General features: G+C 68.7%; 54 protein-coding genes, 2 tRNA genes and 1 pseudogene (1 of these 57 running past the window's edge). 28 read left to right on the top strand and 29 right to left on the bottom strand.

The window, feature by feature from the left end; translation table 11 throughout:
• Both rpsR and rpsF read right to left on the bottom strand, forming a co-directional pair.
• Positions 1 to 95, bottom strand: the 5' portion of a protein-coding gene (rpsR, locus tag ACODR1_RS15210; RefSeq protein ID WP_109101895.1) for a 30S ribosomal protein S18. Its footprint begins 187 nt before the window's first position; the window shows 95 of its 282 coding nt (coding positions 1–95); it begins with the start codon at positions 93 to 95; its stop codon lies off the left edge, out of view.
• A gap of 14 nt (positions 96 to 109) precedes the next feature.
• Entirely contained in the window at positions 110 to 526 is a 417-nt protein-coding gene (gene rpsF / locus ACODR1_RS15205; RefSeq protein WP_488881198.1) for a 30S ribosomal protein S6, read from the bottom strand.
• A 321-nt stretch (positions 527 to 847) separates the two neighbouring features.
• Here rpsF and ACODR1_RS15200 point away from each other — a divergent pair, with 321 nt between their 5' ends.
• Positions 848 to 1,486, top strand: coding sequence for a hypothetical protein (locus ACODR1_RS15200; RefSeq protein ID WP_488881197.1), 639 nt, complete (start codon positions 848 to 850; stop codon positions 1,484 to 1,486).
• 146 nt (positions 1,487 to 1,632) lie between these two features.
• Positions 1,633 to 3,792 (top strand): TonB-dependent receptor, encoded by a 2,160-nt coding sequence (locus tag ACODR1_RS15195; RefSeq protein WP_488881196.1) that lies wholly within the window; start codon positions 1,633 to 1,635, stop codon positions 3,790 to 3,792.
• Positions 3,793 to 3,966: 174 nt separating this feature from the next.
• Here ACODR1_RS15195 and ACODR1_RS15190 read toward each other — a convergent pair whose 3' ends face one another.
• A complete protein-coding gene (locus ACODR1_RS15190; protein ID WP_488881195.1) occupies positions 3,967 to 4,503 on the bottom strand; it encodes a peroxiredoxin in 537 nt (178 codons plus the stop codon).
• 161 nt (positions 4,504 to 4,664) lie between these two features.
• On the opposite strand from ACODR1_RS15190, the gene fabD reads away from it, so the two are divergent.
• The 8 genes and pseudogenes from fabD (at position 4,665) to gmk (ending at position 10,978) form a co-directional block, all read left to right on the top strand.
• Entirely contained in the window at positions 4,665 to 5,609 is a 945-nt protein-coding gene (gene fabD / locus ACODR1_RS15185; RefSeq protein ID WP_488881194.1) for an ACP S-malonyltransferase, read from the top strand.
• Positions 5,581 to 5,717: pseudogene (locus tag ACODR1_RS15180) on the top strand (hypothetical protein); the annotation flags it as partial. The gene fabD and the pseudogene ACODR1_RS15180, both read left to right, overlap by 29 nt.
• Positions 5,718 to 5,751: 34 nt before the next feature.
• Positions 5,752 to 6,492, top strand: a complete 741-nt coding sequence (gene fabG, locus ACODR1_RS15175) for a 3-oxoacyl-[acyl-carrier-protein] reductase (protein ID WP_101712922.1) — start codon at positions 5,752 to 5,754, stop codon at positions 6,490 to 6,492.
• A 161-nt stretch (positions 6,493 to 6,653) separates the two neighbouring features.
• Positions 6,654 to 6,893: an acyl carrier protein gene (locus ACODR1_RS15170; RefSeq protein WP_007672577.1), complete on the top strand. Its 240-nt coding sequence runs from the start codon at positions 6,654 to 6,656 to the stop codon at positions 6,891 to 6,893.
• Between the two features lie 175 nt (positions 6,894 to 7,068).
• Positions 7,069 to 8,349, top strand: a complete 1,281-nt coding sequence (gene fabF / locus ACODR1_RS15165) for a beta-ketoacyl-ACP synthase II (RefSeq protein WP_101717381.1) — start codon at positions 7,069 to 7,071, stop codon at positions 8,347 to 8,349.
• A 10-nt stretch (positions 8,350 to 8,359) separates the two neighbouring features.
• Positions 8,360 to 9,448: an endolytic transglycosylase MltG gene (gene mltG / locus ACODR1_RS15160; RefSeq protein ID WP_488881193.1), complete on the top strand. Its 1,089-nt coding sequence runs from the start codon at positions 8,360 to 8,362 to the stop codon at positions 9,446 to 9,448.
• A 2-nt stretch (positions 9,449 to 9,450) separates the two neighbouring features.
• Entirely contained in the window at positions 9,451 to 10,332 is an 882-nt protein-coding gene (locus ACODR1_RS15155; RefSeq protein ID WP_488881192.1) for a YicC/YloC family endoribonuclease, read from the top strand.
• Positions 10,322 to 10,978 (top strand): guanylate kinase, encoded by a 657-nt coding sequence (gene gmk / locus ACODR1_RS15150; RefSeq protein WP_488881191.1) that lies wholly within the window; start codon positions 10,322 to 10,324, stop codon positions 10,976 to 10,978. The genes ACODR1_RS15155 and gmk overlap by 11 nt, the downstream gene beginning before the upstream one ends.
• Before the next feature lie 118 nt (positions 10,979 to 11,096).
• On the opposite strand, the gene ACODR1_RS15145 is transcribed toward gmk, so the two are convergent.
• From ACODR1_RS15145 to lptF, 8 genes are all read right to left on the bottom strand, one after another.
• Positions 11,097 to 11,495, bottom strand: coding sequence for a response regulator (locus tag ACODR1_RS15145; protein ID WP_488881190.1), 399 nt, complete (start codon positions 11,493 to 11,495; stop codon positions 11,097 to 11,099).
• A gap of 19 nt (positions 11,496 to 11,514) precedes the next feature.
• Entirely contained in the window at positions 11,515 to 11,919 is a 405-nt protein-coding gene (locus tag ACODR1_RS15140; RefSeq protein WP_488881189.1) for a response regulator transcription factor, read from the bottom strand.
• A 52-nt stretch (positions 11,920 to 11,971) separates the two neighbouring features.
• The gene (gene rsmA, locus ACODR1_RS15135; protein WP_488881188.1) at positions 11,972 to 12,805 is read right to left on the bottom strand and encodes a 16S rRNA (adenine(1518)-N(6)/adenine(1519)-N(6))-dimethyltransferase RsmA; all 834 of its coding nucleotides are present in this window, start codon (positions 12,803 to 12,805) and stop codon (positions 11,972 to 11,974) included.
• 42 nt (positions 12,806 to 12,847) lie between these two features.
• A complete protein-coding gene (gene pdxA, locus ACODR1_RS15130) occupies positions 12,848 to 13,849 on the bottom strand; it encodes a 4-hydroxythreonine-4-phosphate dehydrogenase PdxA (protein WP_488881187.1) in 1,002 nt (333 codons plus the stop codon).
• Positions 13,846 to 15,189 carry a peptidylprolyl isomerase gene (locus tag ACODR1_RS15125; protein ID WP_488881186.1) on the bottom strand — a complete coding sequence of 448 codons (1,344 nt, stop codon included), beginning with the start codon at positions 15,187 to 15,189 and terminating at the stop codon, positions 13,846 to 13,848. The genes pdxA and ACODR1_RS15125 overlap by 4 nt, the downstream gene beginning before the upstream one ends.
• Before the next feature lie 156 nt (positions 15,190 to 15,345).
• A complete protein-coding gene (locus ACODR1_RS15120; RefSeq protein ID WP_488881185.1) occupies positions 15,346 to 17,760 on the bottom strand; it encodes an LPS-assembly protein LptD in 2,415 nt (804 codons plus the stop codon).
• A 28-nt stretch (positions 17,761 to 17,788) separates the two neighbouring features.
• Positions 17,789 to 18,895: an LPS export ABC transporter permease LptG gene (gene lptG, locus ACODR1_RS15115; RefSeq protein ID WP_488881184.1), complete on the bottom strand. Its 1,107-nt coding sequence runs from the start codon at positions 18,893 to 18,895 to the stop codon at positions 17,789 to 17,791.
• Entirely contained in the window at positions 18,892 to 20,031 is a 1,140-nt protein-coding gene (gene lptF, locus ACODR1_RS15110; protein ID WP_488881183.1) for an LPS export ABC transporter permease LptF, read from the bottom strand. The genes lptG and lptF overlap by 4 nt, the downstream gene beginning before the upstream one ends.
• A 250-nt stretch (positions 20,032 to 20,281) precedes the next feature.
• On the opposite strand from lptF, the gene ACODR1_RS15105 reads away from it, so the two are divergent.
• The 4 genes from ACODR1_RS15105 (at position 20,282) to ACODR1_RS15090 (ending at position 24,572) form a co-directional block, all read left to right on the top strand.
• Complete coding sequence (locus ACODR1_RS15105; RefSeq protein WP_488881182.1) at positions 20,282 to 21,763, top strand: leucyl aminopeptidase; 1,482 nt, start codon at positions 20,282 to 20,284, stop codon at positions 21,761 to 21,763.
• 8 nt (positions 21,764 to 21,771) lie between these two features.
• Positions 21,772 to 22,230: a DNA polymerase III subunit chi gene (locus ACODR1_RS15100; protein ID WP_488881181.1), complete on the top strand. Its 459-nt coding sequence runs from the start codon at positions 21,772 to 21,774 to the stop codon at positions 22,228 to 22,230.
• Positions 22,227 to 22,565, top strand: coding sequence for a peptidase inhibitor I78 (locus ACODR1_RS15095; protein WP_488881180.1), 339 nt, complete (start codon positions 22,227 to 22,229; stop codon positions 22,563 to 22,565). The genes ACODR1_RS15100 and ACODR1_RS15095 overlap by 4 nt, the downstream gene beginning before the upstream one ends.
• A gap of 303 nt (positions 22,566 to 22,868) precedes the next feature.
• Positions 22,869 to 24,572, top strand: coding sequence for a cellulase family glycosylhydrolase (locus tag ACODR1_RS15090; RefSeq protein WP_488881179.1), 1,704 nt, complete (start codon positions 22,869 to 22,871; stop codon positions 24,570 to 24,572).
• A 137-nt stretch (positions 24,573 to 24,709) separates the two neighbouring features.
• On the opposite strand, the gene ACODR1_RS15085 is transcribed toward ACODR1_RS15090, so the two are convergent.
• Complete coding sequence (locus tag ACODR1_RS15085; RefSeq protein ID WP_488881178.1) at positions 24,710 to 25,120, bottom strand: hypothetical protein; 411 nt, start codon at positions 25,118 to 25,120, stop codon at positions 24,710 to 24,712.
• Positions 25,121 to 25,198: 78 nt separating this feature from the next.
• On the bottom strand, positions 25,199 to 27,073 hold the full coding sequence (locus ACODR1_RS15080) for an ABC-F family ATP-binding cassette domain-containing protein (protein ID WP_488881177.1): 1,875 nt from the start codon (positions 27,071 to 27,073) through the stop codon (positions 25,199 to 25,201).
• 88 nt (positions 27,074 to 27,161) lie between these two features.
• On the opposite strand from ACODR1_RS15080, the gene ndk reads away from it, so the two are divergent.
• Positions 27,162 to 27,581 carry a nucleoside-diphosphate kinase gene (gene ndk / locus ACODR1_RS15075; protein ID WP_058350417.1) on the top strand — a complete coding sequence of 140 codons (420 nt, stop codon included), beginning with the start codon at positions 27,162 to 27,164 and terminating at the stop codon, positions 27,579 to 27,581.
• A gap of 262 nt (positions 27,582 to 27,843) precedes the next feature.
• Here ndk and ACODR1_RS15070 read toward each other — a convergent pair whose 3' ends face one another.
• The 3 genes from ACODR1_RS15070 to purM all read right to left on the bottom strand — a co-directional run bounded on the left by ACODR1_RS15070 (position 27,844) and on the right by purM (position 30,111).
• Positions 27,844 to 28,245, bottom strand: coding sequence for a GIY-YIG nuclease family protein (locus tag ACODR1_RS15070; RefSeq protein ID WP_488881176.1), 402 nt, complete (start codon positions 28,243 to 28,245; stop codon positions 27,844 to 27,846).
• 126 nt (positions 28,246 to 28,371) lie between these two features.
• Positions 28,372 to 28,953 carry a phosphoribosylglycinamide formyltransferase gene (purN, locus tag ACODR1_RS15065; protein WP_488881175.1) on the bottom strand — a complete coding sequence of 194 codons (582 nt, stop codon included), beginning with the start codon at positions 28,951 to 28,953 and terminating at the stop codon, positions 28,372 to 28,374.
• A gap of 120 nt (positions 28,954 to 29,073) precedes the next feature.
• Positions 29,074 to 30,111: a phosphoribosylformylglycinamidine cyclo-ligase gene (purM, locus tag ACODR1_RS15060; RefSeq protein ID WP_488881256.1), complete on the bottom strand. Its 1,038-nt coding sequence runs from the start codon at positions 30,109 to 30,111 to the stop codon at positions 29,074 to 29,076.
• A 125-nt stretch (positions 30,112 to 30,236) separates the two neighbouring features.
• Between purM and rnd the strand changes: the two genes are divergently transcribed.
• Together rnd and ACODR1_RS15050 are read left to right on the top strand one after the other, a co-directional pair.
• Positions 30,237 to 31,406 (top strand): ribonuclease D, encoded by a 1,170-nt coding sequence (gene rnd, locus ACODR1_RS15055; RefSeq protein ID WP_488881174.1) that lies wholly within the window; start codon positions 30,237 to 30,239, stop codon positions 31,404 to 31,406.
• A 205-nt stretch (positions 31,407 to 31,611) separates the two neighbouring features.
• Positions 31,612 to 33,354, top strand: coding sequence for an ATP-binding protein (locus ACODR1_RS15050; RefSeq protein WP_488881173.1), 1,743 nt, complete (start codon positions 31,612 to 31,614; stop codon positions 33,352 to 33,354).
• On the opposite strand, the gene ACODR1_RS15045 is transcribed toward ACODR1_RS15050, so the two are convergent.
• From ACODR1_RS15045 to hdaA, 4 genes are all read right to left on the bottom strand, one after another.
• Complete coding sequence (locus ACODR1_RS15045) at positions 33,351 to 33,623, bottom strand: hypothetical protein (RefSeq protein WP_488881172.1); 273 nt, start codon at positions 33,621 to 33,623, stop codon at positions 33,351 to 33,353. The two genes, ACODR1_RS15050 and ACODR1_RS15045, sit on opposite strands and share 4 nt — an antisense overlap.
• Before the next feature lie 101 nt (positions 33,624 to 33,724).
• Positions 33,725 to 35,212: a Ppx/GppA phosphatase family protein gene (locus ACODR1_RS15040; RefSeq protein ID WP_488881171.1), complete on the bottom strand. Its 1,488-nt coding sequence runs from the start codon at positions 35,210 to 35,212 to the stop codon at positions 33,725 to 33,727.
• An 83-nt stretch (positions 35,213 to 35,295) separates the two neighbouring features.
• Positions 35,296 to 37,521, bottom strand: coding sequence for an RNA degradosome polyphosphate kinase (locus ACODR1_RS15035; protein WP_488881170.1), 2,226 nt, complete (start codon positions 37,519 to 37,521; stop codon positions 35,296 to 35,298).
• Between the two features lie 103 nt (positions 37,522 to 37,624).
• Positions 37,625 to 38,320, bottom strand: a complete 696-nt coding sequence (gene hdaA / locus ACODR1_RS15030; RefSeq protein WP_488881169.1) for a DnaA regulatory inactivator HdaA — start codon at positions 38,318 to 38,320, stop codon at positions 37,625 to 37,627.
• 286 nt (positions 38,321 to 38,606) lie between these two features.
• Here hdaA and ACODR1_RS15025 point away from each other — a divergent pair, with 286 nt between their 5' ends.
• Positions 38,607 to 39,326, top strand: a complete 720-nt coding sequence (locus ACODR1_RS15025) for an EcsC family protein (RefSeq protein ID WP_488881255.1) — start codon at positions 38,607 to 38,609, stop codon at positions 39,324 to 39,326.
• 108 nt (positions 39,327 to 39,434) lie between these two features.
• Here the strand turns inward: ACODR1_RS15025 and ACODR1_RS15020 are convergent, their stop codons facing one another.
• Both ACODR1_RS15020 and ACODR1_RS15015 read right to left on the bottom strand, forming a co-directional pair.
• Positions 39,435 to 40,070: a DsbA family oxidoreductase gene (locus ACODR1_RS15020; RefSeq protein WP_488881168.1), complete on the bottom strand. Its 636-nt coding sequence runs from the start codon at positions 40,068 to 40,070 to the stop codon at positions 39,435 to 39,437.
• Positions 40,071 to 40,090: 20 nt separating this feature from the next.
• Positions 40,091 to 41,413, bottom strand: a complete 1,323-nt coding sequence (locus tag ACODR1_RS15015; protein WP_488881167.1) for a diguanylate cyclase domain-containing protein — start codon at positions 41,411 to 41,413, stop codon at positions 40,091 to 40,093.
• Between the two features lie 182 nt (positions 41,414 to 41,595).
• Here ACODR1_RS15015 and ACODR1_RS15010 point away from each other — a divergent pair, with 182 nt between their 5' ends.
• Both ACODR1_RS15010 and ACODR1_RS15005 read left to right on the top strand, forming a co-directional pair.
• Positions 41,596 to 42,723 carry a CaiB/BaiF CoA transferase family protein gene (locus ACODR1_RS15010; RefSeq protein WP_488881166.1) on the top strand — a complete coding sequence of 376 codons (1,128 nt, stop codon included), beginning with the start codon at positions 41,596 to 41,598 and terminating at the stop codon, positions 42,721 to 42,723.
• A gap of 237 nt (positions 42,724 to 42,960) precedes the next feature.
• Entirely contained in the window at positions 42,961 to 43,911 is a 951-nt protein-coding gene (locus tag ACODR1_RS15005; protein WP_488881165.1) for a YihY/virulence factor BrkB family protein, read from the top strand.
• Here ACODR1_RS15005 and ACODR1_RS15000 read toward each other — a convergent pair.
• Genes ACODR1_RS15000 through ACODR1_RS14990 form a run of 3 tightly spaced genes read right to left on the bottom strand, consistent with a single transcriptional unit; the run spans position 43,883 to position 45,758 of the window.
• Positions 43,883 to 44,113: a sulfurtransferase TusA family protein gene (locus tag ACODR1_RS15000; RefSeq protein ID WP_488881164.1), complete on the bottom strand. Its 231-nt coding sequence runs from the start codon at positions 44,111 to 44,113 to the stop codon at positions 43,883 to 43,885. The two genes, ACODR1_RS15005 and ACODR1_RS15000, sit on opposite strands and share 29 nt — an antisense overlap.
• A complete protein-coding gene (locus tag ACODR1_RS14995) occupies positions 44,110 to 44,844 on the bottom strand; it encodes a pseudouridine synthase (RefSeq protein WP_488881163.1) in 735 nt (244 codons plus the stop codon). The genes ACODR1_RS15000 and ACODR1_RS14995 overlap by 4 nt, the downstream gene beginning before the upstream one ends.
• Positions 44,841 to 45,758, bottom strand: a complete 918-nt coding sequence (locus ACODR1_RS14990) for a class I SAM-dependent methyltransferase (RefSeq protein ID WP_488881162.1) — start codon at positions 45,756 to 45,758, stop codon at positions 44,841 to 44,843. Before ACODR1_RS14990 ends, ACODR1_RS14995 begins: the two co-directional genes overlap by 4 nt.
• 141 nt (positions 45,759 to 45,899) lie before the next feature.
• Between ACODR1_RS14990 and ACODR1_RS14985 the strand changes: the two genes are divergently transcribed.
• Positions 45,900 to 46,451, top strand: coding sequence for a cysteine hydrolase family protein (locus ACODR1_RS14985; RefSeq protein WP_488881161.1), 552 nt, complete (start codon positions 45,900 to 45,902; stop codon positions 46,449 to 46,451).
• A gap of 41 nt (positions 46,452 to 46,492) precedes the next feature.
• Here the strand turns inward: ACODR1_RS14985 and ACODR1_RS14980 are convergent, their stop codons facing one another.
• Positions 46,493 to 47,449, bottom strand: a complete 957-nt coding sequence (locus ACODR1_RS14980; RefSeq protein ID WP_488881160.1) for a DUF4424 domain-containing protein — start codon at positions 47,447 to 47,449, stop codon at positions 46,493 to 46,495.
• A 35-nt stretch (positions 47,450 to 47,484) separates the two neighbouring features.
• Positions 47,485 to 47,574 (bottom strand) — tRNA-Ser (locus tag ACODR1_RS14975).
• Positions 47,575 to 47,709: 135 nt separating this feature from the next.
• Between ACODR1_RS14975 and ACODR1_RS14970 the strand changes: the two genes are divergently transcribed.
• The 5 genes from ACODR1_RS14970 to ACODR1_RS14950 are packed head-to-tail and all read left to right on the top strand — an operon-like array spanning position 47,710 to position 51,887.
• Positions 47,710 to 48,615: a septal ring lytic transglycosylase RlpA family protein gene (locus ACODR1_RS14970; protein ID WP_488881159.1), complete on the top strand. Its 906-nt coding sequence runs from the start codon at positions 47,710 to 47,712 to the stop codon at positions 48,613 to 48,615.
• Positions 48,616 to 48,657: 42 nt separating this feature from the next.
• Positions 48,658 to 49,287 (top strand): dTMP kinase, encoded by a 630-nt coding sequence (tmk, locus tag ACODR1_RS14965; RefSeq protein ID WP_488881158.1) that lies wholly within the window; start codon positions 48,658 to 48,660, stop codon positions 49,285 to 49,287.
• Entirely contained in the window at positions 49,284 to 50,291 is a 1,008-nt protein-coding gene (locus tag ACODR1_RS14960) for a DNA polymerase III subunit delta' (protein WP_488881157.1), read from the top strand. The genes tmk and ACODR1_RS14960 overlap by 4 nt, the downstream gene beginning before the upstream one ends.
• Positions 50,292 to 50,295: 4 nt before the next feature.
• Positions 50,296 to 51,075 carry a TatD family hydrolase gene (locus tag ACODR1_RS14955; RefSeq protein ID WP_488881156.1) on the top strand — a complete coding sequence of 260 codons (780 nt, stop codon included), beginning with the start codon at positions 50,296 to 50,298 and terminating at the stop codon, positions 51,073 to 51,075.
• On the top strand, positions 51,072 to 51,887 hold the full coding sequence (locus ACODR1_RS14950; RefSeq protein ID WP_488881155.1) for an MBL fold metallo-hydrolase: 816 nt from the start codon (positions 51,072 to 51,074) through the stop codon (positions 51,885 to 51,887). The genes ACODR1_RS14955 and ACODR1_RS14950 overlap by 4 nt, the downstream gene beginning before the upstream one ends.
• A 3-nt stretch (positions 51,888 to 51,890) precedes the next feature.
• On the opposite strand, the gene ACODR1_RS14945 is transcribed toward ACODR1_RS14950, so the two are convergent.
• Complete coding sequence (locus ACODR1_RS14945) at positions 51,891 to 52,376, bottom strand: hypothetical protein (RefSeq protein ID WP_488881154.1); 486 nt, start codon at positions 52,374 to 52,376, stop codon at positions 51,891 to 51,893.
• Between the two features lie 214 nt (positions 52,377 to 52,590).
• Between ACODR1_RS14945 and ACODR1_RS14940 the strand changes: the two genes are divergently transcribed.
• Positions 52,591 to 53,379, top strand: a complete 789-nt coding sequence (locus tag ACODR1_RS14940; protein ID WP_488881153.1) for a hypothetical protein — start codon at positions 52,591 to 52,593, stop codon at positions 53,377 to 53,379.
• Positions 53,380 to 53,383: 4 nt separating this feature from the next.
• Here the strand turns inward: ACODR1_RS14940 and ACODR1_RS14935 are convergent, their stop codons facing one another.
• Entirely contained in the window at positions 53,384 to 53,794 is a 411-nt protein-coding gene (locus ACODR1_RS14935; RefSeq protein WP_488881152.1) for a hypothetical protein, read from the bottom strand.
• Between the two features lie 328 nt (positions 53,795 to 54,122).
• Here ACODR1_RS14935 and ACODR1_RS14930 point away from each other — a divergent pair.
• Positions 54,123 to 54,197 (top strand) — tRNA-Asn (locus ACODR1_RS14930).
• Positions 54,198 to 54,383 lie beyond the last annotated feature (186 nt).

Genomic DNA, 54,383 nt, shown 5'->3' with positions numbered 1-54,383 from the left:
GGGCAAACCTTGCGGCGACGGAAGAACGGACGGCGAGCGCCGCCAGCGGCGGCGGCGGCCGGAGCCGCGGCTTCGGGAGCAGTCGTATCGGTCATGATCTATTTCTCCCTTACGCTTGCGGAGCGAAGTCTTCGCGCGGGCGCTCAGGGCGTTCCGAACGCTCAGGGCGGTCCGAACGCTCGGGGCGATCGCTGCGCTCGCGGTCGCGACGGGCCAGAACCGGCGACAGTTCCAGGTCCAGCTCTTCCACGCGGATGGTCATGAAACGCAGCACGTCTTCGTTGATCGACAGCTGGCGTTCCATTTCCTTCACCGCCGCCGCCGGAGCGTCGATGGCGAGCAGGGAATAGTGGCCCTTGCGGTTCTTCTTGATGCGGTAGGTGAGGTTACGCAGACCCCAGTATTCGATCTTGGCGATGTGACCACCACCTTCTTCGATCAGGGTCTTGATTTGCTCGTTGAGAGCTTCGGCCTGTTGCGGCGAGATGTCCTGCCGCGCGATGACCACGTGTTCGTAGAACGACATGTTTTCCTCTTCCGTTATGGAAAGCGGCGCGGTCGGCGGCGGAAGTCCGACGACCACGATGGATCCTGTGCGACGAGCGGGATAATCCCGACCCCGTGAAGGGTTCGCGCAAGACCGCCTTCCGTGAGAACGCGCGCTACTACAGGAAACAGGAGGCGGAAGCAAGGCTGGCCTTGCCTTTTGCCGCCGACGTGGCGGCTCGGCGGCGCCTGTCTCCTGGGCGACTCTGATAAAAGGCGGCGGCGGAGTCGCTTTCCTGACGGAAGGCAGCTTGCCGTTAATACCTCAGGTGGTTAGGGAAGGGGCATGCGGGGTGCAACCGTGAAGAGCCTGATCCTTGGCGGCGCGTTCGCGCTGTCGATGACGGCTGCCCCGGTGTCGGCCCAGGCGATCAAGAAACCCGACCTGTCGGTGTCGTCCAACGACGGCCGCTTCACGGGCTATTCGGCCGCCCTGCCGCTCGACCTGTCGTCCGACGCCGAAAGCACCACCTTCGTGGCCAAGGTCGCCGGCAGCATCGAGCAGCCGACCTACGACTTCAATCTGAACATGACGGCCAAGGCCGAACAGGGGCCCAGCCCCCGCGCCCTGGCGCTGGGCGCCTCGCTGAACAAGCGCGAGGCCGGCGTCCGCTCGTCGCTGTCGCGGCTGTTCGGCTTCGGCGACCTGCCCAAGTCCAACTATGTCAGCGTCTCGGTCGACATGAACGCCACGCGCTCGATGGTTCTGCCGGCGTCGATTCCGATCGCCCGCGCCAACGTCCGCTCGGCCCTGACCCTCGACGGCCGCCAGATCGCCTCGATCGGCCTGGGCGGCGGCACCATGGGCGACGAGGGCGTCGACTTCAGCCTGATCCGCCCGTTCGACATCCCGGCCGAGTTCTCGGTCAGCGTCCGTGCCGAGGACGAACGCGTCCAGGACGGCCGCTTCATGGTCAAGCTGGTAAAGACCAACTGGTAGGCAACGGCGCAGTCGCGCCGCTATCCCGACAATCCGCCTGAGCTTTCCCGAAAGCCTGTCCGACCAGCGGGCGCCGGCGAAGGCGGGTTTGCGCCCGCGCGCGGGGTTTTCCCTCCTGATCGCTCCACCAGAGGGGGAGCGGATACATGCAGAAGTCGGTTCTATGGGGCGTCTCGGCGGCGGCCGTGCTGGTCGGCGCGGCGCCGGCCCTGGCCCAGGAGGCGCCGGTCGCGGTCGAGGACCTTGTCGTCACCGCCCAGCGGCGCGAGCAGAAGCTGCAGGACGCGCCCGTGGCGGTCAGCGCCTTCGGCGCCAAGGCTCTGGATCAATTGCAGATCACCAGGGCCGAGACGTTGGGCGCGGCCGTGCCCAGCCTCTACGTCTCGCAGATCAGCGCCTCGCCCTCGACGGTGCAGGTGGCCCTGCGTGGCGCGCTGGACCAGACCGGCGGCATGATCACGTCGGAGCCGCCCGTCGGCATCTATGTCGACGACGTCTACCAGGCCCGCCTGTCGGTCGCGAACCTGGACCTGGCCGACGTCACGCGGGTCGAGGTGCTGCGCGGGCCTCAGGGCACGCTCTACGGCCGCAACTCGATGACCGGCGCCCTGAAGTACGTGACCCGCCAGCCCGGTGACGCGTCCGGCGGTTTCGTCGAGGCCTCATGGGGCGACTATGGCCTGCAGCGCTATCGGGGCAGCGCCGGCGGCAGGATCACCGACCATGTCGGGGCCACGGTCTCGGCCCTGTTCTCCGACCGCGACGGCTGGCAGCAGAACACGGCCCTCAAGCGCCGCGTGGGCGAGCGTCGCGACGCCGGCGCCCGCTTTTCCCTCGGTCTGATCGACACCGGCCCGCTCAGCGCGACCTTCTCAGCCGCCTATGCCCGCACCGACACGGACGGCCAACACTTCTCGCCGCTTGATCCGACAACCCTGGCGCCCCTGGCCGGCGGCGGGTTCGGCGCGACCCGCTCGCCGCTGAACACCGACACCAAGACCGAGCAGAAGAGCCTGGCTCTGCACCTGGGTTACGACCTTTCCGGCGTCCAGCTGAAGTCGATCACCGCCTACCAGCGCCTCGACGACCGCTGGAACCTGGACTTTTCCGGCGGTCTGGTCACCGGTTCGGGTCTGGTTCCCGGCTTCCTGCGCGGCAGCTCCACCCAGCAGGAGCAGGCTAGCCAGGAGCTGCAGGCCCTGGGCGAGGCCTTCGACGGCCGCCTGCAATGGATCGGCGGGCTGTTCTGGTTCAAGGAGACCGGCAGCCAGGTGCTGTCCGACATCGTCGGCTCGGGCATCTACGGCCCGTTCCCCGTACCGCTGCTGCCGACCACGATCCACGCGACCTCGGAAAGCATCGCCGCCTACGGGCAGATGGAATGGCGCTTCACCGAGCGCCTAAAGGGCTCGGCCGGCCTGCGCTGGACGCGGGACGAGAAGACCATCGCCGGCACGATCCAGGACGGTCTGGCCGGCTATCCGCCCAGCCTGACCAGCCGCGCCAACCAGGGCGAATGGAAGGTCTGGACCCCGAAGTTCAATCTTCAGTACGAGGCCAGCGACGACGTCATGGTCTACGGCACGATCGCGCGCGGCTATCGCGCCGGCGGCTTCGTGGCCCTGTCGATCGCCGAGCCCTCGATCTTCACCAAGGCCTACGACCCTGAATCCGCCTGGTCCTACGAGGCCGGCGCCAAGATCGAGGCCTTCGACCGCCGCGCCCGCCTGAACCTGGCCGCCTATGTCCAGCAGCTGAAGGACCTGCAGCAGAACGTCATCAGCAACGGCTCGATCCTGACCCAGAACGCCGCCGAGGCGCGGATCGCCGGGCTCGAGGTCGAGGCGGCCGCCACGCCGGTGAAGGGACTGGATCTCTTCGCCTCGCTGGCCCTGACCGACGCCGAGTACGAGAAGCTGGATCCCGCCACCGCCGCCGCCCAGGCCGGGGCCAAGACCCTGCCGCTGATCTCGAAGGTCCAGGCCCAGGTCGGCGGCTCCTGGCGCATCGAGCCGCAGGCGCTGAAGGGCGGGGCGATCATCGTCTCTGCCGACTACAGCCACCGCGGTCCGCGCTATGCCGAGGCGACGAACGCTGAGGCCGGCCGCATCGGTTCGGTCGACCGCGTCAACGCCAGCCTCGCCTGGGAATCGCCCTCGGCGGCCTGGCGGCTGTTCGTTCAGGGACGCAACGTCTTCGACGCCCAGGACTACGTCTCGGGCGCCGTCTTCATCCCCGGCCTGATCGTCTATCGCCTGGCCGACGAGCCGGCCATGTGGAGCGCTGGCGTGAAGGTGAAGTTCTAGCTCCCCCTCCGTCGTCATCCCGGCCGGAGCGTAGCGGAGAGCCGGGACCCAGCGGCCGGCGCACTGCGCCGGCCGTGGCGTGGGTCGCTTGATCGGAGCGCCGCGCCCAGTCCCCCTGGGTCCCGGATAGCCGCTGTGCGGCTTCCGGGATGACGATGAGGGGAGCGCTGCCGCTTACTTCTTCTTGTAGGCCTTCACGGCTTCCATGGTCTTGCTCACGTGGCCCTGGAAGTTGAAGTCGCTGTAGGCCAGCAGGATCTTGCCGTCCGGCGCGATGACGTAGGAGGTGCGGTTGGACATGTTGTCCTTCAGCGGCAGCTTGACGTCGTAGTCCTTGATCAGGGCCGGGCTGGCGGCGGCCACCGCGAACTTGTCGCGGCAGTGCTCCTTCGAGAAGTCCTTGATCCGGTCGACGTTGCCGCCGGTGACCCCGATCACGGTGGCGCCGAGCTTCTCGAACTCGGGCGTCGCCTCGGCGAACTCGTGGGCCTCGGCCGTGCAGCCCGAGGTGTAGGCGGCCGGGAAGAAATAGAGCACCACCGGCCCCTTCTTCAGAGCCTTGCTCAGCTTGAACTCGAAGTCCTTGCCGGCCAGGGCGCCGGGCGCGGTGAAGTCGGGGGCCTTGTCGCCGGGCTTGAGGGCGGCCAGGGCCGGCGAGGCGGCGGCGAAGCCCAGGGCGAGCAGGCAGGCGGCGAGGGCGGGGCGGTTCATCTTGGCGACTCCGGGGGGCCTTGGATGCGGCGTGGCCAGCAATGTGGACGTGCCCCAACGGAAAGCAAGTATCGGCAAAACAGCGGTCCGGCTTGCCCAGTCACCGGCTTTCCCCTAACCCTCCGCGCCCAAGACATTGAATCTTAGAGGAGCGGGCCGTCATGAGCATCGCCTTCATCTTCCCGGGACAGGGCAGCCAATCGGTCGGCATGGGCGTCGAGCTGGCGGAGGCCTTCGCGTCCGCCCGCGAGGTGTTCCAGGAAGTCGACGACGCCCTGGGCCAGAAACTGTTCCAACTGATGCGCGAAGGTCCCGAGGGCGACCTGACCCTGACCGAGAACGCCCAGCCGGCCTTGATGGCCGTCAGCCTGGCCGTCACCCGTACGCTGGAGAAGGAATTCGGCGTCGGCGTCGACCGCGCCGCCTTCGTCGCCGGCCACAGCCTGGGTGAATACTCGGCCCTGGCCGCCGCCGGCGCCATCAGCCTGGCCGACACCGCGCGCCTTCTGAAGCTGCGCGGCCAGGCCATGCAGCGCGCCGTGCCGGTGGGCGAGGGCGCCATGGCCTCGCTGATCGGTCCCAAGACCGACATCGCCCTGGCCGAAGCCGCCGCCGCCGCCGGCTCGGAAGTCGGCGTCTGCGTCGTGGCCAACGACAACAACAACGGCAACGTCGTGATCTCCGGCGCCAAGGCCGCCGTCGACAAGGCCATCGAGAAGGCCAAGGAACTGGGCGCCCGCGCCATTCCGCTGAACGTCTCGGCGCCGTTCCACTGCCCGCTGATGCAGCCGGCCGCCGACGAGATGGCGGCCGCCCTGGCCGCCGCCACGATCCTGGCCCCGCGCGCGCCGCTGGTCGCCAACGTCACCGCCGCCCCGGTCCACGACCCGGACGTCATCCGCAAGCTGCTGGTCGAGCAGGTCACCGGCCGTGTCCGCTGGCGTGAAAGCATGACCTGGCTGGCCGGCGAGGGCGGCGTCACCCGCTTCGCCGAGGCCGGCGCCGGCAAGGTGCTGTCGGGCATGGCCAAGCGCATCGCTCCGGACGCCGAGGCCACCCCGCTGAACACGCCCGCCGATCTCGAAGCCTTCGCGGCCTCGCTCTGATCTTCCGCCTTGCCACGTCCTCGCCCTTCGACAAGCTCAGGGTGAGGACGACTGGCGCGGCGATCCGTTTGAAATCCTCATCCTGAGCTTGTCGAAGGACGAGGGTTTCACTCCCAATCCCTCCGAACGGAGAAACCTGAGAATGTTCGACCTCACCGGCAAGACCGCCCTCGTCACCGGCGCCACCGGCGGCATCGGCGGCGCCATCGCCCGCGCCCTGCACGGCCAGGGCGCCCATGTCGTGCTCTCGGGCACCCGCGAATCGGCGCTGACCGAGCTGAAGAACGAGCTGGGCGAGCGCGCCTCGTTCGTGGTGGCGAATCTTTCGGACGCGGAAGCGGTCGACGGCCTGGTCGCCAAGGCCGAGGAAGCCGCCGGCGCCCCGCTCGACATCGTCATCGCCAACGCCGGCATCACCCGCGACGGCCTGATCGTGCGCATGAAGGACGAGGACTGGGACACCGTCATCAAGGTGAACCTGGAAGGTTACTTCCGCCTGGCTCGCGCCGCCGCCAAGGGCATGATGAAGCGCCGCGCCGGCCGCATCATCGGCATCACCTCGATCGTGGGCGTCACCGGCAACCCCGGCCAGACCAACTACGCGGCCTCCAAGGCCGGAATGATCGGGTTTTCCAAGGCCTTGGCCCAGGAACTGGCCAGCCGCGGCGTGACCGTCAACTGCGTCGCCCCCGGCTTCATCGCCAGCCCGATGACCGACGCCCTGAACGACCAGCAGAAGGCCGGCATCCTGTCGACCATTCCGGCCGGCAAGCTGGGCGAGGGGAGCGATATCGCCGCCGCCTGCGTTTACCTGGCCAGCGATCAGGGCGGTTACGTCACCGGTCAGACCTTGCACGTCAACGGCGGCATGGCCATGATCTAGGCGAACGCCGCCTTGGTCCACAACGGCCATGCTTCTTGGCGGCTGACCCGCTGGTCACCCGAAAAGGAACGTGATAGGCGGTGACCCGACATCTCACGGACGGTGAAACAGATTTCATACCGTCCGGGGGTAAACAGATTTCAAAACGAGGGACTAACAGAATGTCCGACATTCTCGAGCGCGTGCGTAAGATCGTCATCGAACACCTGGATGCCGATCCCGAGAAGGTCACCGAGAAGGCCAGCTTCATCGACGACCTGGGCGCCGACAGCCTCGACAACGTCGAGCTCGTGATGGCGTTCGAAGAAGAATTCGACATCGAAATTCCGGACGACGCCGCCGAGCACATCCAGACGGTTGGCGACGCCGTGAAGTTCATCACGGAAAAGACCGGCGCCTAAGGGCGTCGGGTTCGTACCCTTACGGGCGAACAAGACTATCAGCCGCCGCGCAGCACGGGCTATTGCCATCGTGCGCGCGGCGGTTTTCGTATGTGGCCAAGATTCGCGCCGCAACCTGGCCTAGGGCTTTCGCCTTTCGTCCAGGCCGGCGCGTCGGAAGGTTTGGGAGCAATCCATGCGTAGAGTCGTCGTCACCGGGCTGGGCCTGCTGACTCCTCTGGGCCAGGGCGTCGAAGTGTCCTGGAAGAACATCGTGGCCGGCAAGTCCGGCGCGGGTCGCATCACCGCTTTCGACCCGACCGACTATGCCTGTCAGGTCGCGTGCGAAGTGCCGCGCGTCGACGGTCGTGGCGGTGGCGGTCCGGACGTCGAAGGTTCGTTCGACCCCGACCAGACCATGAGCCCGCGCGACCAGAAGCGCGTCGACGACTTCATCCTGTACGGCATCGCCGCCGCGGACGAAGCCGTGAAGGATTCGGGCTGGGTTCCCGAGACGGACGAGCAGAAGTGGCGCACGGGCGTCATCCTCGGCTCGGGCATCGGCGGCCTGTCGAGCATCGCCGACACCGCGCTGGAGCTGGAAGCCAAGGGCCCGCGTCGCGTCAGCCCATTCTTCATCTCCTCGGCCCTGATCAACCTGATCTCGGGCCAGGTCTCGATCAAGTACGGCTTCAAGGGTCCTAACCACGCCGTTGTCACGGCCTGCGCCACGGGCGCCCACGCCATCGGCGACGCCGCGCGCCTCATCAAGTACGGCGACGCCGACGTGATGATCGCCGGCGGCGCGGAAGCGGCCGTCTGCAAGCTCGGCATCGCCGGCTTCATCGCCTGCCGCGCGGTCGCCACCGACTTCAACGACACGCCCGAGAAGGCTTCGCGTCCGTACGACAAGGATCGCGGCGGTTTCGTCATGGGTGAAGGCGCCGGCGTCCTGGTGCTCGAGGAATACGAGCACGCCAAGGCCCGTGGCGCGAAGATCTACGCCGAAGTGGTCGGCTACGGCCTGTCGGGCGACGCCTATCACATCACCGCTCCGTCGGAGAACGGCGAAGGCGGCGGTCGCGCCCTGGCGGCGGCCGTCAAGGATGCGGGCCTCCAGCCTTCGGACATCGACTACATCAACGCCCACGGCACCTCGACCATGGCCGACGGCCTGGAAGCCGGCGCCGTGGCCGCGTTCCTCGGCGATCACGCCAAGAACGTGGTGATGTCGTCGACCAAGTCGATGACCGGCCACCTGCTGGGCGCGGCCGGCGCCATCGAGTCGATCTTCTCGATCCTGGCCATCCGTGACCAGATCGCGCCGCCGACCATCAACCTCGACAATCCCGATGTCGACGTGCCGATGAACCTCGCGCCCCACAAGGCCGTGCCGATGAAGATCGACGTGGCCGTGTCCAACAGCTTCGGCTTCGGCGGCACCAACGCCTCCGTCGTGTTCCGTAAAATCTCGTGAGCCAAGTCTTGTGAGCAAGCCGCCGCGTCCGCAAAAGAAGGCCTCGGCGCCCAAGCGGGCGTCGAAGGCTCGCAAGCGAGAGACCGCCACCCTGGGACGTCGCCTGGCCGCCATGGCCGGCGGCGGCCTTGTGGTCGCGGCGGTCGCGGCGCTCGCCGTCGGCGGCGGGGCTGTCTGGCTCTACAGCGGGCCGGGCCCCAAGGCCAAGAACGGCGAATACACCTCGGTGGTGCTCCGCCGCGGCGCCAGCGTCTCGGAAATCGCCGGGGCCCTGGAAGCCGGCGGCGCCATCAACTCCTCGTCGCTGTTCCTGACCGCCGCCCAGGTCACCGGCGCGGCGCGGCGGCTGAAGGCCGGCGAATACGAATTCCCCAATCGCGCCTCGCTCTCCACCGTCCTGGCCATGGTCCGCGACGGCAAGGTGGTGCGCCACCAGGTCACCGTGCCCGAGGGCGTGACCTCCGAAATGGTGGTCGAGATCCTGCAGCGCTCGCCGGTCCTGGTCGGCGACGTGCCGACCCCGCCGGAAGGCGCCGTCCTGCCCGAGACCTATCAGGTCGAGCGCGGCGAGGAGCGCGCCGCCGTCCTGCAACGGATGATGGACGACCGCGACAAGGTGCTGAACGCCCTGTGGGAGCAGCGCCAGCAGGGCCTGCCGTTCCAGACCAAGGACGAGGCCGTCACCCTGGCCTCGATCGTCGAGAAGGAGACGGCCCTGGCCAGCGAGCGTCCGCGCGTGGCGGCGCTGTTCACCAACCGCCTGCGCCTGGGCATGCGTCTCGATACCGATCCGACGGTGATCTACGGCATCACCCGCGGCCGGCCGCTGGGGCGCGGCCTGCGTCGTTCGGAACTCGACACCGTCACGCCCTACAACACCTACAAGATCACCGGCCTGCCGCCGACGCCGATCGCCAATCCGGGCCGCGAGGCCCTGGCGGCGGTGATGAACCCGCCCAAGACCGACGAGCTCTACTTCGTCGCCGACGGCACCGGCGGCCACGTCTTCGCCAGGACCTACGAAGAGCACGAGCGCAACGTCGCCCAATGGCGTCGCATCGAGCGCGAGGCCAAGGCTTCGGAAGCAGCAGGGAACTGACCATGGCGCTGTCGGGCATGACCGGGTTCGCGCGCGTCGAGGGCGCTCTGGGCGACTGGAGCTGGGCCGTCGAGGCGCGCAGTGTCAACGGCCGCAACCTCGAGACCCGTTTCCGGGGGCCGCCGGGCCTCGAAAGTCTGGACCGCGCCGCCCGTGACGGGGCGCAGGCCCGCTTCCAGCGCGGCCAGCTCACGCTCGGCGTCCAGGTCCGCAAGGCCGAGGCCGCGGCCGCGCCTCAGGTCAATGTCGAGGTGCTGGAACGCTACCTCAAGGCCGGCAGCCCCTATGTGGCGACCGGCATGGTCGGCAAGCCCAGTCTGGACGGCCTGCTGGCCCTGCGCGGGGTCATCGAGGTCCGCGAGGACGACGAGGATCCCGAGGCCCGCGCCGCCCTCGAAGCGGCGATCGCCGCCAGCATCCACCAGGCCCTTGACGGCCTGAAGGTCGCGCGGCTGGAGGAGGGCGCTTCGCTGTCGCCCGTGCTCGCGGGCCTCGTCGACCGCATCGAGACCCTGACGGGCCTCGCCGCCGCCGAGGCCGAGGGCCAGCCGGCCATCCTCAAGCAGCGCTTCGAGCGCCGCATGGCCGAACTTCTGGGCGAAAGCGCCTCGCAGGAGCGCATCCTGCAGGAAGCCGCCGCCCTGGCGGTCAAGGCCGACGTCCGCGAGGAGCTCGACCGCCTGGCCGGCCACGTCGCCGCCGCTCGCACCCTGCTGGCCAGCGACGGCGCTTCGGGCCGCCGCCTGGACTTCCTCTCGCAGGAGTTCATGCGCGAGGCTAACACCCTTTGCAGCAAGTCGGCGCTGACCGCGCTGACGGCCCACGGCCTCGAGCTGAAGGCCACGATCGAACAGTTTCGCGAACAGGTTCAGAATGTCGAATAACCCGGCCGAGAAGAGCGGGCGCAAGCACCGCGGCCTCCTGCTGATGGTCGTGGCTCCGTCGGGCGTGGGCAAGACCTCGCTGACGCGCCGCCTGGTGGCCGATCACGGCGACCTGCACCTGTCGATCAGCGCCACCACCCGCGAGCCGCGCCCCGGCGAGCACGACGGCCGCGACTACCACTTCGTCTCCAAGGACAAGTTCAAGGAGATGATCGAGGAGAACGCCTTCTTCGAGTGGGCCGAGGTCTACGGCAACTACTACGGCAGCCCCAAGGCCCCGATCATGGAAGCGCTGGAGGGCGGCGAGAGCGTGCTGTTCGACATCGACTTCCAGGGCGCCATGAAGGTGCACGAGCAGGCCGGCCCCGACAGCGTGCTGGTCTACATCCTGCCGCCGTCGCTGGCCGAGATGAGCCGCCGCCTGCACGCCCGCAGCCAGGACAGCGAGGAAGTCATCGCCCGCCGCCTGTCGCGCGCCAAGGACGAGGTCGCCGCCTGGGAGAAGTTCGACTACGTCGTGCTCAACGACGACTTCGACAAGGCCTATGCGGACCTCGCCCACATTTATCACGCCGAACGCCAGAAGCGCTCGCGCAACCCCTGGATCGGCGATCTGGTCGACGACCTGCTGGCGGAAGATATCTGAGGGGCGACGTCCTGCGTGATCCTCGTCCTTCGACAAGCTCGGGATGAGGATCACTGGTGGATCGGGCGACTGAAAACCTCACCCTGAGCTTGTCGAAGGGCGAGGTTTTCACCCCCACTCAGTAATGGAAGCTGCCGCTCTCGCGCGGCTGGATCAGTTCGCGGGCCCGCAGCACGATCTGCACGGGCGTGAACGGCTTCATCATGTAGGTCGTCGCGCCAGCGCTCATCGCCTCGACCACGCGGTCCAGGCGCCGCTCGCCGGTCATGATCACCACGGGCACCTCGCGGCCCCAGTCGCTGACCCGCAGGCGGCGCAGAACCTCGATACCGGTCTCGCCAGGCATGCGCACGTCCAGGAACACGATGGCCGGATGGCGGTCCTGGACGTCGGCCAGCAGCCGCTGGGCGTCCTCGGCGGTCTCCACGTCGAAGCCGCCATCGACGAGCGCGGTCGACACGAACTCCAGCATCAGCGGGTCGTCGTCGATCACCAGGGCCAGGGGGCGGGACGTCATGCGCAACTCCGGGGACGCGTCACAACCAGACGCGGGACTGATTCTTTGTCGCCGTCCTCACCCGCGCCAGCAGGTCGGTGACGGAGAAGGGCTTGAGAACATAGCCGACCGCGCCGGCCTCGACGGCCGCCTTGACGTTCGCCCCCTCGGCCGAGGCGGTTATCATGATCGCCGGCACGGCCTTCAACCGCTTTTCCGCCCGCAGGCGGCGCAGCAGCGTCAGGCCGTTGATCTCGGGCATGGCGACGTCCAGCAGGAACAGGTGCGGCGGCCGGCGCAGGGCGGCGGCCAAGGCGTCCTCGGCGTTGTGGGCGACCTCCACCGCGAAGCCCTCCATTTCCAGCCGAAACCTGACGAACTCGGTCACCAGCGGGTCGTCGTCGACCACCAGGACCAGATGTTGCTGCTCAGGCGCGGGCTGCATGTGGTGAAGATTCCTCCACCCGCTCGCGAATGCAAGCCGTGGTCGAGCCGCCCTAAACCTTCAGCAGCGCCGCGGCCAAAGCCTGAAAGCCCTCGATCGGGATCGTCTCGGCCCGCGCGTCGGGGTCGATGCCCGCCGCCTCGCACAGCGCGCCGCCGCCGATCGGCTTGAGGCTGGACCGCAGCATCTTGCGGCGCTGGCCGAAGGCCGCCGCCGTCACCCGCTCCAGGGCGGAGACCAGGGCCTTGTCCGGTGCGGGGTCCAGCGGCACGAGACGCGCCACGGCCGAGGCCACCTTGGGCGGCGGGGTGAAGGCGCGGGCCGGGAGGTCCATGACCACCTTGGCGCTGCAGACCGTCTGAGACAGCACCGCCAGGCGTCCGTAGGCGTCGTCGCCGTCCTGAGCGGCGATGCGGTCGGCGACCTCCTTCTGGAACATCAGGGTCATCGACAGCGGCCGGAAGGGACCGGTGAGCCAGTTGATCAGCAGCTGGGTGCCGACGTTGTAGGGCAGGTTCGAGACCATGTGGGCCGGGCCGCCGTCCGTCAGCGCCGCCATGTCGGCGCGCAGGGCGTCGCCCTCGACCAGGGTCAGGCGGCCGTCGGCCGCGTCGGCCATCTCGCCCAGCAGCGGCAGGAAGCGGCTGTCCTTCTCGATCGCCACCACCCTGGCGCCGGTCTCCAGCAGGGCCCGGGTCAGGCCGCCGGGACCGGGGCCCACCTCGATCACGGTGTCGCCTTCGCCCACCTCGGCGAGGCGCGCGATCTTGCGGGTGATGTTGAGGTCGAGCAGGAAGTGCTGGCCGAAGCTCTTGCGCGCCAGTAGGCCGTGGCGCTCGAGCGCCTCACGCAGCGGCGGCAGGTCGGCGAGGGAAGGGGACGTCATCGCCTCCCTCTAGAGCCAAAAGCCTCGAAAGCCTAGCCGGCTCTAGGCGTTGCGCCGCGCGGCGATGTCGGCGGCCAGGCGGATGGCGGCGATCAGGCTGTCGGGGCGAGCGATCCCGCGGCCGGCGATGTCGAAGCCGGTGCCGTGGTCGGGCGAGGTGCGCACGATCGGCAGGCCCAGCGTCACGTTCACGCCACCCCAGAAGTCGAGCATCTTCACCGGGATCAGGGCCTGATCGTGATACATGCACAGCACCGCGTCGTAGGTCGCGCGGGCGTCGGCGTGAAAGAGGCTGTCGGCGGGCGCCGGGCCGCGGGCGTCGACACCGCGAGCGCGCAAGGCCTCGACGGCCGGGATGATCGTCTCGATTTCCTCGCGGCCCAGGGCCCCGCCTTCGCCGGCGTGGGGGTTCAGGGCGGCCACGGCCAGGCGCGGCGCGGCGATCCCGAAATCGGTCTTCATGGCCTGGGCGGTGACGAGGCCCGCCTCGACGATGCGCTCGACGCTCAGCGCGGCCGGCACGCTGCCCACCGACTGGTGGATGGTCACCAGCGTGGCGCGCAGGTCGCCGGCGGTCAGCATCATCACCGGCCCGCGCGCGCCCTCGAAGGGCGCCGGCGCGGTCAGCTCGGCGAGGAACTCGGTGTGGCCGGGAAACTTGAAGCCCGCCTCGTAGAGCGGGGCCTTGGCGATCGGCGCGGTGACGAGGCCCGCCACGGCGCCCGAAAGCGCCAGGCCGACCCCGGTCTCGATCCAGCGGATGATCTGGCCGGCGTGGGCGCTGGAGGGCTTGCCGGCCACCACTGGCGACAGCAGCGGCAGGTCAAGGACAGGCAGGGCTTCGGAAAACACCTGGGCCGCTTCGACGGGGCCGGTGACGGCCCTGACCTTCACCCCGCCGCCGGCGGCGGCCAGGCTCTGCAGGTCGCCGACGGCCATGAACACCGGGCCGCTCTCGCGGAGCGCCGCCCAGGCCTTGGCGATGATTTCGGGCCCGACGCCGGCGGGATCGCCGACGCTCAGGGCCAGGGTGTCTGTCTTCACCGGGTCTCGATGGTGGCGGAGTTGCGCAGGTCTCGCAGGTAACGTTTGGAGATCAGCGCAAGTTGCTGACCCTTAAGACGATTTTCGATCTGGTCGTGAGACGGCGCACCGCCGCCCGACTGGCGCTTGCCGCATACCGCGATCAGGTGCAGGCCAGCATCGGTGCGGATCGGATCCGACACCTGGCCGACGTTCAGGGCGTTGGCGGCCTCCTGGAACGACGGGGCCAGATCGCCGATCTCGGCTTCGCCCAGGTCGCCGGCCACGACGCCGTTCACCTTACCGGCCTCGGCTTCCAGGGTCTGGCAGCTGGTCAGCTTGGGCTTCAGGCCGGCCAGCAGGGCCGTGGCGGCCTGGACGTCGGCCTCGGGAGCGTCCTTGGGCAGGCCGACGGCCACTTGCTTGAGGTCGACCAGGGTCGCCTTGGCGCCCGAGCGCTTGTCGCGCAGATAGACGATGTAGACGCCGTCCTTGACCGGGATCGGGGCCGACAGCTGGCCGGGGCGCAGCTGTTCGAGCGCCGCGTCGACCTCGGCGGGCATTTCGCCCGGGCTCACCCAGCCGGCGTCGCCGCCGTTGGCGGCCGTCGAGGCGGCCGAGAACTGACGGGCCACGGCCGCGAACGGCGCGCCCTGCTGCATCTGGCCCACCAGCTGGCGGGCGCCGTTCAGCGCCACTTCGGGACCGCCGACGCGCACGGCGTCGATGAACACTTCGCTGACCTGGTACTGCGGCTTGCTGGCCGAATCGGCCAGGCGGCGCTGGAAGGCCTTGATCTGGTCTTCGCCGATGCGCAGGCGCGAGCCGTAGCGGCCGCTGATCCAGTTCTGCCAGCTGCTCTCGGCGCGGATCTGGGCGCGCCAGGTGTCGGCGCTGACGCCCTGGGCCGCCAAGCTCGCCAGCAACTGCTCGCCGGTCATCTTGTTGCCCTGGGCGATGCTGGCGATCTCCTCGTCGACTTCCTTGTCGGTCGAGATGATCGTGATCTTCTGTTCGCGCTCGACGCGACGCAGTTCCTGGATCTGCACGTGTTCGTCGATGAGCGAGCGCAGGGCTTCCTGCTCCAGCTGGGGCAGGTTTTCCTGCGTCGGCTGCAGGCCCGAGGTCACCATCAGCAGGCGCATGCGCTGCATCAGGTCGTACGACGAGATGATGTCGTCGTTGACCACGGCCGCGACGCTTTCCGACAGCGGATTGGCGCGAGGCTCGGCAGCGGCCGCCGGCGGGGCGTCGACCAGCGGCGCGGCCTGACGGGCCTGGGCGGGAAGGCCCGCCACGGTCAGGGCGAGGATGGACGCGGCGCTGGCCGCAAAAGTCGTCACGCTACGCGCAGACCGCATGGGTAGTGTCGTTCCTCTGGAGCCCGGCTTGGCCGGCCGGTCTCGATTTCAATGTCTTTGACGCGACGACCTTCCGGCAGGCCTCGGGCGGTCACGTCTGGTTGCGTCACGGGGACGCGTGCGGACGCCCGCACGTCCCCCCGGACGTAGGATTGCTTAGTCGCTGTACCCTGTATCACCCAATGTGGCGAGCGTTAGGCGCACGACGACCGAACGGTCAGGCTGGAGCCTGAGACCGGTCACCGTCGAGCTATAGCGGTCTTCATGCTGATAGATGATGTCGATGCGGATGCAATCGTCCGTATAGGCCACGCCCAGGTCGCGACGACGCCAGGTCTCGGCCACCAGGTCGAGCTGGCCGAAGGCCGTCAGGGCCCACTTCTTGGTCAGCTGCAGCTGACCGCGGGTCTCGAAGTTCTCCTGGCGCTCGCCGTTGGAGTCGACGTTGTCCTTGAGGTAGCGGAACGAGCCCTGCAGCCGCGAGGTCGAGGCGTCCATGCCCGTTTCCAGGCGATTGATCTTGGTAGTGTCGGAGTCGAGGCGGGTGCGGACATAGGCGTTGATGCCCCGCACCGGCGTGACCGTGGCCGCGACGATCCAGTCCGACGACTTTTCCTGCAGGCCCGTGCGGCCGGGCAGCAGCGGGTCGTACTCGGTGCGGAAGCTGCGGCCGACCAGCACGCTGCCGCCGCGGCCGTCGGCCGTGTTGAAGGTGGCCCGGCCGCCGACGTTCATGCGGGTGCCGCCCTCGTAGAGGTCGAAGCCCGGCGACTTGTTGGTGCGGAACAGGTTGGTCTCGTCGAATTCGAAGGCCGAGCTGTCCTCGTTGTAGAGGTAGGTGGTGCTCCCGTTGCGGGCGACGACCACCGGCACGCTCGAGCTGTCCGAACCGGTGGCGATCTGCACCAGCGGCTCGAGGATGATGCTGCCGCCCTTTTTCAGGCCCTTGTAGAGAGGCAGGCTCAGATCGACCCCGGCCACGCCCATGGCGCGCGTGTAGTTGACCGAGGCGTCGTCGCCGGCCGCCAGGGCTTCGGTCGTCAGGTAGATGCCCTTGATCTTGTAGGCGTCGGCCCGCGCCTGGGCGAAAGGCTGGATGCGCAGGCCTAGTCCGACCACGGCGCTGGCGCGCCAGTCGGCCTGAACGCTGCCGCGGGCGCTGTCGGCGCCTTCCTGGTGGCCGTAGGCGTTCTGCATGAAGCCCGGGTAGGGCGACTCGCCGAACTGCGACTCCGAGCGGTTCAGCATCACGCCCGAGCCCTGCAGGCGCAGGCGGCCGAACAGCACGGGCGATTCCGGCTCCCAGCGACCCTCGACCAGCGGGCCGATCACCGGGAAGGCGCCGCTGTTCTCGAACTTGTTGCCGATGCCGGTGTTGGCGTCGGTGCCGACGACGCGCAGGCCCTGCACCGAGACGGCCGAGATCGACAGCCACGAGCGGGCGTCTTGCCGCGAGGTATAGATCTGCGAGGTCAGGCGGCGGTCTTCGCTGGTGAACAGCCCGCGCTGCTCATAGACGTCGTTGATGTCGTACTTGTCGAAGATCAGGGCGTCGGAGGCGCGTTCGGCGCTGAAGCCCCACTTCCACTTCTCGTCGATGTCGAACACGCCCTTGGCCAGGATGTAGCTGCGGGTCGTGGCGTCGCCGAAGCGGTTGCCCCGGTTGTCGAATTCCTTCTCGTACGTCGCCCCCATGCGCGCCTCGAGCATGCCCGAATAGAAGCGCTTGCGGTAATTGACGTTCAGGAAGGGGTTCACCTTCGTGTTGATCTGCGGGCTGATGATCACGTCCTGCGACGGCGAGATCACCTGCAGGTAGGGCTGCTGGTAGGACAGGCCGCGGCGTTGCGACAGGCCCACCTTCGGCGTCAGGAAGCCCGAACTGCGCGGCGCCTGCGGGTCCGGGTGCCAGAACAGCGGCAGGTAGATCAGCGGCGCGCCCCAGAGGCGGATCTTGGCGCCGTGATAGTAGACGATCTGGCGGTTCTTATCCTGGACTACCTTGTCGGCCTCGATCGACCAGGTCGGGGTCGGCTTTTCGGCGCAGACGTCGCAGGGCGTGTAGATCGCCTGGTTGAGCTCGGTGACCTGCTCGTTGCGGCGGATGGCGGTGGCGGCCGCGATCTTCACGTTCTGGTCCATGCGCGTGGAGAAGTTGCGCGCGAAGCCGGCGCGCATGTCCTTGTCCAGCGTCAGGTCGTCGGCGAACTGGGCCGTGCCGTCGGCGTTTATCAGTTGCACCTTGCCGTGCGCGGTCACCACGCCGGTCTTGGTGTCGTAGATCACTTCCTGGGCGCGCAGCGTGCGGCCCTGGTAGCGGACTTCGACCGAGCCGCGCGCCGTCATCGTCTGGGACGCGTTGTCGCGGATCAGCAGGTCCGATTCGAGATAGTAGCCCTGGTCGCCCAGGCCATCGTCGGCGGCGGCCGGCTTGGCCGGCACTTCCGGGATGGTGGCGAGCGACTGCTGGGCTTGCGCGGCGCTGCTCGCGGCCGCCACCGCCAGCCAGGCGACACCGGCCATCAGCAGCTTGCGAACCGCCGCGCCCGGCGCTGGGCTTAGATCGATCATCAGGGGCCTCGATGCCGGCGTCACAGACTCAACCATCCTCGGTATAGCAAAGCAGGGTCAGCCCCGCCAAAAGCGCCGCGACCGGAGGGGTCCAGGCGGCCAGGATCGGCCCCAGGACGTCGGCCTTGCCGAGCGCGCCGCACAGTTCGTTGAAGAAGAAGAAGCCAAAGCCGAGCGCGACGCCAGAGCCGGCGAGGGCCGCAAGGCCCCCCAGACGCATCAGGCGCAGCGAGAAGGCCGCGGCCAGGATCGACATGGCGGCAAACAGCAGCGGCGTGGCCAGCATCTGCTGCAGGCGCATTTTGAACGGCGTCGCCGAGAAGCCGGCCGCCTCGGTGCGGGCGATCGTCTCGGGCAGCCGCCAGAAGGCCACGGCCTGCGGGTTCTTGAAGCGGTCTGCGGCGGTGCGCTCGTCCAGGTCGGACGGCACGGAGGCGCTTTCCGAGCGCAGGGCGCCGGCGCCCGGCGTGGCCTCGCTGACGCCGGTCAGCCGCCAGAAGCCCGGTTCCAGGCGGGCCTCGGCCGCCTCGTAGCGGCGGGTGAACACCAGGCTGCCGTCCGGCTTGACGTCATAGACGAAGAACGAGACCCCGCGCAGGCGCACCGCGCCGTCGATCATGTCGCGCATCCGGGCGCGGATGACGATCTGGCGCTTGTCGTCGCCCTGGCGCAGCCAGGCGCCCTTGGGCGTGTTCTTCAGATAGCCGGCCAGCAGGGCGTCGCGCTCGGTCTCGAACCGCGTGCTCATCGCCGAGGTCAGCGGGTTGAGCAGAGTGACGGTGACGATCCCCATGGCGAAGGCCGCGAAGGCCGCCGGCAGGATGAAGCGCCAGGCCGAAACGCCGGCCGCGCGCATGGCGATCAGCTCGCTGCGGCGGTTGAGGCCGACGAAGGCGCCCAGGGTGCCGAACAGGAAGATGAACGGCGTCAGGGTCAGCAGGGTGGCCGGGGCCTGCAGCACGGTCAGGTACAGCAGCTGGCCAAAGCCCGCGTCTTCCGAGCGCGTGCCGACGTTGCGGGTGATGTCGACGAAGGCGATCAGCATCACCAGCGCGCCCAGCACCGCCAGCGCCGCGCCCAGCGAGGCCAGCGTCTTGCGCAGGACGTAGCGCTCGAGCATGCCGATGCCGATCACGACACGCCTCCCAGCGGCTGCAGGTCGCCCTTCGCGCTGATCGGCACGTAGCGCTGGACCTTCTGGCGGAAGATCTGGGCCAGGCCCCACCACGTGGCGGCGATCGGCACGGCGTACTGCAGGATGTTCAGCCAGGCCTGGTCGTCACAGGCGGCCTGGACGCCGAAGCCCAGGATCCGCACCACGGCGGCCGCCGCGCCGACGGCGGCGATGCGCTTGCCGTAGCCCATGCGGCTGAACGAGCCGCCGATCACGGCCGCCAGGGCCATGGCCATCATGGCGATGTTGTAGAGCGGGCTGGACAGACGCGAATGGCCCTCGGCCAGCATCTTCACCCGGTTGTGCTGCTCCCAGTCCTGGGTCAGGTCGGGGAAGAACAGTTCGTGCGGATAGCGGTCGGCGATCTTGTAGTGCAGCAGCTCGTCGCTCTGGAACAGGGTCGACAGGTCGAAGACGTATTCCTCGAACGAGAGGTAGTTCAGCACGCCCGCGCTGTTGAACTCCTGGTTCGAGCCCTTGCGCATGATCAGCACCGGCAGGTCGTTGCGCTTGGCGATCACGCCCTCGCGCGCCGTGTAGGTGACCGAGCCGCCGTTGGGCTTTTCCTGGTGGATGAAGAGGTTCTTGATCAGGTTGTCGCGGTCGATGGTCTGGGCATAGACCGTCAGGCCGGGGCCGGGCTCGGTGAACTCGCCGGGCCGAACCAGGGTCGAGGCCAGATCGGTCTTCATGTCGAAGGCCGTCTCGCGGATCAGCCGCGCCGACCAGGGCTGCGCCCACAGGCCCAGCGCCAGCGAGATCAGCGCGGCGAACACCGAAAGGCGCATCGCCGGCGAGATCACCCGCCAGCGGCTCATGCCGCCGGCGAAGCAGACGACGATCTCCTGCTCGGTGTGCAGGCGGTTCAGCGCCACCAGGGCGGCCACGAACAGCGCCACCGGCATGATGATGTTGAGCAGCTGCGGCAGGGCCAGCAGAATCATCTTGGCGAAGATCAGCGCGGTCTGGCGCTGCTCGATCAGGATGTCGAATTCCGAAAGGCTGCGCGCCAACAGGGCCAGGGCCGCCAGGGCCGCGGTGGCCAGGATGGTCGGCCCGACCAGCTGTCGGAAGAGATAGCGTTCGATCAGGCGCATGCAGGGGGTGATTTCGGGGGCTTCACGGATTCGCGCGGCGAACCCCGGCGTTGGCGTGTTCTACACGTCTGGCTCGGCTTGGCACAACCGAAGACATCATGTGGGACGGCGTGACGGGGCTGTGAACGGCGACGGTCTTTTCCCAAGGATCGGCATGGACTATGCCGGGCGTTCACGTCCTGTCGCGTCGGATCGCGGCCTTCTCAAGGCCGCGCCGCGACAGGATCTTCCGCTTCCTGAGGAGCGCTCAATGCGTATCGAGTTCGTCCCCGCCGACAGCCAGGCCGGCGCCACCGCCGCCCTTGCAGTTCTCGCCTACGAGGCGGCGGCCCTTTCGCCCGAGGCCAAGGCCGTAAATGACGCCGCCGGCGGCGCCATCGCCCGCGCCGCGGCGGGCGGCCGCTTCATCGGCGCCAAGGGCCAGGTGCTCGACATCGTCGCCCCGGCCGGCCTGGACGCCGCCCGCGTGGTGGTGATCGGCGTCGACGGCGCCGGCGTCGTCGAGCCCGAGACGGTCGAGATCGCCGCCGCCCACGCCTACAACGCGGTCAAGACCTCGGGCGTCACCGAGCTTCTGCTCAAGCTCGGCGGCGACGCCGAGACCGCCGCCCGCGTCGCCTTCGGAGTCAAGCTGGCCGCCTACCGCTTTGACCGCTACCGCACCACCGAGAAGGCCGAGAAGAAGCCCTCGGTCGCCACCGTCAAGGTCGCCGCCGCCGATCCGGCCAAGGCCCAGAAGGCCTTCGCCGCCCTGGAGCCGATCGCCGACGCCATCCTGTTCAGCCGCGACCTCGTGTCCGAGCCGGCCAACATCCTCCACCCCGAAGAGTTCGCCGCCCGCGTGAAGGGCCTCGAGAGCCTCGGCCTAGAGGTCGAGATCCTCGGCGAGAAGGAAATGGCCGCTCTGGGCATGGGCTCGCTGCTGGGCGTCGGCCAAGGCAGCGTCCGCGAAAGCCAGCTGGTCATCGCCAAGTGGAACGGCGCGGCCGACAAGTCGGCCCAGCCGATCGCCTTCGTCGGCAAGGGCGTCTGCTTCGACACCGGCGGCATCTCGATCAAGCCGGCCGACGGCATGGAAGACATGAAGTGGGACATGGGCGGCGCGGCCGCCGTGGCCGGCGTCATGCACGCCCTGGCCGGCCGCAAGGCCAAGGTCAACGCCATCGGCGTGCTGGGCCTCGTCGAAAACATGCCCGACGGGAACGCCCAGCGCCCTGGCGACGTGGTCACTTCGATGTCGGGCCAGACCATCGAGGTCATCAACACCGACGCCGAAGGCCGCCTCGTGCTGGCCGACGCCCTCTGGTACACGCAGGACCGCTTCAAGCCGAAGTTCATGATCGACCTGGCCACCCTGACCGGCGCGATCATCATCTCGCTGGGCAACGACTATGCGGGCCTGTTCAGCAACAACGACGGCCTGTCGGAGAAGCTGCTGGCCGCCGGCGACGCCGAGCGCGAGCCGCTGTGGCGCCTGCCGTTGCCCAAGGCCTACGAGAAGCAGATCGAAAGCCCGATCGCCGACATGAAGAACATCGGCGGCCGCCCGGCCGGCTCGATCACGGCCGGCCTGTTCCTTCAGCGCTTCGTCAACGGCGTGCCGTGGGCCCACCTCGACATCGCCTCGACCGCCTGGCGCAAGGGCTCGTCCGACCCGACCGTGCCGGACGGCGCGGTGGGCTTCGGCGTGCGCCTGCTCAACCGCCTCGTCGCCGACGCCTACGAGGGCTGATCCGCCTGATGTCAGCCGCGCCCTGCGAGATCTGGTTCTACCACCTGGAGCGAAGCAGCGCCGAGCAGGTGCTGCCCGAGCTCTTGGAAAAGACCCTGGGGCGCGGCTGGAAGGCTCTGGTCCGGGGAGGGGATCCGGCGCGTCTCAACGCGCTGGACGCCCACCTCTGGACCTTTCGCGACGACAGCTTCCTGCCGCACGGCCTGGCCGAGGAGCCGCTGGCCGAGCGCCAGCCGGTGCTGCTGAGCGCCGCGCTCGACAACCCGAACGGCGGCGATGCGTTGTTCCTGCTCGACGGCGCCGAGCCGGGGGATCTCAGCGACTTCGCGCGCTGCATCCTGCTGTTCGACGGCCGTGACGAAGAGGCCCTGCGGCTGGCGCGAGGCCGTTGGAAGGCGTTCAAGGCGGCCGGCCACCCGGTGTCCTACTGGCAGCAGGCCGAACGCGGATGGGAGAAGAAGGCATGAAGCGGCTGTTTACGGCTCTGGGCGCCGCCATGGTCCTGGCGGCCTGCTCGACCAGCACGCCCGAACCCGCGCCCCCGCCGCCGCCCGAGACGCCCGTGGCGCCGCCGGCCATCGCCCTGCCCAAGCCTCCCGAGCCTGAAAAGGACCAGTGCGGCCTCAAGGAGGCGCAGGCCTTCGTCGGCAAGAACCGCACCCAGCTGCCGGCCCCCGTCGATCCTTCGCGCTGGCGCGTGGCCTGCACCACCTGCCCGGTGACCATGGACTACCGCGCCGACCGCCTGAACATCCTGTTCAACCCGGATACCGGGGTGGTGCAGCAGGTGAAGTGCGGGTGAGCTGAAGGCTCGCCGTTGCGTGGTCCTCGTCCTTCGACAGGCATCAGGATGAGGACCATTGAAAGGCCCGAACTCGAGAGGCTGGGTGGTAGAGAAACCTCATCCTGAGCCTGTCTAAGGACGAGGTTTCCGTCTAAAGCGCTCGACGTCGCTTTCGCATTTCGATCCCAGAAAATCCCCCTAACCATTTGTCCTCATGGACAAATGCGGAGTCCATCTAGACAGAATCCAAGTCCCCGGGCCAAGTCTCCGCGCGACGTCGCGGCGCTCCCAACCAGCCGCGCGCGCCCGGGGAGTTTGAGCATGAAGTTCGCCGCCGTCCTGGCCGCCGCCGCCTCGTTGCTGGCCGTTTGCTCCGCCTTCGCCGCCGATCCCGCGTCTGCGCCTGGGCCCCAGTGGTTGAAGGCGAAAGACGGTCGCATCGTCGACGAGACCGGCGCACCGGTGATCCTGCGCGGCATGGGCCTGGGCGGCTGGATGCTGCAGGAGGGCTACATGCTGCGCCTCTCCAAGCTCGGCCAGGAGCACGTCATCCGCGGCAAGGTGGCCGCCCTGGTCGGTGCCGAGCGCGAAGCGGCGATCCACACCGCCTGGCTCGACAACCACACCACCAAGGCCGACATCGACTACATGGCCGCCGCCGGCTTCAATTCGGTGCGCCTGCCGATGCACTACGCGCTGCTGACCCTGCCGGCCGACCAGGAGCCCGTTCCCGGCGCCGACACCTGGAAGGAGGGCGGCTTTCGGCGCATCGACGACCTGCTGGCCTGGACCAAGGCCGCCGGCATGCACCTGATCCTGGATTTGCACGCCGCGCCGGGCGGGCAGGGCAATGATCTGGCCATCTCCGATCGCGATCCGGCCAAGCCGTCGCTGTGGGAGAGCCCGGAGAACCAGCGCAAGACCATCGCCCTCTGGAAGAAGCTCGCCGACCGCTACAAGGACGAACCGACTGTCGCCGCCTACGACGTGCTCAACGAGCCCAACTGGGATTTCGACAAGCCCGCGACGAAGAACGGCTGCGGCGACCAGAAGCAGGCGCTGCTCTGGGACTTCCAGCGCCGCATCACTGCGGCCATCCGCGAGGTCGACCAGCGCCATCTGGTGATCATCGAGGGCAACTGCTGGGGCAACAACTACAAGGGCATGGGCAAGCCCTGGGACGCCAACATGGCCCTGTCGTTCCACAAGTATTGGAACCGCAACGACGAGGCCTCCCTCGAGCCGTTCCTCAAGCTGCGCGAGGAAACGGGTCTTCCGGTGTGGCTGGGCGAGTCGGGCGAGAACTCCAACGTCTGGTTCGCCGACGCCATCCGCCTCGTCGAGAGCCACGGCATCGGCTGGGCCTTCTGGCCGCTGAAGAAGATCGGCTTCAACCAGCCCCTTCAGGTCGAGGTCGGCGCTGACTACGACGCCGTGGCCGCCACGCTGACGGGCGAGGCCAAAACGCCGGTCCCGGCCGACAAGGCCTATGCGGTGCTGATGAAGCTGGCCTCGCACGACGTGCGCTTGGCGAACAACACGGCCCATCCCGAAGTGATCGACGCCATGCTGCGCCAGCCGCACGACGCGACGGTCCGACCGTTCAAGCCGTACCGGATCACGGGCAAGGGCGGGACGATCGCCGCCATCGACTACGACCTCGGCCCCATCGGCAAGGCCTACTGGGACAAGGACGCCGCCAACTACCACGTCGCCACCGGCGGCGAACGCACGCTCTGGAACAACGGCCGCACCGGCCGCAACGACGGCGTCGACATCTCGCCCGACGGCAAAGGAGTCACCGACTTCACCGCCGGTGAATGGCTGCGCTACACGGTGACCGCCGACCGGGCCGGGACCTATGCGGTGCGGATCGAGGGGCGGGGGCCGATGACGGTCTCGGCCAACGGCGGGGCGGCGGTGGCCTCGGGCGGCGCGGTGACCCTGCTGGCGGGGCGCAACGTGCTGGTGCTGCGTTCCGACGGCGCGGCGGAGGCGACGTCCGTGAGCCTGACGAAGCGTTGATCCAAGATCCTCCCCCCTGAAGGGGGAGGCGGCCCGGAGGGGGGCGTTCTCAGCTGCCGCTACGCCGGAAAGTCATGCCCCGGCTAGGCCTGGATCGCCGAGGCGCTCAAGGCGGAGGAAGCACGGCTCTAGCGGCGCTAGCGCTTGCCCAGGCCTGGGAACATCGCCGCCTCGCCGTCGAACACGCCGAGATAGCCAAGCTCGCCCAGCAGCGGCGTCAGGTCTTCCAGCTTGTCGGCCTGGGCGCGCGCCGCGGCCAATTCACTGGGGCGGCCGGTCTGGTCGTGCAGGCGATAGACCGTCCACATCTTGCCCTTGGGGGCCGCGGCGCCCGGGGCGAGATAGCGGTGCTCCCAGCCCACCAGGGCGGGCGTGCGGCCGATCTCGACGTCGAACGGACGGTCGCGGAAAGCCAGGTCCATCTCCAGCCGCGTGGCCTCGGCCAGACGCTGGTCGAGCCAGGTCGCGAAGGCTTCCAGCACGGCGGCGGCCGACAACCCTTCGGGGTTGGCGACGACGTGGTTGCGGCTGGAAAGGGCTGCGGTCATGGCCGCATTGATAGGCCCGAAGGTCTGTCGGAACGGCTAAAGCTCTTGGTTTACTGGCGTTTACCGAGAGTTGCGGATCTAACCCTCGGCCTCGGCCAACTGCTCGGCCAGCTCCATCCACGCGGCCTCGGCCTCGTCGAGCTTGGCCTTGGCGTTGTCGCGGCGCTTTTCCAGCTCCGGCACCTTGGCCGGCGTCTTCACATAGAGCTGCGGGTCGGCCAGCTGGGCTTCCAGTTCGGCCAGGTCCCGGGTCTTGCGGTTCATCACCTGCTCGGCGGCCTCGACCTTGCGGCGCAGGGGCTCGACGGCGACCTTCTTCGGAGCGGCCGCTGACGCCGTTTCCGTCTTGGCCGGCTCGCGCGCCACCTGGGTGGGCTTCACCGCCTGCTTGGCGCGTTCGAGCACGAACTTGGCGTAGTCGTCCATGTCGCCGTCGAACGGAACGACCTTGCCGTCGGCGGCCAGCCACAGGCGGTCGGCGACCAGTTCCATCAGTGAGCGGTCGTGGGTGATCAGCAGCACCGCGCCCTCGTAGTCGTTCAGCGCGTCGAGCAGGGCCCGGCGGCTGTCGATGTCGAGGTGGTTGGTCGGCTCGTCGAGGATCAGGACGTGCGGGGCGTCCATAGCCACGAGATTCAGCAGCAGGCGGGCGCGCTCGCCGCCCGACAGGTTGGCCACCGTGGTGTCCTGCTTTTCGAAGGTCAGGCCCCACTGGGCCAGGCGCGAGCGGCGCGAGGATTCGCTGGCGTCGGGCATGGCCCGGCGGACGATTTCCAGCGGCGTGTCCTTGGGATCCATCGCCTCGATCTGGTGCTGGTGGAACCAGCCGACCTTCATCTTCTTGTCGCGGTGCAGCTCGCCCTTCTGGATGCTCAGCGCGCCGGCGATCATCTTGGCGAAGGTCGACTTGCCCGCGCCGTTGACGCCAAGAAGACCGATGCGGTCGTCCAGGTCCATGCGCAGGTTGAGGCTCTTGAGGATCGCGCGACCGGCCTCGTAGCCGACGTCGGCCTTCTCCAGCCGGATCAGCGGCGGAGCCAGCGGCTTGGGCGGCGAGGGCAGGGTGAAGGGCGCGACGCGCTCTTCGATGGTGGTCGCCACCGGCTCCATCTTGGCCAGGCGCTTCATCCGCGACTGGGCCTGGGCGGCCTTTGAGGCCTTGGCCTTGAAGCGATCCACGAACGATTGCAGGTGGGCGCGCTCGGCGTCCTGCTTGGCTTTCGCCGACAGTTGCAGACGAGCCTTCTCCGCGCGGCGCTTTTCGAAGTCGTCGTAGCCGCCGGTGTAGAGTTCCAGCTTGCCGCCGGCCAGGTGCAGCATGTGCGTGCAGCTGTTGTTGAGCAGCTCGCGGTCGTGGCTGACGATCAGGGCGGTGTGCGGGTACTTCTTCAGCCGCGCTTCCAGCCAGAGGGCGCCTTCGAGGTCGAGATAGTTGGTCGGCTCGTCGAGCAGCAGCATGTCGGGCTCGGCGAACAGTGCGGCAGCAAGAGCCACGCGCATCCGCCAGCCGCCCGAGAACTCGCTCATCGGCCGCTGCAGGTCGTCCTGGGAAAAGCCCAGGCCCGCCAGGATTTCCGAAGCCCGCGACGGAGCCGAGTCGGCGTCGATCTCGATCAGCCGGCCCCAGATCTCGCCCATCTCCTCGGGATCGGCGGTCTCAAGGCGGGTCAGCAGCGTGTGGCGCTCCTCGTCGGCCTCCAGCACGGTGTCGAGCAGGCTGACAGGCGTGGCCGGGTGTTCCTGGTCGACCGAGCCGATGCGGGCGTTCTTGGGCAGGCTGATCTCGTCGCCGGCGGCGGTCAGCTGGCCAAGGATCAGCTTGAACAGCGTCGACTTGCCCACGCCGTTGCGGCCGATCAGACCGACCTTGGCGCCGGGCGGCAGGCTGACGGTCGCCTTTTCGAAGAACCGGCGTCCCCAGGCGTCGAAAGTAAGGTCGTTGATCTGAAGCATCTGGGAACGCGGGGTTGGCGGGGAGGAGGCGCACGGCTATAAGCCCGCAACCTCCCAATTCACAAACTTTCTCTGTGAGATTTTCGGAATGACCGAACGTACCTTCTCGATCCTGAAGCCCGACGCGACCCGCCGCAACATCACCGGCAAGATCAACGCCGTGATCGAGGAAGCTGGTCTGCGCATCGTCGCTCAGCGCCGCGTCCACTTGACCGAAGCTCAGGCCAAGAAGTTCTATGAAGTCCACGCCGAGCGCCCGTTCTACGGTGAACTCGTCGCCCAGATGACCGCCGAGCCGGTCGTCGTGCAGGTCCTGGAAGCCGAAGGCGCCGTGGCCAAGTACCGCGAAGTCATGGGCGCCACGAACCCGGACAACGCCGCCGAAGGCACCATCCGCAAGCTGTTCGCCCTGTCGATCGGCGAAAACTCGGTCCACGGTTCGGACAGCCTCGAGAACGCCGGCATCGAAATCGCCCAGTTCTTCACCGACGCCGACATCGTCGGCTAAGGCTTTCGAGCTTTAGGTTATGAAAAGGCCGACGGGGCGACCCGCCGGCCTTTTTGTTTGCGTGCTCTCCACCTCCGCGTCCCCCAATCTTGCTTTCCTCGCCCTTGTGGCGAGGACCCATGTTCGAGCGATCTCAGACCTGTGCCGATGAAGCTCGGCGTGCCTGCAATCCCTGAAACTTCTGAGCAGGAGGACGCATGGATCCCCGCCACAGGGGCGAGGAAGGCGAATTTGGTGTCTAACGTTGGGTCTGCGCGAATCCCTAAGCCAGCCCCGGATACAGATCGTCCCAGAACGGATTCGTCCGCTCGATCAGGTTGATCTTCCACTGCCTGGGCCAACGCTTCAGCGACCGTTCTCGCTGAAACGCGGTCGCCATGTCCTCATGGGGCTCGTACCAGACCAGCCGGGTCAGGCCGTACTTCTTGGTGAAGCCTGGGATCAGGCCCTCGCGGTGCTCCCACGCACGCCGGTTCAGATACCCCGTCGCGCCGATGTAGAGCGTCTTCAGGCGCTCGTTGGCCATGATGTAGACGGCGATGTAGCGCTCTTCGCTGGTCATGCTGGGGAGCGTGAGGTGGAGCCTGGAAAAAGCGCCAGCTGAAAAGCCGTTGTTTTCCAGTTTCCTGGATCTGCCTTCCTCGCCCTTGTGGCGAGGATCCATGTTCGAGCGATCTCAAAAGCGTCGGGCGAAAGCTCGGCCGTTCATGCTCGTCCTGAATCGTCTGAGCAGGAGGACGCATGGGTCCTCGCCACAAGGGCGAGGAAAGCAAGATAGTTGAAGCTTATCTCAAAGCCCCCGCACGAACTCCGCCAGCACCGCCGGATAGAGCTTGTGCTCCTCGGCCAGCACCCGCGCGGCCAGCGCATGATCGTCGTCGCCGGCTTCGATCGCCACGCGGGCCTGGCCCAGGATCGGGCCTTCGTCGACACCGGCGGTGACCAGATGCACGGTGCAGCCGGCCTCGGCCTCGCCCGCGGCGATGGCGCGGGCGTGGGTGTCGAGGCCTGGATACTTGGGCAGCAGGGACGGATGGATGTTCAGCATCCGGCCTTCCCAGGCGTCGACCAGGAACGGCGTCAGGATCCGCATGTAGCCGGCCAGGGCGATGACTTCGATGCCCCGCTCGCGCAGGGCCGCGTCGACCGCGCGTTCATGGGCCTCGCGGTCCTTGCCGAACGGCTTGCTCTCGACGCACAGGGCCTCGATCCCGGCGGCCTGGGCGGTGGCGAGACCGCCGGCGTCGGCCTTGTTGGCCAGAACCAGAGCGATCGCGAACGGGCAGGCCGGGTCCTGGGCGGCTCGGACCAGGGCTTCCATGTTGGAGCCCCGGCCCGAGATCAGGGCGGCGACTTTTGTTCTGGTGGTCACGCGGCGGCTTTCGTGGAACCGCCCTCGTCCTTCGACGGGCTCAGGATGAGGGCTACTGAGGCGCTTGAACTGAAATCCTCATCCTGAGCTTGTCGAAGGACGAGGATTTCACTCAGCCGATCAGGCCTTGGCCAACTGGCCGCAGACAAACGCGTCTTCGCCGGCGTTCAGCAGGGCGGCCAGCACCGGCTCGACGTCGCTCTGTGCGACGATCAGGATGAAGCCGACGCCGCAGTTGAAGGTGCGGCGCAGTTCGTGGGCGTCGATCTGGCCGACCTCTTGCAGCCATTCGAACACGGGCGGCAGGGCCCAGGCGTTCCAGTCGAATTCGGGAACCAGGCCCTCGGCGATGCAGCGCGGCGGATTCTCGATCAGGCCGCCGCCGGTGATGTGGGCGCCGCCCTTGACGCGACCCGACTGCAGCAGCGGCAGAATCGACTTCACATAGATGCGCGTCGGAGCCATCAGGGCTTCGGCCAGGGTCTTGCCCTCTTCGAAGGGGCAGGGGGCGTCCCAGGCCAGGCCCGAGCGCTCGACCACGCGGCGCACCAGCGAATAGCCGTTCGAGTGCGGGCCCGACGAGCCGATGCCGATGATCACGTCGCCGGCGCGCTGCTTGTCCAGCTTGGGCAGGACGCCGTCGCGCTCGACCGCGCCGACCGAGAAGCCGGCCAGGTCGTATTCGCCGTCGCCGTACATGCCCGGCATCTCGGCGGTCTCGCCGCCCACCAGGGCCGCGCCGGCCAGCTTGCAGCCCTCGGCGATGCCGGCGACGACGCTCTTGGCGGTCTCGACGTCAAGCTTGCCGGTGGCGAAGTAGTCCAGGAACATCAGCGGCTCGGCGCCCTGGGCCAGCAGGTCGTTGACGCACATGGCCACCAGGTCGATGCCGACCGTGGCGTGCATGCCCGCGTCGATGGCGATGCGCAGCTTGGTGCCGACGCCGTCGGTGGTGGTCACCAGCAGGGCGTCCTCGTAGCCGGCGGCCTTGAGGTCGAACAGCGCGCCGAAGCCGCCGAGGCTGGCTTCCGCGCCCGGACGGCGAGTCGCTTTGGCCAGCGGCTTGATCGCGTCGACGAGGGCGTTGCCGGCATCGATGTCCACGCCCGCCTGGGCGTAGGTCAGGCCGCCGGATTGGTCGGTCTTCGGATCGCTCATCGGGTCGCTCATCTGTGGTTCCAGGCCCTCGGCGACCCTTGTTCGGCGCTTTGGGACAGAAAAGTGGCTGCTCCGCAACGCTTGACGCTTGCAGACTCGGGGGTGCGCGAGGCTATTAGCAGCCGATGACGCCGATCACCACCACCGCCGAGCTGGCGGAGTTCTGTAATGGTTTGAAGGGGCAGCCCTTCATCGCCGTGGACACCGAGTTCATGCGCGAGACCACCTATTGGCCTAAGCTCTGCCTGATCCAGGTCGCTTCGCCCGTTTCCGACGCGGTGATCGATCCGCTGGCGGAGGGCCTCGACCTTGAGCCGCTGCTCGAGCTGATGCGCGACGAGACCCTCTTGAAGGTGTTCCACGCCGCCCGTCAGGACGTCGAGATCTTCAACAATCTCAAGGCGATGCCCACGCCTCTGTTCGATACCCAGGTGGCCGGCATGGCTGCGGGTTTCGGCGAGCAGATCGCCTATGACGCCCTCGTGCGCCAGATGCTGAAGATCGAGATCGACAAGTCGAGCCGCTTCACCGACTGGGCGCGCCGCCCGCTGACCGACGCCCAGCTGGCCTATGCCCTGGCCGACGTGACGCACCTGGCGCGCCTGTTCCCGGTGCTGCGCGATCGCCTCCAGGAATCAGGCCGCCTGGCCTGGGTCGAGGAGGAGATGAAGGCGCTGAGCGATCCGGCCGCCTACGACGTCGATCCGGAGAAGGCCTGGCGCCGCCTGCGTCCGCGCAAGACGCAAGCCAAGTACCTGGCCGTCTTCAAGTCGGTCTCGGCCTGGCGCGAGCGCACCGCCCAGCAGCGTGACCAGCCGCGCGGCCGCATCCTCAAGGACGAGGCCATCGACGAGCTGGCCACCCAGGCCCCGACCTCGCTGGAGGGGCTCAACACCCTGCGCGGCGTGCCCAAGGGCTTCGGCGGCAGCAAGTTCGGTCCCGACCTGATCGCCGCGATCAAGGCCGCCCTGGCCGATCCCGAGGGTTACGCCCCCGTGGTCGACAAGCCCGGTCCGCCGCCGCCGCCTTCGGCCGGCGCCGTGGTCGAACTCCTGAAGGTGCTGCTCAAGGCCCGCGCCGAAGAAGCCGGTGTGGCCTCCAAGCTGATCGCCACGGTCTCTGACCTGGAAAAGATCGCCGCCGACGACGAGGCCGATACGCCGGCCCTGCAGGGCTGGCGTCGCGAGGCCTTCGGCAGCGACGCCCTGAAGATCAAGCGGGGCGAACTGGCCCTGGTGCTCGACGGGGTCAAGGTCCGCGTCGTGGAAGTTCGCCGGACCCCGCGTCCGGCCTGATCGAGACCTGTCGGCGGCGCGACTCAAAAGAGGGTTGCGCCGTCGTCGTCTCCGGCGCGAAGTGCCAGCGACGTCTTTGTGCAAGACGCCACAGTTGCCTCATGGCCGACATGCTTTGAAAAATGATTGTTGACCTCCGGGCGCTATAAGCGTCGCGGGGGCAGTCGGCTGTGGGGACGGCCGAAGACTGGGGAACTAGGTCGAGTTGGCGTACGCGGAACCGGATCCGTGGCTGGTCAGGGCCGCGCGTAATTATGCAAGGCCCGCCAAGGCCCTGCGGCAGCAGATTCCGCTGCGCCTGTTCGTCATCGCGATGGTCTGCGCGGCGGTCGGCGTGCAGCCGCGCTTCGCCTTCATGCTGCCCTGGACGCTGGCCTGCCTGGCGGCTCAAGGCCTGCAGGCGTTTGTCCTGCACGCCTTCGGGCGCAATCCGCGCGCGTGGGTTCTGCCCTGTCTGGCCGCAGACTTCCTGCTGGCCGTCGCGTTCGGCTGGCTGTCGGTGCCGCTGTGGCGGACAGGGCTGCCCGCCGGCGCTGCGGGCGCGGCCCTGTTGCTGGCCGGCTCGGTGATGACCGCCCTGATGGGCGCCAAGGGCTCGCGCCTGGCCTTCGCGGCCACCGCCACGCCGCACCTGAGCTATCTGTTCGCGGCCCCGATCCTGGCCGCCAACCACGAAGACGTGGGCGTGAAGGCCTTCCTCATCGGCAGCGGGCTGATGGTGCTGGTCACCTCGCTCGTCTTCGGCTGGTCGCGCCAGACCCTGCTGGCCGAGCGCGAGGCTCGCGCCGCCGCCGAAATCCGCCGCGAACAGGCCGTGGCCGCCGACGCCGCCAAGAGCGCCTTCGTCGCCATGGTCAGCCACGAACTGCGCACGCCGCTCAGCGCCATTCTGGCCGGAGCGGGCGAACTCGCCCGGGGCGCGGGCGGTCCGGCCAAGGCCAAGGCCGAACTGATCGCCGACGCCGGGGTGATGATGCGCGCCCTGCTCAACGACCTGCTCGACCTGTCGAAGATCGAGGCCGGCCGCATGACCGTCGAGACGATCGATTTCGCGCCCCGCACCCTGATCTGCGACACCCTGCGGTTCTGGCGCGCCGAGGCTCGCGAGAAGGGTCTTGCTCTGCGATTCAAAGGCGGCCGGCGCCTGCCGCGCTGGATCAAGGGCGACCCGGTGCGCCTGCGCCAGGTGCTCAACAACCTGCTGTCCAACGCCATCAAGTTCACGCCCGATGGGCGGGTCTGCATCGAACTCGAAATGACGCCCCGCGCCGAGGGCGGGCTGATGCTGAGCCTGGCGGTGACCGACACCGGGCCGGGCCTTGGTCCCGAACAGCTGGCGCGGCTGTTCACGGCCTACGACCAGTTGGGCGCCGACACTACGCGCACCTTCGGCGGTACGGGCCTGGGCCTGGCCATCAGCCGCGACCTCTCCCGCCTGATGGGCGGCGATCTGACGGCGGAATCGGCCGAGGGGCGCGGCGCGCGCTTCTTGCTGACCCTGCCGGCCCCCGAAGGCGAGGAACCGCCGACGCCCGAGCCGCTCGATGCGCCCGCCGACGGCTTCTCCGACGCCCCGACGGTGCTGGTGGTCGACGACCACGAGATCAACCGCCGCACTCTGGCTCAGGTGCTGGAAGCCTTCGGCCTGGAGGTCGTCCTCGCCGCAGATGGCGAGACGGCGCTGCTGCTGGCCGGCGAGACCCGCTTCGACGCCATCCTGATGGACGTCAACATGCCGGGTCTCGACGGACTGGACACCACCCGCCGCCTGCGCGCGCAGGGACTGAACCGCCTCACGCCCGTGATCGCCGTCACCGGCGCCGTGGCTGAGGGCGACATCGCCGCCTGCCGGGCCGCAGGCATGCAGGACTTCGTCGAGAAGCCGTTCGAAGTCAGCGGGCTATACGCCGTCCTGCTGCGGGTGCTCGGCGGCGAGGAGGCCGCCTAGCCGGCGACGTGACCGAAGGTCTCGGCGGCCGCCAGGACCAGCGCCGACAGGATCACGCCGTGATAGGCCGCGCCCAGCACGACCGTCCGTCGCACCGACCATCCTCGCCTGGCGCCGAAGGCCGCGGCGACGTCGCGCTGCAACTGCCTGGCCGGACTGTCCACGGGCTTGGCGGCGGCACCGGCCAGCCGGACCGCCTCGGGCTTCACCGGCGGCTGTCGAGCCGTGTCGATCTGGTCTTGAATGTCGTAGACGACCTGCTTCTGCATGTCGGTTTTCTCCCCGTGCTGAGGGGGGAGAAGCTTCGGCGTGGCGTGACTAACAAACCATGTTGGTAGAACGCCGTTCGCCTGCGGCCCGCTGTCGCGGCCTAGAGCGGCAGGACCTTGAGTTTCAGGCCCAGCACCTGGGCCAGGGCGCTGGCGCGCTTGGCGGTCTGTTCGCCCAGCAGTAGCGCCGCATAGCCGGGCTCGGCCGACAGCTGGACGTCGGCCTTCTCGATGGCTAGTCGCGAGCGAGACAGCAGCGCGGGACTGCGGCCCGACAGGTCGCAGCCCAGTCGGATCGCCGCCCCCAGCGCGCGGGCGCGCTTCAGGCGAGCCGGGGTCAGCAGCCGTTCCAGCACGTCCATCTCGGGCGGGTTGAACGGCGTCGAATGGCGGGCGAAGGCGGCGGCGGCCAGGAAGGCGCGCTCCACGTGGGTCTGACCGGCTATCGGGGCCCGCAGCACCTGCTCGAACACCAGGTCGGCGCGATGGTCAGGGTGCAGGCGTGCGCCGAGGTCCGCCAGGCGGCAGGCGGCCGCAACCAGCACCGCGTCGCGGCCGTCGAACAGGCTTTCCAGCTTGCCGAAGGCCGGTTCCAGCCAGGCCTGCAGCGCCACGCCCAGGTCGTCCGCCACGCCTTGGCGGGCGGTCAGCGAGGCGCTGCCCTCGATCAGCGGGTCCAGGCCCCGCACGCGCGGCGCCATGGCTTCGAACAGCAGGCCCTCGCGCACGCCGAAGGCCGAGATCTCGATGCGCTTGAGGTCCAGGCGTTCGATCAGGCTTTCCAGCACCACGGCGGCGTAGGGCAGGGTCTCGATGCGCTTCTTGGACATGCCCTCGATACGCTCGAGCGAACTTCTCGACTGGTGCGAGACCAGGCGCGCGGCCTCCAGGGCCTCGCTGCGGCCGATCTCGTACTGGTGCACCACCTGCAGCGGGTAGCCGGACAGGCGCATGTGCAGCAAGGCGAGGTTGCGCCAGGCGCCGCCGACGGCGTGGAAGGCGTCGGCCTTGAACACCTCGGCCACCGGAGCCAGTCGCTGGGCGGCCAGGCGGCGCACACGGTCGGCGTCGAAGCCTTCGGTCAGGCCCAGGCTGAACGGACCCAGCGGCAGGGTCACGCCCTGGCCAGCGCCGGTCGGTTCCAGGCGCACAAGTTCCAGGCTGGCGCCGCCCAGGTCGCCGACCACGCCGGTGGCGTCGGGCGCGCCGGCCAGCACGCCGAGCGCGGCGTAACGGGCTTCTTCCTCGCCGGAGAGCACGCGGATGGTGAGGCCGGTCTCTTCGGCCACGCGCCTGACGAAGGCGGCGCCATCGCTGGCCTCGCGCACGGCGGCGGTGGCGGCGACGAAGGTCTCGGCCGGCTGCACGGCTTCCAGCACCGCCTTGAAGCGCTTCAGCGCCGCCAGGGTCTGGGCGACGCCGTCGGGCGCCAGGCGACCCTTGGAGCCGAGCTCACGGCCAAGGCCTGCCAGCACCTTCTCGTTGAAGACGGTCCAGATGGCGCGACCTTCCAGTCGGTACACCACCAGGCGGACCGAGTTGGAGCCGATATCGATCACGGCCGCGTCGCGCGGCGCCGAGAGAGGCATGAGGCTGGTTTAACGCATTCGTCGCGCAGGGGAAGCGGCGGCCTTGGACGAAACCGTCACGAAAGCCGTCGCTCCCCAGTTTTTCAGCGCTTCCGCTTGGGGCCGACGTGGTCGAAGGCGCGCGGCAGGTCCTGGACGTGGTGGCCACGGCCCGACAGGCTGGGATTGGTCATGAAGTATTCGTGGGCCGAGAATGCGCCCTTGCCGTCCCAGGCCGGATCGCGGGCGTAGTGGCCCTCGTGGTCGAGGCGCCAGCTCTGGGCCTCGTCGTTGAGGTTGGCGACCATGATCTGGCTCAGCACCTGCTGGTGTACGGTCGGGTTCTCGATCGGCACCAGGCTCTCCACCCGGCGATCGAGATTGCGCGGCATCCAGTCGGCCGAGCTGATGAAGGCGCGGGTCTGGGCGCTGGGCATGTCGGCGCCGTTGGCGAAGGCCACGACGCGGGCATGCTCCAGGAAGCGGCCGACGATCGACTTGACGCGGATGTTCTCCGACAGGCCCGGAATGCCCGGGCGCAGGCAGCAGATGCCCCGCACCACCAGGTCGATCTGCACGCCGTCCTGGCTGGCGGCGTACAGGGCGTCGATGATCTGCGGATCGACCACGGCGTTCATCTTGGCCCAGATGCCGGCCGGCTTGCCGGCGCGGGCGTTGGCGGCCTCGGCGGCGATCATCGCCAGCAGGTCGGGCTTCAGCGTCTGGGGCGAGAACGACAGCTTCTCCAGCGCGCCGGGCTGGGCGTAGCCGGTGATGAAGTTGAACAGCTTGCCGCCGTCGCGGCCCATGGCCGGGTCGCAGGTAAACAAGCTGAGGTCGGTGTAAACCCGGGCCGTCTGCGGGTGATAGTTGCCGGTGCCGAAGTGGCAGTAGGTGCGCAAGGCGTCGCCCTCGCGGCGCACCACCACCGACAGCTTGGCGTGGGTCTTCCAGTCGACGAAGCCGAACACCACGTGCACGCCCGCCCGCTCCAGGTCGCGCGCCCACTTCAGGTTATTTTCCTCGTCGAAACGCGCCTTGATCTCGACCAGGGCGGTGACGTTCTTGCCGTTGTCGGCCGCCTCGATCAGGGCCGCCACGATCGGGCTGTCCTTGGAGGTGCGATACAGGGTCTGCTTGATGGCCAGCACGTTGGGGTCACGGGCGGCCTGGCGCAGGAACTGCACCACCACGTCGAAGCTCTCGAACGGGTGATGGACCAGGATGTCCTTCTCGCGGATCGCCGCGAAGCAGTCGCCGCCGTGGTCGCGCACGCGCTCGGGGAAGCGGGCGTTGTAGGGCTTGAACTTCAGGTCCGGACGATCGGGCGGGATCAGCTCGCTCATCTGGGCCAGGCCCAGCTTGCCGTCCACCAGCACCACGTCTTCGGGCTGGGCGCGCAGGCCCTCGATGATGAACTCGCGCAGGTCGGCGGGCATGGTGGTCTGGATCTTCACCCGCACCACGCGGCCCAGGCGGCGCTTCTTCAGGCGCGCCTCGAACTCGCGCACCAGGTCTTCGGCCTCTTCCTCGATCTCCAGATCGCTGTCGCGGATCAGGCGGAACAGGCCCCGGCCCTCCACCTCGTAGCCGGGGAACAGGTGGCCGAGGAACAGGATGATGAAGCTTTCCAGCGCCACGATCTTTCGCTCGCGCTTGCGGCCGCGTGCGGTGCTGGCGATCTCCCAGAAGCGCTGCACCTGGTTGGGGATCGGCGCCAGGGCGTACAGGTGCTTGTCGTCGGCGATCCGACGCAGCTTCAGCGCCAGGCAGAAGCCCAGGTTCGGAATGAACGGGAACGGGTGGGCCGGATCCACCGCCAGCGGCGTCAGCACCGGGAAGATGCGCGACTTGAAGATCTCCTCGGCGCGCTCGCGGTCGGCGCCGACGATGTCCTTGGCGTCCAGCAGCTTCAGGCCCTCGGCCCACAGCTCGGCGCGCACCTCGCGCCAGATCTTCTGCTGCTCGCTCATCAGCTCGAAGGCCGAGGCGTTGATGCGGGTCAGCTGTTCGCCAGGGGTCAGGCCGTCCTGGCTGACGACGCGCACGGCCTCGCGCACCTGGCCCTTAAGACCGGCCACGCGGACCATGTAGAATTCGTCGAGGTTGTTGGCGCTGATCGACAGGAAGCGCAGGCGTTCCAGCAGCGGGTGGCGCGGGTTGGCGCTTTCCTCGAGCACGCGCTGGTTGAAGGCCAGCCACGAAAGTTCACGGTTGAAGAACCGTTCCGGCGAGGCCAGCAGGTCCTCGTCCAGGGTCAGGCGCACGCAATCCTCGGGCGCGGGCTCCACCTTGTGAGGGGCGGGCGCGAGGGCGGCGGCGTCTGTCATCGTCTACTCCAAGGCAATGCCCGGCATGGTGGACGAGCCCGATGACAGTCGCAAGACAAACGCTGATTTCTTAAAGAAAAGCCGGGCTTTCGATCAGTCCCGTTCAGTCCTCGAACGCGTCGTCCTCGCCGAAGGCCAGCACCTGGGCGACGAAGGCGCGGGTGATGCCGCGATTGCCTTCAGAGGCCGCTTCGTCCAGCAGGGCCACCAGGGCCACGGCTTCCGGCGCGCTGCGGGGAATGCGACGCAGCAGATAGGCGTAGACGTCGTCGGCGGGGCGGATCAGGCGGTCGGCGAAGGCGCGGCGCAGCACCGCCTCCAGCACCACGTCGTCGGGCTCGTCGATGACGGCGGCGGTCATGGCGTTCAGGCGCGAACGCAGGTCCGGCACGATCGTCTGCCATTCCAGCGGCGCGGTCTGGGCGGTCAGCAGAAGGCTGCCGCCGTCGACGCCGGCCATGTTCAAGAGGTGAAACAGGTCCTCGTCCGACACGACGCCGCCCAGGGCGCGTCGGTCGGCGTTCTCGACCAGCACGGTGCGGCCGCGCAGGGCCGGCAGGTTCAGCGGCGCCTGGTGGGGGTCGGTGGCGTCGACGATGACGGCGCCGGCCTGCGCGGCCCAGGCGCGCGCGAGGTGCGTCTTGCCGCTGCCCGAAGGGCCGATCAGGGCCAGGCGGCCGTTCGGCCATGCCGGCCACGCGTCGACGGCGCGCACGGCGTCCTCGTTGGCCGGCGAGACGGCGAAGTCGACCCGCTCGAAGGTGGGCAGGCGTTCCAACGGCAATTTCAGCTGGCTCAAGGTCGTCGCGAAGTCACATGGTGAATGGGTAGGGAAGGTATAGGCGGCGGGCCGCTGCGCCGCGAGACGGCGGGCGGGCGGTCTTGGGGATATAGGCCACTATAGGTGTGGACGCAGGAAGCGGGTGTGGATGCTCGTGTGGACGCCGGTGTGGACGGCCGTGGTCAAATGATCCACGGCCCTGTTGAGCGTTAATCTTCTGGGGACTTCGGCCGCCGCGCTGACTGCGGCATGATCCGGCGGCGAACGCTTCGGCGTCGCCGCGATTCACTTTCGGAGCTTCAACCTGGCCCAGACCGCCGCAACCGCCGACCTCGCCGCCTGGCGCGACGAGATGACCAGGCCGCCCAGCGCGCTGGGCCTGGCCGCCCGCGCCGTCCAGCTGAAGGTCAATCGGATCATTCCGGAAAAGGTCCATGCCGCCATCACCACGGCGATGCAGGGCATGACCCGGGCGATCCTCACCGGCTCGGACTTCGCCACCGGCGCGCCGCTGGTTCAGGCCACGCTCGACGAGCGGCTGGAGCGCGTGCGTGCGGCGATCGACAACTGGAAGAAGGCCGCGGCCGCCGAGGGCGGGATCGCCGGGGCAGGGGGCTTCGTGCTGGCCGCCGCCGATTTTCCGCTGCTGATGAGCTTCAAGATCAAGCTCCTGTTCGAGATTGCAGCCGCCTTCGGCCACGAGGGCTCGGAACTGTCGGAGCGCCTCTACATCCTGCACATCTTCGAACTGGCCTTCTCGGACTCTGCACACCGCGCCAGAGTGTTCGAGGCCATGGACGGCTGGGACGCGCGCCCGCATCCGACCGACCTTTCCGGCTTCGACTGGCGAGCTTTCCAGCAGCAGTACCGCGATCACATCGATCTCGCGAAGCTGGCTCAGCTGCTGCCGATCGTCGGCGCGCCGGTGGGCGCGATCGTCAACTGGCGCCTTGTCGAAAAGCTCGGCCACACGGCGGTGATGGCCTACCGGATGCGTTTGGAGGCGCAGCCGGCGCTGAGGTGACCCCCCAGTCGGCTTTGCCGACAGCTCCCCCAGAGGGGGAGCATCCTGGCGTCGGCGTCTCAAGATCCTCCCCCTCTGGGGGAGGTGGCCCGGAGGGCCGGAGGGGACTCAGGCCAGCGCCTGCTCGATCGCCTTCTGCAGGTTTTCCGGGCTCTCGGCCCCGACCACCGCCACCTTGCCGGCGAAGATCGCCACCGGAACGCCGGTGACGCCGCCCTGCACGGCCATGGCGTGCTGCTGGGCGATCACGTCCTTATCGGCGCCCTCGGCCAGCAGGCCCAGCACCGCGACCTCGTCCATGCCGGCGGCCTTGGCGATGTCGGCCAGCACCACGGGATCGCCGATGTCGCGGCCTTCCTCGAAATAGGCGGCGAACAGGCCCTCAACCACGGCGTCCTGCACGGCCGCGCCGCGCGCCCAGCGGATCAGGCGGTGGGCGGCGCTGGTGTTGGGCGACAGGGCGATCTTGTCGAAGGCGAAGTCGATGCCTTCCTCGGCGCCGGCGTCCTGCAGCGCCTTGTGCACCGCCTTCAGCCGGGTCTGGTCCTTGAACTTTCCGGCCATGTAGGCGGCGCGATCGACGCCTTCCTCGGGCAGCGTGGGGTCCAGCTGGTAGGGACGCCAGATGACGATCGGCTCGAGGTCGGGCCGCGCGGCCAGGGCGCTCTTCACCCGGCGCCAGCCGAGATAGCACCACGGGCAGACGACGTCGGCGACGACGTCGACGGTGATCGGCTGGCCCATGGGAGAACTCCTACAGCTAACTAGATGGCCTTCTGGAGGGCCTGGGAAGCGGCGCGCTCCAGCGCGTGGATGGCGGTCTCGCCCGGCTCGATCTGGGCGACGCCGATATCGAACTCGCAGACGAACGGGCTGCGGTCCTCGCCGGCGTCGAAGGCCGTGCAGCCGATGACGGCGGCGATGCGCTCGGCGGCGGCCTTGGCGGCCGTCAGGTTGGTGGCCGGCAGGGCCAGGGCGAAGACTTCCGGCGCCAGGCGCGCGGCGGTGTCCTCGACGCGGACGAGGCGCCCGACCATCGAGCCGATCTGGGGAATGGCGCGGTCGAGCCAGCCGTTCTGGCGCGCCCAGACCACGTCGGCCTTGTCGGCCACGCGCAGCACGCCGATCGACAGCGGACGTCCCCGCTCGCGGGCCGCGCCGGCCAGCCGGGCCAGATGGGCGGCGAACAGGTCGCGGGTGAAGAGGCCCGTGGCCGCATCCATCAGGCCCGAGCTGCGGGCCTTCTCCAGCGCGCCGCGAATGGCTTCGCCGCGACGATAGTTGCGGGCCAGCTCGATCACCCGGCGGGCGGTGTCGCCCTCCGGCGTCTGCGGCGAGGCCACGTCCGACACGCCGCGATGGAACGCCTCGGACATGGTCACGTAGCTCTCGGCGTTCATGTAGAGCAGCGCCGGGATGTGGAAGAGGCGGGTGTTGCGCCGCATGCCGGCGGCGATCGACAGCGCTTCCTGCTGGTTCTCGCCGGCCCACAGCACCACCGCGTCGAAGGCCCGCTCGTGCAGGTAGTCGAAGGCGGTGTAGGCGGTGAAGGCGCCGACCACGTCGGCCCCGCCGCGGGTCAGGGCGTTGGACAGGGCCAGGAACTGCGGGGCCGGCTCGCCGATGGCCAGCACGCGGTAGGGCGCGGCGGAGGCTTCCGGCAGGTCGAGCCTGCGGCCGCGGTCGCCGAAGGTGGTCAGGCGAAGCTCGAACTCTTCCTCGGCGATGGCCGTGCGGACCAGCGATTCCAGGCGCAGCACCGCTTGCGACGGGTGCAGCGGCGGCGACAGGGTCAGGTCGAAGGCGCTCTGGCCCACGTCCGTGCCCGGCTCGCCGATGGCGATCACCGGCAGGCGGCGCGGGGCCACGGCGGCCTTCAGGCGGCGGGCGAGCGTCTGGCTGTCGGGACCGGCGGCGTCCAGGTCGACGATCACCGCCTCGATCTGCAGGTCGCCCAGCGCGGCGAGGGCGGCGTAGGGGCCGCGCGCGGTGATGGTGCGCCAGCCCAGGCGGTCCAGCCCTTCGGACAGGGGACCGGCCCGCGTGTCGTCACGCGCCACGATCAGGATCCGGGCGTTCACCGCCAAATTCGTTCTCCGCTGGCGCAGGCCTTCGATTCGCGAGCCAACATAGCAGAGGCGAGGGTGCGGCAAAGGGATGCGTGGTCGCAGTCTTTACCTTGTCGACAGGCGATTTGACCCGGGCTTGCCTGACCGGGCGTCAACCGGGTCCTACTGCCTCCAACGAGATCGAAACGGGAGGAGAAGCGATGGGCCAGGGACCGCTGTCGGGACTGAAGGTGCTGGAGTTCGCCGGGATCGGCCCCGGGCCGTTCTGCGGCATGCTGCTGTCGGACCTCGGGGCCGACGTCGTGCGCATCGACCGCAAGGGCTCGGGCCGCTCCTCGCCGGCCGACGTCACCGCCCGCGGCCGCCGCTCCGTGGCGCTGGATCTCAAGCAGCCCGCCGCCGTGGAGACCTGCCTGAAGCTGATGGAGACCGCGGACGCGGTTTTCGAGGGTTTCCGGCCCGGCGTGATGGAGCGCCTTGGGCTCGGGCCCGAAGCCGCCTTGGCCCGCAATCCCAGGCTCGTCTACGGCCGCATGACCGGCTGGGGGCAGACCGGTCCCTACGCCAAGGCCGCTGGCCACGACATGAACTACATCGCCATCACCGGCGCGCTCGACGCCATCGGCACTGAGGACAAGCCGATCCCGCCGCTGAACCTGGTCGGCGACTTTGGCGGCGGGGCGCTCTATCTGGCCTTCGGCCTGCTGGCGGGCGTCATCCATGCGCGCGAGACCGGGCAGGGCCAGGTCATCGACTGCGCCATGAGCGACGGGGCGGCCTCGCTCATGGCCATGTTCTACGGCTTCAAGGCGATGGGCATGTGGCGCGAGGGCCGGCGCAACAACCTGCTCGACGGCGGGGCCCACTTCTATGACACGTACCAGTGCGCTGACGGCAAGTGGGTGTCGATCGGCTCCATCGAGCCGCAGTTCTATCTGCTGCTGCTGGAAAAGACCGGGATCACCGACCCGCACTTCCAGGCCCAGATGAGCCGCGACGACTGGCCGGCCCTGCGCGACAAGCTGGCCGCCGTGATCGTCACCAAGACCCGCGAAGAGTGGTGCGCCATCATGGACGCCACCGATGTCTGCTTCGCGCCGGTGCTGTCGATGGACGAGGCGCCGGGCCACGCCCACAACAAGGCCCGGGAAACCTTCGTTGAGGTCGCCGGCGTCATCCAGCCCGCGCCCGCGCCGCGCTTTTCGGCTACGCCGGGCGTGATCCAGGGGCCGCCGCCCAAGATTGGAGCCGACAACGCCTCGGCGCTTGGCGACTGGGGCTTCGACGCGGCGGCGATCGCCGAACTGGAGGCGACCGGCGCACTCTGACGCAAGCTGACAACCGCGTTCAGATGCGGTTCAGGCGGCGAATCCTACCTTCGAACTGTGACCGGCCGCTGCGCCAACCCGTCCCTCGATGTGGCGGCCGGTTCAGGCAAGACCTGCGGAGACGCGTCGCTTTCCCTGAGGCGGCGCGTCTTTGACTATCCAGGCAAGCGCGACTTTCTGGAGAGCGGCGCCGTCCAAGGGTTGCTTCACAGGACGGCCGGGGGCAGTTTCCGCCGAATGCAGCCCCCTAAGGCCCCCATTCGCTGGCGAGACCTCGATCTCGACCCGATCCACTGGGTTCAGGAAATCCTTCGCGTTCTCGGCCTGGCCCTGTCCCGGCTGTGGGGGCGCGACGTCATGCTCTATGTGGGCGGCGTCTCGTTCTTCGCCCTGCTGGCGGTGTTTCCCGGCCTGGCCATCCTGATCGGCCTCTACAGCCTCCTGCTTGATCCCAACACCGCAGCCCGCCAGGCCGACGCCCTGGCCTTCATGATGCCCACCGGCGCGCGGCCGATCTTCCAGAACGAGATGCAGCGGCTGGCTCACGCGCCGGTCTACACCGTCTCGCTGCAGAGCCTCGTGATCCTGGTCATCGGTGTCTATGCCGCCCATCGCGGCTTCAAGGCCCTGCTGGCCGGGCTGTCGTTCATCCACGACGAGGAGGACCAGCGCGGCTTCTTCGGCTTCAACCTGATGGCGCTGTTCGTGCTGATCGCCGCCTTCGGCCTGCTGTTCCTGATGTCTGGGGTGTTTCTGACCTTCCGGCTGTTGGCCAGCACCCTCGATTTGCGGCCGCTGGAGGGGGTGTCGTGGATCCAGAGCGAATGGACCTGGGCGACCATGGGCCTGATCGTGGGCATGACCCTGATCTATCGCTACGCCATGTCCCGCCAGCCGGTGGGCTGGCGCGCCTCGCTGACCGGCGGCTTCGCGGCGGGCCTGTTCTGCGTCTTCATGTCGTGGGCCAGCGCCTTCTACGTCGAGAAGGTGGCTCACCTGGGCGCGACCTACGGCTCGATCTCGGCCGTGATTATCTTCCTGATCTGGCTGTCGTGGAGCGTGAACGCGGTGTTCTTCGGCGGCGCCCTGGCCACCGAGGTCGAGATCGCGCTGGACGAGCGACCCCAGGCCCTTGTCGACGGACCCAAGGCCATCGCCCTCAAGGCGCCTTCGTCACCCGAAAGCTGATCACGCCCGACGGCAGGTCCTCGACGCCTTCCAGCGTCGCACCCAGCTGGCGGGCGAAATGCGGCACGTCGATGCGCGCCAGCGGGTCGTCGGCCAGGAGGCGCACCGTCGCGCCGGCCGGCGCGTGCTCCAGCGCGCGGCGCAGGCGCAGGGTCGGCACCGGGCAGCGATGGCCGCGCGCGTCGACCTCGATGTCGCTCACGAAAACACCTGCTCGGCTTCCTCTGCGCTGAGGATGCGATGCTTGCCCGGCTCCAGGTCGTCCGGCAGCGTGATGCCGCCGATCCGCTCGCGATGCAGCGCTGTGACATGGTTGCCCATGGCCGCGAACATCCGGCGCACCTGATGATAGCGACCCTCGGTGATGGTCAGGCGGGCGGTCTTGTCGTCCACCACGTCCAACTGCGCCGGCAGCAGCGGCTTTTCCTCGCCTTCCAGCATCAGCGTTCCGCTGGCGAAGGCCTCGGCTTCCTTGCCCGACAGCGGCCGGTCCAGGCTCGCCAGATAGGTCTTGGCCACATGGCGCTTGGGCGAGATCACCCGGTGCAGGAAGTCGCCGTCGTCGGTGATTAGCAAGAGGCCCGAGGTGTCCTTGTCCAGCCGCCCTACGCTCGACAGGGCCGGATCGCGGATCTGCCAGCGGCGGGGCAGAAGGTCGTAGATCTTGGCCCCGTCCTCCCGGTGCGAGCACACCACGCCCAGGGGCTTGTTCATCAGCAGCACCAGCGGCGCGGGCGGATCGATCGGAACGCCGCGAACGAACAGATGTTGGGGCAGGTCGGCGGTCACGGCGATGCGCTTGCCGGCGTCCTTCAGCGGCGCGCCGTCGAAGGTCACCTTGCCGGCCGCCACCAGGGCCTGGACCTCGCGCCGCGCGCCATAGCCCAGATTGGCCAGCAGCCGGTCCAGCCGCGCCATCAGCGCCTTGGTCATTTCACGGCCTCGAGCACCTTGAAGCCTTCCTGGTCGACCACCGGCTTCACGCGCGTGAAGTGGTCGGCCAGCACGGCCTCGTAGGGCAGGTGGCGGTTGGCCACCAGCCACAGCACGCCGCCCTTCTTCAGCAGCGCGGCCGCGCCCCGGATGAAGGCCTGCCCCAGCGCCTTGTCCTCGCCGCCGCCCTCGTGGAACGGCGGGTTGGAGACCACGAAGTCGAGGTTCGACAATTCCGGCAGGCCCAGGCGGATATCGGCGTGCGAGAAGCTGACCCGCGCGTCGTCGACATTGCGCTGCGCCGCGTCCAGCGCCCGGCGATCGATGTCCACCAAGGCAAGCTTGGTCACCTTGGGCGAGGCCAGCACCTGGTGGGCGAGCACGCCGATGCCGCAGCCCAGGTCCGCGCCGGCGCCGGAGAAGGCGGGCAGGGCCTGCATGAGGAGGGCGGTGCCGGTGTCGAGTCGGTCCCAGCTGAACACGCCCGGCTGGGTCCAAAGGCCTTCGCCGTCGATGCGGCGCGGCGCGCCTTCGGCCAGGGCTTCGGAGAGGCCCGTGGGCGCTTCGGGGCGCAGGGTCACGCAGATGCGGTGGTGACGACGGGCGTCCTCGCCGATGGTGCAGCCGAACGCCGACAGTTCCTTCTTAAGGCGCAGGCCGCCGCGATCCTTGGGCGCGGCCACGGTCAGGCGGCCACCGGGCTTAAGTGCGCGGAGGGCCTGGGCCAGCACATAGCGGCGCTCCACCGCGCCGGCCGGGGCCAGAACGACGAAAGTGTCCAGCGAGGCGTCGGCCAGACCTTCCAGCGGCTGCGCGCCCGGCACGGTCGGCGCGGTCTGCACGGCGCCGCGCGGCGTCTCGATCACCTCGCGGGGAGGAAAGCCATAGACGGCGGCGGAGGCAGTATCGGTCATGAGCTAAGGATCTTGGGCCGTGGAACGCGAAGGGCGGGAAAGGGGCGTTGGTTACCTTGGGCTGGCCCGCGACGCCAGACTTTCACGCTTTGACCGCTCGCGGGCATTGCTTGGCGTGGGGCGTCGAAGCAAGCTTTCACCATGAACGCCACGGCCCTCATCCTCATCGACCTGCAACGCGGCATGCTTCCAGAGAGCACCGGACCCCGCAACAATCCCGAGGCCGAGGACAACGCCGCCCATTTGCTGCACGCCTGGCGTGTTCGCGGCCTTCCGATCGTGCATGTGCGCCATATGAGCCGCTCGCCCGAAGGCTCGTTCTGGCCCGGCTCTTCCAACTGCGGGTTCCAGCCGCGGTTCGAGCCGCTGCCGTCCGAGCACCGGATGGAGAAGAACGTCCCCGACGCTTTCGCCGGCAGTGGCCTGGAGCGCTGGTTACGCCTGCGCGACGTGCATCACCTGGTCGTGGTCGGCGTGGCCACGAACAATTCGGTCGAGGCCAGCGTCCGCTCGGCCGCCTGCCTGGGTTTCGACGTCGCCGTACCGGCCGACGCCTGCTTCACCTTCGACAAGGCCGATCTCGAAGGCGTCGTCCGCGACGCCGAGGAATGGCACTTGATGAGCCTCTCCAACCTCGACGGCGAGTACGCGGTGGTCACGCGGACGGATGATATCCTGGGGAGGCTGGGATAGCTAAATAGTCCCTCTCTAAGAGAGAGGGCTCAATAGGCCCCCTACGGCTCACGCCGCTCAAGCAGCAGGATCTGCAAGTCCTTCTCCGGCCGCCAGTTCTTGCGGCGCACCTCGAACTGGGTCGGGCCGATCTTCTTCACGCCATCGGCGCAGAAGCTGACCAGGTTTTTCGGGGAGCCCTTATCGACCACCAGCCGGAAGTCGCCGATCGGTTCGCTCCAGTTGCCGCCGGTGACCAGCACGTAGTCGATCCACTTCTCGATGAAGGCCGAGCCGTCGCTGCTTGCGCGTTTCACCGCCGCGACCATGCCTGGGTCGACGCAGTACCGGCCTTCCGTCTCCGCGCCGTACTCCGTGCCGATCGAGGTCGCCACGGTCGCGCCGACAGAGGGCGTATAGGCGTGTTCGACCACGATGGGCTTGCCGGCGGGGAAGGCCTGCAGCCAGTGATAGGTGGTCTTCAGCACCCAGATCGGCCCCTGGTCTTCGTCGTAGAGGCCAAGAGCCTGGGCTTCCTTCAGCTTGGCGGGCGGCAGGGCCTCCATGGCCTTGGTCGCGGCCTCTTGGTGCACGGCCAGCGGGATCCTGTTGGCGACCAGCCAGGCCGTGCGGTCGACGCCGCCGCCGAACGCCTTCTGCTCGACCTGGGCCTTCACCGGCTTGCCGTCGACCTTGGTCGAGAAGCCCAGGATATTGGCCGGATCGTCCACCGGGATCGACACGTCGCCCATGAAGAAGCCGTCTCCGCCGATGTCGGGCATCGGGAAGGCCACGCGCAGCGTCACGTCCTTGCCGCTGGTGTTCTCGAACACGTAGCGGACCCGCACGGCCGTCGGCGAGATGTAGAGGTCCTCCGACCGCATGGCCACGGCGGTGGTCCTGGTCAGCACCAGCCCGCCGGCCGCCAGCTCGGCCGAGCTGTCGTTGGCCATGGCTGGCGCGGCGCAGGCGAGCGCGGCGACCAGGGCGGCTGAGCGGAGGAGGGAGCGAAAGGTCATGTCGCCGGGATAGCACGGCGACGACGACGAAGGAGTGGCGGACAGGGTGGGATTCGAACCCACGGTAGACTTTCACCTACGGCGGTTTTCAAGACCGCTGCCTTAAACCACTCGGCCACCTGTCCGGAGCGGGCGGCTATATCAGCGCTTGTGCTTCGGCTCCAGAACGATCTGTCGCAGGCATCCTTAACCAAGCCTAAAAACATCTGAACGAAGCTGAAACCATGATGGGGGCTGACCATCCGGAGTTTTGGCGACGTATGCGGCGCGAGCACAGATCTGAAATCCGGGCGCTGAAGGTCCTGGGCCTCGTGGCGCTGGGCGCCGCGGGCCTGGCCGCCTGCGCCACGCCGACCCCGCGCCTGCCGATCGCCAAGGGCGTCCCGAAGTCCACGCCAGATCGCGAGTATCACGGTCCGCCGCCGCCCGGTTACGGCCAGGGCCTGCGCGGCACCGAAAAGCCCTATCAGATCAAGGGTATCTGGTACTATCCGAAGGCCGATCCGAACTACGACGTGGTGGGGACCGGCTCTTGGTACGGCGAGCAGTTCCACAACCGCCGCACCGCCAACGGCGAGGTCTTCGACATGGACCTGCCGTCGGCGGCCCACAAGACGCTGCCGCTGCCGTCGATCGTCGAGGTCACCAATCTGGAGAACGGTCGCAAGATGCGCCTGCGGGTCAACGACCGCGGGCCGTTCGTCGGCGATCGCCTGATCGATCTCTCCAAGGCCGCCGCCGACGAGCTGGGCTATCGCGGCAAGGGCCTGGCCAAGGTGCGCGTGCGCTATATCGGCCCGGCGCCCAAGAACGCCGCCGACCAGCCCCGTCGCTATGCCTCGGCTCCCGTCAAGCCGCCGCCGGTCGCGCCCTATCGCCCGCCCGTGGCCCCGCCGCCGCGCGAGCCCGAGATCGTCAATGTTTCGGCCCCGCCGCCCGGCGCCTATCGCGTCCAGGCGGGCAGTTTCGCCAACCGCGACAACGCCGAGCGCGCCGCCGAACGCCTGTCGGGCGCCGGCCGCGTGACGGTCGAGCCCATGGAGCGCGCCGGCGGCACGCTCTATCGCGTGCTGGTCAGCGCCGGAGACGACGAGGGCCTGGCCTGGAGCGTGCGCGATCGCGTCGCTTCGCTGGGCTTTGGCGACGCCACGGTGCTCCGGCCCTAAGCGGGTCTGGACAAGGCGGGCGTTCCGGCCGATTTGAGGCCGATGGCCAGCGGAACGTTCATCAGCTTCGAAGGCGGCGAGGGCGCCGGCAAATCCACCCAGGTGCGCCTCCTGGCGCAGCGCCTGGAAGAGCTTGGCCGCGAGGTCGTGCTGACCCGCGAGCCGGGCGGCAGCCCTGGCGGCGAGGCGATCCGCGAGCTTCTGGTGCACGGCGCGGCTGACCGCTGGTCGCCGGTCACCGAGACCCTCCTGATGTACGCCGCCCGCCGCGACCACGTGGAGCGGGTGATCCGTCCGGCCCTGGCGCGCGCGGCGGTGGTCGTCTGCGACCGCTTCGCCGATTCGACCCGGGCCTATCAGGGCGCCGGCGGCGACGCGCCTGCCTCGCTGATCGCCAGCCTGGAAGAGCACGTGCTGGGCGCCACGATCCCGGCCCTGACCCTGGTCTTCGACCTGCCCGCCACGGTAGGCCTGGAGCGGGCCAGCGCCCGGGGCGGCGCCGCCCGCTTCGAATCCAAGGGCCTGGATTTCCACGAGCGCCTGCGCGCCGGCTTCCTGGAGATCGCCCGCCGCGAGCCCGAGCGCTGCGCGGTCATCGACGCCACCGCCTCGATCGACGAGGTCTCTCGCGCCGTCTGGGCCGCCGTCAGCGAACGGCTGGACCTGGCATGAGCGACGCGCCTCCACATCCGCGCGACGTCTTCTCGCTGGACGGCCAGGAGAAGGCCGAGCTGTCGTTCCTCGACGCCCTGGGCCGCGGTCGCCTGCATCATGCCTGGCTGCTGACCGGCCCCGAGGGCGTGGGCAAGGCCACCTTGGCCTACCGCATGGCCCGCCGGCTGCTGGGCGCGCGCGAGGACAAATCCTTCGGCGTGCTGGGCTCGGCCCCGTCCGACTTCGTCAGCCGCCAGGTCGCCGCCCGCTCGCATCCCGACCTGATGGTGCTGGAGCGGGCCACCGACGACGGCAAGGCCCGCAAGTCGATTCCCGTCGACGAGGCCCGCCTGCTGCCCGGCTTCTTCGCCAACTCGCCGGCCACTTCGCCCTACAGGGTGGCGATCATCGACGCCGCTGACGACCTCAACGTCAACGCCGCCAACGCCGTGCTCAAGACGCTGGAGGAGCCGCCGCCGCGCGGGATCATCCTTCTCATCAGCCATTCGCCCGGCAAGCTCCTGCCCACGATCCGTTCGCGCTGCCGGCGCCTGGCCGTGCCCGCGCCGGGCGTCGAGCGCGCCGCCGACATGGTCGAGCACCGCCTGGGCCTGGATCGCCGCCAGGCCGAGCGCCTGGGCCGCATGGCCCATGGCGCGCCCGGCAAGGCGCTGCAGCTGGCCGCCGCCAAGGCCCTGGAGGCCGACGACACCGCCGGTGAGATCCTGCGCAAGCTGCCCGAGATCGACGAGGCCGCGATGCTGGCCCTGGCCGACACCTTCAAGGGGGCCGAGGGGCAGGCCCGCTTCGAGCTTCTGTTCGAGCGCCTGGCCGACCAGATCCACGCCATGGCCGTAGGCATGGCCGGCGATCGTACCCCCTCAGGCCTCGACCGCTGGGCCGCCGCCTGGGAGCGTCTGGTGCGATGGCCGATCGAGGCCGAGGCCGTGAACCTCGACCGCGCCGACGTGTTCTGGACGGCGATTGCGGACTTGCGCGCCGCGGCGAAGGCCTCCATCTGACCGCATGCTCATCGACAGCCACGTAAACCTGCACGCGCCCCAGTTCGCCGAGGACCGCGACGCGGTCATCGCCCGCGCCCGCGAGGCCGGCATCGAAATGATGCTGACCATCTGCGACAAGATCCCCAACTTCCCGGCCGTCCACGCCATCGCGATGACCGAGGCCGACATCTGGTGCACCGTCGGCGCTCACCCGCACGAGGCCAAGGACCACATCGACCTGACGACCGCTCATCTGGTCGAACTGGCGGGCAAGCCCAAGGTCGTCGGCATCGGCGAAACGGGTCTGGACTTCCACTACGACCTGTCGCCGCGTGACGTGCAGGCCGCCGTCTTCAGGGAACATGTCGCCGCCGCCCGCGAGACGGGCCTGCCGCTGGTGGTCCACACCCGCGAGGCCGACGACGTCATGGGCCAGATCCTCGAAGAAGAGCACGCCAAGGGCGCCTTCAAGATCCTGATGCACTGCTACACCAGCGGCGCGGACCTCGCCCGCCGGGCCGCCGCGCTCGGCGCCTGGTTCTCGGTCTCGGGCATCGCCACCTTCAAGCAGGCCGAGGACGTGCGCGCGGTGATCCGCGACATGCCCGCCGACCGCATCATCGTCGAGACCGACTGCCCGTATCTGGCGCCGGTGCCGATGCGCGGCCGCCGCTGCGAGCCGGCCCACCTGCCGCATATCGTCGACAAGCTGGCCGAGATCCGCGGCTGGACCCGGGCCGACGCCGAGAAGCGCTCCGAAGACGCCTTCTTCGCCCTGTTCGACGCGATACCGCGTCCATGACCGGCGGCCGGCTCGAGTTCACCGTCCTCGGCAGCGGCTCCTCGGGCGGGGTGCCGCGCGCCGACGGCAATTGGGGCGACTGCGATCCGGCCGAGCCGAAGAATCACCGCTCACGCTGCTCGATGCTGGTGCGCCGGCTGTCGGGCGGCGATCCGCGCGGCGACACCACGGTGCTGGTCGACACCTCGCCGGACCTGCGGCTGCAGACGGCGCGGGCCGGGGCCGGGCGGATCGACGCGGTGCTGTTCACCCACGACCACGCCGACCAGGCCCACGGCATCGACGACGTGCGGCCGTTCTTCCTCAATCACCGCTTCAGGATCCCGACCTACATGGATCCGGCGACCCATGACGGCCTGCTGGCGCGCTTCGGCTACGTCTTCGAGACCAAGGGCGGCTATCCGGCTATCTGCGAGGCCCGCCACCTGCCGCCGCATGGCATGAGCTGGGGCGTCGACGGGCCCAGCGGCGAGATCCCGGTCACGAGCTTCGACGTCGACCACGGCGAGATCCGCGCCGCCGGCTTCCGATTCGGCGGCGTGGCCTATGCGCCTGACGTGCTTCAGATCCCGGAGGACAGTTGGCCGGTGCTAGAAGGACTGGACGTGCTGATCGTCGACGCCCTGCGCTGGACCCCGCACCCCACCCACGCCAATGTCGAGCGGGCCCTGTCCTGGATCGAGCGGGCCAAGCCCAGGCGAGCCATCCTCACCAACCTGCACATCGACCTCGACTACAACGCCCTGGCCGCCAGGCTGCCGCCGGGCGTAGAGCCGGCCTATGACGGCATGCGGTTGGAGGTCTCGATCTAGGGTTCAGTGCAGCGTCGCCGTCTGTATCGGCCGCGCATCCTCGGCCGGCTCGCCCATGCGTACCGGTAGGGGCGCGCCATCCAGCGCCATGGCGTGGTTGAGGGCGCGGGCCAGCACCGCCGTCACGTCCGGGCGAGCCACCAGCGGCGACAGCAGGCGCGAGGCCAGGCCCGGGGCCGCCGCGGCCAGGCCGCAGGCCGTCACCAGGCGCTGCTCGTCGATGGCGTAGCCCACGCAGTGCGGGCATTGGATCTGTAGCGGGCGCACCAGTTCGCCCTCGATCAGCATCATGGTCTGAAGGAACAGAGAGGCCGTGCGGGGCGAGGCCGCGCGTGCGAAGGCAGCTCTTATCGTGGCGTCGGCCGGCTGGCCCTGCAGGCGCAGGGCCGCCCAGGTTCGCATGCCCCACAGCAATAGCCGCTCGCCACGCGCCAGGCCTTCGGGGCCGGTGTCTTCGAAATCCAGGTCCAGTCCGCAGGCGCAACTCATCAAGGGCTCCAGGCGGGAAAAGGCGTCCGGCGGAGGGGAGCCCCGCCGGACGCAGTCGATGTGGGCGAGGGGAGGAAACCCGACATCGGATTTGAGAATTGATCGCAACAATGTCTAGGGTTGCTGTTGTTGCGAGTCAATCTCATAAAATCATATACACTCTATGCGATAGTGTGTGCTTCTATCTCCGTCTTGCGGTCGTGTGGGGGATGGCATGGCGCGGCGATCGATGCTGCTTGGGTGCGCGGCTTGCGCCGTGCTGGTCGCGGGGTCGGCGCGGGCGGCCGCCTGGACCCAGCCCAAAGGCGGCAAGGAGATCATCGTCAGCGTCCATCGCCAGGACAGCACCCACGGCTTCGATCTGGATGGCGCGGCGGTCGACATCGTCGACTACCGCAAGACCGAACTGCAGGGCTTCGCCGAGTACGGCCTGTCGGATCGCCTCACCGTCCGGGCGCAGGGCTCGGTGCGCCGTCTGCGCACGCGCAATGCCCGGGACACCGAGCCAGGGCATTTCGAACTGGCCGTCCGCTACAGGATCCTGTCTGGCGAGACCTGGGTGCTGTCGAGCGAGAGCGCGGTGCGGCTGCCCGGCGGCGACGGTGACCCTGGCGCTGCGCAGCGCGGTTCGCCGGACGCCGAGTACGACAGCCGGTTTCTGCTGGGAAAGAGCGGGACGGTGGCTGGGAAGGCGATCTTCCTGGACCTGCAGGCCGGCGTTCGCCGCCGTGACGGCGAGGCTCCTGACGAGCGCCGGCTTGAGGTCACTGTCGGCGGCCGTCCAGCCCGGCGGCTGATGCTGATGGCTCAGGTGTTCGACGTGGCGTCGGTCGGGGCGGGGCAGGGGGTCTTCGAGGCCTACCGCTATCGCAATGTTCAGCTCACCGCCGTCTACGACCTGCCGGCCGGCTGGTCGGTGCAGGCCGGCGCCGTCGGAACCGCCTCGGGCCGGAACGCCCTGCGTGAGCGGGGCGCGGTCTTGGCGGTGTGGCGTCGCTTCTGAAGGCTCAGGACGGAATGCGGCGGGCCAGCTCTTCCAGTCGGCGTGCGGGCGCGTCGGAGATCGCCGACCACAGCAGGCGGGCGAGTTCCAGGCGATAGACGGCGGCGTAGCCGGCGGTGAACGGGGAGGTCGTGCTGCCGGGCGGCTCGGCGGCCTTGGCGTTGGCCAGGTCGCGACGGGTCAGCACCAGGTCGCGCGGAATAGGAACGTCGCCGGCGCCGGCGGCCACCCAGCGATCGGCTTCGACGGCGGCCAGGGCGGCGGCCTGGACCAGCGCCCGGGCGCCGCGCACGTCGCCCAGCGCGCCCGTCATCACCGGGGCGCCGACGGTCGGGTCACGGGTCACGTTGAAGTCGAGACTGGCCACGCCGCGCTGGAGCGTGACGGACCACTGGTCGTCGGGTTCGTTCATCATGAACGCTTTAGCGACCGAGTCGCGTCGCGGGAAGGGAGCGGCGTATCGTCGTTACATATTGCCGCGACGGTTTGGGCCGTGACTGCCTGATCCGCGATCAGTGAGCGTCGAAGTAAGGTCGTAGCTGCGACCTTTTGGCAGGCGTGGTCCAAATTAGGATCTGGTTAACCATGATTGGCGAGCCTGTGGATGTCTTCTTTTGAAGGCGCCCCACCATCACTCAACTTTTCACAGCCCGGCTTTCTGGCCGGGCTTTTTTTTGTCAGAAGGCGCTTGCGCCGAGTCAGTCGGGCGGCTATCAACCGCGCCTCGACAGAGAGCGACCTGTTCCGCGGTAGCTCAGTGGTAGAGCAGCCGGCTGTTAACCGGCTGGTCGTAGGTTCGAATCCTACCCGCGGAGCCATTCTTCCTTCGATCCGTCGAAGTCGCCTGGTTGAGAAATTCCTCCACAAGAACATAAGCTTTTGTCTTCGATGCGACGTTCATGCGTCTTGCGTCGAGTCACGGCGGCCGCTATCAACCGCTTCCTCAACTGAGAGCGACCTGTTCCGCGGTAGCTCAGTGGTAGAGCAGCCGGCTGTTAACCGGC

It is taken from the genome of Caulobacter sp. FG7 (assembly GCF_057808875.1).
The sequence above is the reverse complement of the archived record's forward strand: the minus strand, read 5'-3'. Positions and strand labels throughout refer to the sequence as shown.

What these genes read in the sequence shown, in the direction of transcription:
- ndk (WP_058350417.1), top strand. Translation starts at nt 27,162, where the DNA reads ATGACCGAACGTACCTTCTCGATCCTGAAGCCCGACGCGACCCGCCGC.
- ACODR1_RS15140 (WP_488881189.1), bottom strand. Translation starts at nt 11,919, where the DNA reads ATGCAGCCCGCGCCTGAGCAGCAACATCTGGTCCTGGTGGTCGACGAC.
- fabD (WP_488881194.1), top strand. Translation starts at nt 4,665, where the DNA reads ATGAGCATCGCCTTCATCTTCCCGGGACAGGGCAGCCAATCGGTCGGC.
- ACODR1_RS15125 (WP_488881186.1), bottom strand. Translation starts at nt 15,189, where the DNA reads ATGCGGTCTGCGCGTAGCGTGACGACTTTTGCGGCCAGCGCCGCGTCC.
- ACODR1_RS14945 (WP_488881154.1), bottom strand. Translation starts at nt 52,376, where the DNA reads ATGAGTTGCGCCTGCGGACTGGACCTGGATTTCGAAGACACCGGCCCC.
- ACODR1_RS15100 (WP_488881181.1), top strand. Translation starts at nt 21,772, where the DNA reads ATGTCAGCCGCGCCCTGCGAGATCTGGTTCTACCACCTGGAGCGAAGC.
- lptF (WP_488881183.1), bottom strand. Translation starts at nt 20,031, where the DNA reads ATGCGCCTGATCGAACGCTATCTCTTCCGACAGCTGGTCGGGCCGACC.
- ACODR1_RS15090 (WP_488881179.1), top strand. Translation starts at nt 22,869, where the DNA reads ATGAAGTTCGCCGCCGTCCTGGCCGCCGCCGCCTCGTTGCTGGCCGTT.
- ACODR1_RS15040 (WP_488881171.1), bottom strand. Translation starts at nt 35,212, where the DNA reads ATGCCTCTCTCGGCGCCGCGCGACGCGGCCGTGATCGATATCGGCTCC.
- ACODR1_RS15145 (WP_488881190.1), bottom strand. Translation starts at nt 11,495, where the DNA reads ATGACGTCCCGCCCCCTGGCCCTGGTGATCGACGACGACCCGCTGATG.
- ACODR1_RS14990 (WP_488881162.1), bottom strand. Translation starts at nt 45,758, where the DNA reads ATGACCGATACTGCCTCCGCCGCCGTCTATGGCTTTCCTCCCCGCGAG.
- ACODR1_RS15120 (WP_488881185.1), bottom strand. Translation starts at nt 17,760, where the DNA reads ATGATCGATCTAAGCCCAGCGCCGGGCGCGGCGGTTCGCAAGCTGCTG.
- ACODR1_RS15070 (WP_488881176.1), bottom strand. Translation starts at nt 28,245, where the DNA reads ATGGATCCTCGCCACAAGGGCGAGGAAGGCAGATCCAGGAAACTGGAA.
- ACODR1_RS14980 (WP_488881160.1), bottom strand. Translation starts at nt 47,449, where the DNA reads ATGACCTTTCGCTCCCTCCTCCGCTCAGCCGCCCTGGTCGCCGCGCTC.
- rpsF (WP_488881198.1), bottom strand. Translation starts at nt 526, where the DNA reads ATGTCGTTCTACGAACACGTGGTCATCGCGCGGCAGGACATCTCGCCG.
- ACODR1_RS15020 (WP_488881168.1), bottom strand. Translation starts at nt 40,070, where the DNA reads ATGGGCCAGCCGATCACCGTCGACGTCGTCGCCGACGTCGTCTGCCCG.
- ACODR1_RS14940 (WP_488881153.1), top strand. Translation starts at nt 52,591, where the DNA reads ATGGCGCGGCGATCGATGCTGCTTGGGTGCGCGGCTTGCGCCGTGCTG.
- ACODR1_RS15080 (WP_488881177.1), bottom strand. Translation starts at nt 27,073, where the DNA reads ATGCTTCAGATCAACGACCTTACTTTCGACGCCTGGGGACGCCGGTTC.
- ACODR1_RS15085 (WP_488881178.1), bottom strand. Translation starts at nt 25,120, where the DNA reads ATGACCGCAGCCCTTTCCAGCCGCAACCACGTCGTCGCCAACCCCGAA.
- ACODR1_RS15170 (WP_007672577.1), top strand. Translation starts at nt 6,654, where the DNA reads ATGTCCGACATTCTCGAGCGCGTGCGTAAGATCGTCATCGAACACCTG.
- ACODR1_RS15035 (WP_488881170.1), bottom strand. Translation starts at nt 37,521, where the DNA reads ATGACAGACGCCGCCGCCCTCGCGCCCGCCCCTCACAAGGTGGAGCCC.
- ACODR1_RS14960 (WP_488881157.1), top strand. Translation starts at nt 49,284, where the DNA reads ATGAGCGACGCGCCTCCACATCCGCGCGACGTCTTCTCGCTGGACGGC.
- ACODR1_RS15195 (WP_488881196.1), top strand. Translation starts at nt 1,633, where the DNA reads ATGCAGAAGTCGGTTCTATGGGGCGTCTCGGCGGCGGCCGTGCTGGTC.
- ACODR1_RS15105 (WP_488881182.1), top strand. Translation starts at nt 20,282, where the DNA reads ATGCGTATCGAGTTCGTCCCCGCCGACAGCCAGGCCGGCGCCACCGCC.
- ACODR1_RS14955 (WP_488881156.1), top strand. Translation starts at nt 50,296, where the DNA reads ATGCTCATCGACAGCCACGTAAACCTGCACGCGCCCCAGTTCGCCGAG.
- ACODR1_RS15005 (WP_488881165.1), top strand. Translation starts at nt 42,961, where the DNA reads ATGCAGCCCCCTAAGGCCCCCATTCGCTGGCGAGACCTCGATCTCGAC.
- fabF (WP_101717381.1), top strand. Translation starts at nt 7,069, where the DNA reads ATGCGTAGAGTCGTCGTCACCGGGCTGGGCCTGCTGACTCCTCTGGGC.
- rnd (WP_488881174.1), top strand. Translation starts at nt 30,237, where the DNA reads ATGACGCCGATCACCACCACCGCCGAGCTGGCGGAGTTCTGTAATGGT.
- ACODR1_RS15095 (WP_488881180.1), top strand. Translation starts at nt 22,227, where the DNA reads ATGAAGCGGCTGTTTACGGCTCTGGGCGCCGCCATGGTCCTGGCGGCC.
- ACODR1_RS14935 (WP_488881152.1), bottom strand. Translation starts at nt 53,794, where the DNA reads ATGATGAACGAACCCGACGACCAGTGGTCCGTCACGCTCCAGCGCGGC.
- ACODR1_RS15045 (WP_488881172.1), bottom strand. Translation starts at nt 33,623, where the DNA reads ATGCAGAAGCAGGTCGTCTACGACATTCAAGACCAGATCGACACGGCT.
- purM (WP_488881256.1), bottom strand. Translation starts at nt 30,111, where the DNA reads ATGAGCGATCCGAAGACCGACCAATCCGGCGGCCTGACCTACGCCCAG.
- tmk (WP_488881158.1), top strand. Translation starts at nt 48,658, where the DNA reads ATGGCCAGCGGAACGTTCATCAGCTTCGAAGGCGGCGAGGGCGCCGGC.
- ACODR1_RS14970 (WP_488881159.1), top strand. Translation starts at nt 47,710, where the DNA reads ATGCGGCGCGAGCACAGATCTGAAATCCGGGCGCTGAAGGTCCTGGGC.
- fabG (WP_101712922.1), top strand. Translation starts at nt 5,752, where the DNA reads ATGTTCGACCTCACCGGCAAGACCGCCCTCGTCACCGGCGCCACCGGC.
- rsmA (WP_488881188.1), bottom strand. Translation starts at nt 12,805, where the DNA reads ATGACGTCCCCTTCCCTCGCCGACCTGCCGCCGCTGCGTGAGGCGCTC.
- ACODR1_RS14995 (WP_488881163.1), bottom strand. Translation starts at nt 44,844, where the DNA reads ATGACCAAGGCGCTGATGGCGCGGCTGGACCGGCTGCTGGCCAATCTG.
- ACODR1_RS15010 (WP_488881166.1), top strand. Translation starts at nt 41,596, where the DNA reads ATGGGCCAGGGACCGCTGTCGGGACTGAAGGTGCTGGAGTTCGCCGGG.
- ACODR1_RS15155 (WP_488881192.1), top strand. Translation starts at nt 9,451, where the DNA reads ATGGCGCTGTCGGGCATGACCGGGTTCGCGCGCGTCGAGGGCGCTCTG.
- ACODR1_RS14950 (WP_488881155.1), top strand. Translation starts at nt 51,072, where the DNA reads ATGACCGGCGGCCGGCTCGAGTTCACCGTCCTCGGCAGCGGCTCCTCG.
- ACODR1_RS14985 (WP_488881161.1), top strand. Translation starts at nt 45,900, where the DNA reads ATGAACGCCACGGCCCTCATCCTCATCGACCTGCAACGCGGCATGCTT.
- ACODR1_RS15190 (WP_488881195.1), bottom strand. Translation starts at nt 4,503, where the DNA reads ATGAACCGCCCCGCCCTCGCCGCCTGCCTGCTCGCCCTGGGCTTCGCC.
- gmk (WP_488881191.1), top strand. Translation starts at nt 10,322, where the DNA reads ATGTCGAATAACCCGGCCGAGAAGAGCGGGCGCAAGCACCGCGGCCTC.